This is a genomic window from Nostoc sp. ChiVER01 (genome assembly GCF_034531155.1).
Taxonomy (GTDB): domain Bacteria; phylum Cyanobacteriota; class Cyanobacteriia; order Cyanobacteriales; family Nostocaceae; genus Nostoc.
Genome location: NZ_JAVRBS010000022.1, coordinates 1 through 57671, shown reverse-complemented (window position 1 = coordinate 57671; position 57671 = coordinate 1). Strand labels below are relative to the sequence as shown.

At 41.2% G+C, this 57671-nt stretch carries 56 protein-coding genes, 3 pseudogenes and 1 CRISPR repeat array (1 of these 60 running past the window's edge); of the genes and pseudogenes, 33 read left to right on the top strand and 26 right to left on the bottom strand.

Features of this window, described 5'->3' with window-relative positions; genetic code table 11:
* Positions 1–1321: direct repeats of the CRISPR family, unit length 37 nt; unit sequence ATTGCAATTCATTAAAATCCCTATTAGGGATTGAAAC (it extends 683 nt beyond the left edge of the window).
* 181 nt (positions 1322–1502) lie between these two features.
* Both RMY00_RS25035 and RMY00_RS25030 read left to right on the top strand, forming a co-directional pair.
* Complete coding sequence (locus tag RMY00_RS25035) at positions 1503–2390, top strand: NAD(P)-dependent oxidoreductase (RefSeq protein WP_322650134.1); 888 nt, start codon at positions 1503–1505, stop codon at positions 2388–2390.
* 43 nt (positions 2391–2433) lie between these two features.
* A complete protein-coding gene (locus RMY00_RS25030; RefSeq protein ID WP_322650133.1) occupies positions 2434–3105 on the top strand; it encodes an O-methyltransferase in 672 nt (223 codons plus the stop codon).
* A 303-nt stretch (positions 3106–3408) separates the two neighbouring features.
* Here RMY00_RS25030 and RMY00_RS25025 read toward each other — a convergent pair whose 3' ends face one another.
* The 6 genes from RMY00_RS25025 to RMY00_RS25000 all read right to left on the bottom strand — a co-directional run bounded on the left by RMY00_RS25025 (position 3409) and on the right by RMY00_RS25000 (position 10033).
* Entirely contained in the window at positions 3409–4497 is a 1089-nt protein-coding gene (locus tag RMY00_RS25025) for a HAMP domain-containing sensor histidine kinase (protein ID WP_322650132.1), read from the bottom strand.
* Positions 4498–4502: 5 nt separating this feature from the next.
* Complete coding sequence (locus RMY00_RS25020) at positions 4503–5213, bottom strand: response regulator transcription factor (RefSeq protein ID WP_322650131.1); 711 nt, start codon at positions 5211–5213, stop codon at positions 4503–4505.
* 229 nt (positions 5214–5442) lie between these two features.
* Positions 5443–6138, bottom strand: coding sequence for an NYN domain-containing protein (locus tag RMY00_RS25015; RefSeq protein WP_322650130.1), 696 nt, complete (start codon positions 6136–6138; stop codon positions 5443–5445).
* A gap of 482 nt (positions 6139–6620) precedes the next feature.
* The gene (locus RMY00_RS25010) at positions 6621–7700 is read right to left on the bottom strand and encodes a fatty acid desaturase (RefSeq protein WP_322650129.1); all 1080 of its coding nucleotides are present in this window, start codon (positions 7698–7700) and stop codon (positions 6621–6623) included.
* 218 nt (positions 7701–7918) lie between these two features.
* The gene (locus RMY00_RS25005; RefSeq protein ID WP_322650128.1) at positions 7919–8971 is read right to left on the bottom strand and encodes a fatty acid desaturase; all 1053 of its coding nucleotides are present in this window, start codon (positions 8969–8971) and stop codon (positions 7919–7921) included.
* Between the two features lie 240 nt (positions 8972–9211).
* Positions 9212–10033 (bottom strand): acyl-CoA desaturase, encoded by an 822-nt coding sequence (locus tag RMY00_RS25000; RefSeq protein ID WP_322650127.1) that lies wholly within the window; start codon positions 10031–10033, stop codon positions 9212–9214.
* A gap of 90 nt (positions 10034–10123) precedes the next feature.
* Here RMY00_RS25000 and RMY00_RS24995 point away from each other — a divergent pair, with 90 nt between their 5' ends.
* A complete protein-coding gene (locus RMY00_RS24995; protein WP_322650126.1) occupies positions 10124–11365 on the top strand; it encodes a methionine gamma-lyase family protein in 1242 nt (413 codons plus the stop codon).
* A gap of 425 nt (positions 11366–11790) precedes the next feature.
* On the opposite strand, the pseudogene RMY00_RS24990 reads toward RMY00_RS24995, so the two are convergent.
* From RMY00_RS24990 to RMY00_RS24950, 9 genes and pseudogenes are all read right to left on the bottom strand, one after another.
* A pseudogene (locus RMY00_RS24990) lies at positions 11791–12477 on the bottom strand (NADPH-quinone oxidoreductase); the annotation flags it as partial.
* Positions 12478–12935: 458 nt separating this feature from the next.
* Positions 12936–13277: a cupin domain-containing protein gene (locus RMY00_RS24985; RefSeq protein WP_322650125.1), complete on the bottom strand. Its 342-nt coding sequence runs from the start codon at positions 13275–13277 to the stop codon at positions 12936–12938.
* A 91-nt stretch (positions 13278–13368) separates the two neighbouring features.
* Complete coding sequence (locus tag RMY00_RS24980) at positions 13369–14538, bottom strand: zinc-dependent alcohol dehydrogenase (RefSeq protein WP_322650124.1); 1170 nt, start codon at positions 14536–14538, stop codon at positions 13369–13371.
* Positions 14539–14700: 162 nt separating this feature from the next.
* Positions 14701–15099, bottom strand: a complete 399-nt coding sequence (locus RMY00_RS24975) for a hypothetical protein (protein WP_322650123.1) — start codon at positions 15097–15099, stop codon at positions 14701–14703.
* 62 nt (positions 15100–15161) lie between these two features.
* Positions 15162–16331 (bottom strand): zinc-dependent alcohol dehydrogenase, encoded by a 1170-nt coding sequence (locus RMY00_RS24970; RefSeq protein WP_322650122.1) that lies wholly within the window; start codon positions 16329–16331, stop codon positions 15162–15164.
* A 16-nt stretch (positions 16332–16347) separates the two neighbouring features.
* Positions 16348–16491, bottom strand: a complete 144-nt coding sequence (locus tag RMY00_RS24965) for a hypothetical protein (protein WP_322650121.1) — start codon at positions 16489–16491, stop codon at positions 16348–16350.
* Positions 16492–16545: 54 nt separating this feature from the next.
* Positions 16546–17244 (bottom strand): SRPBCC family protein, encoded by a 699-nt coding sequence (locus RMY00_RS24960; protein WP_322650120.1) that lies wholly within the window; start codon positions 17242–17244, stop codon positions 16546–16548.
* Between the two features lie 112 nt (positions 17245–17356).
* Positions 17357–18454: a DJ-1/PfpI/YhbO family deglycase/protease gene (locus RMY00_RS24955; protein WP_322650119.1), complete on the bottom strand. Its 1098-nt coding sequence runs from the start codon at positions 18452–18454 to the stop codon at positions 17357–17359.
* A 150-nt stretch (positions 18455–18604) separates the two neighbouring features.
* Positions 18605–18832, bottom strand: a pseudogene (locus RMY00_RS24950) (DUF2267 domain-containing protein); the annotation flags it as partial.
* Between the two features lie 336 nt (positions 18833–19168).
* Between RMY00_RS24950 and RMY00_RS24945 the strand changes: the two are divergent.
* The 3 genes from RMY00_RS24945 (at position 19169) to RMY00_RS24935 (ending at position 21292) form a co-directional block, all read left to right on the top strand.
* Positions 19169–19567, top strand: a complete 399-nt coding sequence (locus RMY00_RS24945; protein WP_322650118.1) for a DUF6335 family protein — start codon at positions 19169–19171, stop codon at positions 19565–19567.
* A gap of 386 nt (positions 19568–19953) precedes the next feature.
* Positions 19954–20445, top strand: coding sequence for an orange carotenoid protein N-terminal domain-containing protein (locus RMY00_RS24940; RefSeq protein WP_322650117.1), 492 nt, complete (start codon positions 19954–19956; stop codon positions 20443–20445).
* A gap of 397 nt (positions 20446–20842) precedes the next feature.
* On the top strand, positions 20843–21292 hold the full coding sequence (locus RMY00_RS24935; protein WP_322650116.1) for an orange carotenoid protein N-terminal domain-containing protein: 450 nt from the start codon (positions 20843–20845) through the stop codon (positions 21290–21292).
* A gap of 183 nt (positions 21293–21475) precedes the next feature.
* On the opposite strand, the gene RMY00_RS24930 is transcribed toward RMY00_RS24935, so the two are convergent.
* From RMY00_RS24930 to shc, 3 genes are all read right to left on the bottom strand, one after another.
* The gene (locus tag RMY00_RS24930) at positions 21476–23944 is read right to left on the bottom strand and encodes a hypothetical protein (protein ID WP_322650115.1); all 2469 of its coding nucleotides are present in this window, start codon (positions 23942–23944) and stop codon (positions 21476–21478) included.
* Positions 23937–24068: a hypothetical protein gene (locus tag RMY00_RS24925; RefSeq protein WP_322650114.1), complete on the bottom strand. Its 132-nt coding sequence runs from the start codon at positions 24066–24068 to the stop codon at positions 23937–23939. The genes RMY00_RS24930 and RMY00_RS24925 overlap by 8 nt, the downstream gene beginning before the upstream one ends.
* A 552-nt stretch (positions 24069–24620) precedes the next feature.
* Positions 24621–26531, bottom strand: coding sequence for a squalene--hopene cyclase (gene shc / locus RMY00_RS24920; protein WP_322650201.1), 1911 nt, complete (start codon positions 26529–26531; stop codon positions 24621–24623).
* A gap of 124 nt (positions 26532–26655) precedes the next feature.
* Between shc and RMY00_RS24915 the strand changes: the two genes are divergently transcribed.
* From RMY00_RS24915 to RMY00_RS24905, 3 genes are all read left to right on the top strand, one after another.
* On the top strand, positions 26656–27888 hold the full coding sequence (locus RMY00_RS24915) for a glycosyltransferase (RefSeq protein WP_322650113.1): 1233 nt from the start codon (positions 26656–26658) through the stop codon (positions 27886–27888).
* Between the two features lie 80 nt (positions 27889–27968).
* Positions 27969–28205: a hypothetical protein gene (locus tag RMY00_RS24910; RefSeq protein WP_322650112.1), complete on the top strand. Its 237-nt coding sequence runs from the start codon at positions 27969–27971 to the stop codon at positions 28203–28205.
* Positions 28202–28981 carry a nucleotidyl transferase AbiEii/AbiGii toxin family protein gene (locus tag RMY00_RS24905; RefSeq protein WP_322650111.1) on the top strand — a complete coding sequence of 260 codons (780 nt, stop codon included), beginning with the start codon at positions 28202–28204 and terminating at the stop codon, positions 28979–28981. Before RMY00_RS24910 ends, RMY00_RS24905 begins: the two co-directional genes overlap by 4 nt.
* A 30-nt stretch (positions 28982–29011) precedes the next feature.
* Here RMY00_RS24905 and RMY00_RS24900 read toward each other — a convergent pair whose 3' ends face one another.
* Positions 29012–29362 (bottom strand): ArsR/SmtB family transcription factor, encoded by a 351-nt coding sequence (locus tag RMY00_RS24900; RefSeq protein WP_322650110.1) that lies wholly within the window; start codon positions 29360–29362, stop codon positions 29012–29014.
* Positions 29363–29443: 81 nt separating this feature from the next.
* Between RMY00_RS24900 and trxA the strand changes: the two genes are divergently transcribed.
* The 11 genes from trxA (at position 29444) to RMY00_RS24845 (ending at position 37949) form a co-directional block, all read left to right on the top strand.
* Positions 29444–29767 carry a thioredoxin gene (trxA, locus tag RMY00_RS24895; protein ID WP_012412473.1) on the top strand — a complete coding sequence of 108 codons (324 nt, stop codon included), beginning with the start codon at positions 29444–29446 and terminating at the stop codon, positions 29765–29767.
* A 144-nt stretch (positions 29768–29911) separates the two neighbouring features.
* Positions 29912–30706 carry an SDR family NAD(P)-dependent oxidoreductase gene (locus RMY00_RS24890; protein ID WP_322650109.1) on the top strand — a complete coding sequence of 265 codons (795 nt, stop codon included), beginning with the start codon at positions 29912–29914 and terminating at the stop codon, positions 30704–30706.
* 143 nt (positions 30707–30849) lie between these two features.
* The gene (locus RMY00_RS24885; protein WP_322650108.1) at positions 30850–31962 is read left to right on the top strand and encodes an alkene reductase; all 1113 of its coding nucleotides are present in this window, start codon (positions 30850–30852) and stop codon (positions 31960–31962) included.
* 108 nt (positions 31963–32070) lie between these two features.
* Positions 32071–32505 (top strand): YybH family protein, encoded by a 435-nt coding sequence (locus tag RMY00_RS24880; RefSeq protein WP_322650107.1) that lies wholly within the window; start codon positions 32071–32073, stop codon positions 32503–32505.
* 98 nt (positions 32506–32603) lie between these two features.
* Positions 32604–33269, top strand: coding sequence for a nitroreductase family protein (locus RMY00_RS24875; protein ID WP_322650106.1), 666 nt, complete (start codon positions 32604–32606; stop codon positions 33267–33269).
* 270 nt (positions 33270–33539) lie between these two features.
* Positions 33540–34838, top strand: a complete 1299-nt coding sequence (locus RMY00_RS24870) for an MFS transporter (protein WP_322650105.1) — start codon at positions 33540–33542, stop codon at positions 34836–34838.
* Between the two features lie 156 nt (positions 34839–34994).
* The gene (locus tag RMY00_RS24865) at positions 34995–35219 is read left to right on the top strand and encodes a hypothetical protein (RefSeq protein ID WP_322650104.1); all 225 of its coding nucleotides are present in this window, start codon (positions 34995–34997) and stop codon (positions 35217–35219) included.
* Between the two features lie 83 nt (positions 35220–35302).
* Positions 35303–35482, top strand: coding sequence for a type II toxin-antitoxin system RelE family toxin (locus RMY00_RS24860; protein ID WP_322650200.1), 180 nt, complete (start codon positions 35303–35305; stop codon positions 35480–35482).
* Positions 35483–35542: 60 nt separating this feature from the next.
* Positions 35543–36232 (top strand): SDR family NAD(P)-dependent oxidoreductase, encoded by a 690-nt coding sequence (locus RMY00_RS24855; protein WP_322650103.1) that lies wholly within the window; start codon positions 35543–35545, stop codon positions 36230–36232.
* A gap of 34 nt (positions 36233–36266) precedes the next feature.
* Positions 36267–37034 carry a class I SAM-dependent methyltransferase gene (locus RMY00_RS24850; RefSeq protein WP_322650102.1) on the top strand — a complete coding sequence of 256 codons (768 nt, stop codon included), beginning with the start codon at positions 36267–36269 and terminating at the stop codon, positions 37032–37034.
* Between the two features lie 645 nt (positions 37035–37679).
* Positions 37680–37949, top strand: coding sequence for a hypothetical protein (locus RMY00_RS24845; RefSeq protein WP_322650101.1), 270 nt, complete (start codon positions 37680–37682; stop codon positions 37947–37949).
* Positions 37950–38177: 228 nt separating this feature from the next.
* On the opposite strand, the gene RMY00_RS24840 is transcribed toward RMY00_RS24845, so the two are convergent.
* Positions 38178–38372 (bottom strand): hypothetical protein, encoded by a 195-nt coding sequence (locus tag RMY00_RS24840; RefSeq protein ID WP_322650100.1) that lies wholly within the window; start codon positions 38370–38372, stop codon positions 38178–38180.
* 469 nt (positions 38373–38841) lie between these two features.
* Between RMY00_RS24840 and RMY00_RS24835 the strand changes: the two genes are divergently transcribed.
* Together RMY00_RS24835 and RMY00_RS24830 are read left to right on the top strand one after the other, a co-directional pair.
* Positions 38842–39540, top strand: a complete 699-nt coding sequence (locus tag RMY00_RS24835; protein WP_322650099.1) for a glutathione binding-like protein — start codon at positions 38842–38844, stop codon at positions 39538–39540.
* A gap of 71 nt (positions 39541–39611) precedes the next feature.
* A complete protein-coding gene (locus tag RMY00_RS24830) occupies positions 39612–40157 on the top strand; it encodes a GNAT family protein (RefSeq protein WP_322650098.1) in 546 nt (181 codons plus the stop codon).
* A 47-nt stretch (positions 40158–40204) separates the two neighbouring features.
* On the opposite strand, the gene RMY00_RS24825 is transcribed toward RMY00_RS24830, so the two are convergent.
* Positions 40205–41557, bottom strand: a complete 1353-nt coding sequence (locus tag RMY00_RS24825; RefSeq protein WP_322650097.1) for a cytochrome P450 — start codon at positions 41555–41557, stop codon at positions 40205–40207.
* Positions 41558–41667: 110 nt separating this feature from the next.
* Positions 41668–42564: an AraC family transcriptional regulator gene (locus RMY00_RS24820; RefSeq protein ID WP_322650096.1), complete on the bottom strand. Its 897-nt coding sequence runs from the start codon at positions 42562–42564 to the stop codon at positions 41668–41670.
* Positions 42565–42660: 96 nt separating this feature from the next.
* On the opposite strand from RMY00_RS24820, the gene RMY00_RS24815 reads away from it, so the two are divergent.
* From RMY00_RS24815 to RMY00_RS24795, 5 genes are all read left to right on the top strand, one after another.
* The gene (locus tag RMY00_RS24815) at positions 42661–42918 is read left to right on the top strand and encodes a hypothetical protein (protein ID WP_322650095.1); all 258 of its coding nucleotides are present in this window, start codon (positions 42661–42663) and stop codon (positions 42916–42918) included.
* A 330-nt stretch (positions 42919–43248) separates the two neighbouring features.
* Positions 43249–43701, top strand: a complete 453-nt coding sequence (locus tag RMY00_RS24810; RefSeq protein WP_322650094.1) for a hypothetical protein — start codon at positions 43249–43251, stop codon at positions 43699–43701.
* 295 nt (positions 43702–43996) lie between these two features.
* Positions 43997–44689 (top strand): hypothetical protein, encoded by a 693-nt coding sequence (locus RMY00_RS24805; RefSeq protein ID WP_322650093.1) that lies wholly within the window; start codon positions 43997–43999, stop codon positions 44687–44689.
* Between the two features lie 425 nt (positions 44690–45114).
* Entirely contained in the window at positions 45115–45963 is an 849-nt protein-coding gene (locus RMY00_RS24800; protein WP_322650092.1) for a lysophospholipid acyltransferase family protein, read from the top strand.
* 679 nt (positions 45964–46642) lie between these two features.
* Positions 46643–47995, top strand: coding sequence for a hypothetical protein (locus tag RMY00_RS24795; RefSeq protein ID WP_322650091.1), 1353 nt, complete (start codon positions 46643–46645; stop codon positions 47993–47995).
* Positions 47996–48155: 160 nt separating this feature from the next.
* Here RMY00_RS24795 and RMY00_RS24790 read toward each other — a convergent pair whose 3' ends face one another.
* The 4 genes and pseudogenes from RMY00_RS24790 to acs all read right to left on the bottom strand — a co-directional run bounded on the left by RMY00_RS24790 (position 48156) and on the right by acs (position 51788).
* Entirely contained in the window at positions 48156–48416 is a 261-nt protein-coding gene (locus tag RMY00_RS24790; protein WP_322650090.1) for a MoaD/ThiS family protein, read from the bottom strand.
* Between the two features lie 108 nt (positions 48417–48524).
* A pseudogene (locus RMY00_RS24785) lies at positions 48525–48788 on the bottom strand (Uma2 family endonuclease); the annotation flags it as partial.
* 219 nt (positions 48789–49007) lie between these two features.
* Positions 49008–49688: a tetratricopeptide repeat protein gene (locus tag RMY00_RS24780; protein WP_322650089.1), complete on the bottom strand. Its 681-nt coding sequence runs from the start codon at positions 49686–49688 to the stop codon at positions 49008–49010.
* Between the two features lie 126 nt (positions 49689–49814).
* Entirely contained in the window at positions 49815–51788 is a 1974-nt protein-coding gene (gene acs / locus RMY00_RS24775; protein ID WP_322650088.1) for an acetate--CoA ligase, read from the bottom strand.
* 231 nt (positions 51789–52019) lie between these two features.
* On the opposite strand from acs, the gene RMY00_RS24770 reads away from it, so the two are divergent.
* The 6 genes from RMY00_RS24770 to RMY00_RS24745 all read left to right on the top strand — a co-directional run.
* Positions 52020–52664 (top strand): restriction endonuclease subunit R, encoded by a 645-nt coding sequence (locus tag RMY00_RS24770; RefSeq protein WP_322650087.1) that lies wholly within the window; start codon positions 52020–52022, stop codon positions 52662–52664.
* Positions 52665–52686: 22 nt separating this feature from the next.
* Positions 52687–53436 (top strand): Uma2 family endonuclease, encoded by a 750-nt coding sequence (locus tag RMY00_RS24765; RefSeq protein ID WP_322650086.1) that lies wholly within the window; start codon positions 52687–52689, stop codon positions 53434–53436.
* 92 nt (positions 53437–53528) lie between these two features.
* Positions 53529–54218, top strand: coding sequence for a hypothetical protein (locus RMY00_RS24760; RefSeq protein ID WP_322650085.1), 690 nt, complete (start codon positions 53529–53531; stop codon positions 54216–54218).
* Positions 54219–54286: 68 nt separating this feature from the next.
* Positions 54287–54727: a hypothetical protein gene (locus tag RMY00_RS24755; RefSeq protein ID WP_322650084.1), complete on the top strand. Its 441-nt coding sequence runs from the start codon at positions 54287–54289 to the stop codon at positions 54725–54727.
* Between the two features lie 562 nt (positions 54728–55289).
* Positions 55290–55706: a hypothetical protein gene (locus RMY00_RS24750; RefSeq protein WP_322650083.1), complete on the top strand. Its 417-nt coding sequence runs from the start codon at positions 55290–55292 to the stop codon at positions 55704–55706.
* An 11-nt stretch (positions 55707–55717) separates the two neighbouring features.
* Positions 55718–57671 (top strand): tetratricopeptide repeat protein (locus tag RMY00_RS24745; RefSeq protein ID WP_322650082.1); only part of this gene is annotated, 1954 nt, incomplete at its 3' end.

The window sequence follows — 57671 nt, the reverse complement described above, 5'->3', positions numbered from 1 at the left end:
TCCCTATTAGGGATTGAAACCTACAGTTGGCCCCATTGGTACGTTTGTAGGTGGGAATTGCAATTCATTAAAATCCCTATTAGGGATTGAAACTACCAGGATTAGGCTAATAAGGGCTAGTCAAACACGTAAATTGCAATTCATTAAAATCCCTATTAGGGATTGAAACAATCCCAGTGCCATATTTGACAATGATACGACAGCCGAATTGCAATTCATTAAAATCCCTATTAGGGATTGAAACTTTTATATTTCAAATCCAAACGCGAAAAAGAATTATTGCAATTCATTAAAATCCCTATTAGGGATTGAAACACAACGATGCAAAGTTTTAATAAGAGGTAAAAGTATTGCAATTCATTAAAATCCCTATTAGGGATTGAAACAATCATTGCCACCGGTCAAGAAATCCCCCAAACCATTGCAATTCATTAAAATCCCTATTAGGGATTGAAACCAGTCCTTTGCTGGATAAGTTAGGTAAAGTTAACGATTGCAATTCATTAAAATCCCTATTAGGGATTGAAACGGGGGGGGGGGGAATATTTACTACGTGCCTATACTGATTGCAATTCATTAAAATCCCTATTAGGGATTGAAACATATATCTGCTTATATCTTTTGCATTATTTTATCCCATTGCAATTCATTAAAATCCCTATTAGGGATTGAAACAGAAGATTAGTTGAGATGGGTGCTTATGGTATTTGATTGCAATTCATTAAAATCCCTATTAGGGATTGAAACCCATTAAATCAAGTAGCTGGTACAAAGCAATATCATTGCAATTCATTAAAATCCCTATTAGGGATTGAAACTTGGCCAAGTATGATAATAAAACCGATTGGCGCAAAAATTGCAATTCATTAAAATCCCTATTAGGGATTGAAACAGAAAGATTCGTGATTGTGACATAAATATCACTTGAATTGCAATTCATTAAAATCCCTATTAGGGATTGAAACCAAGCAATGCGAAAGATGGCAGGTGATGCTGTAATTGCAATTCATTAAAATCCCTATTAGGGATTGAAACGGGCTGTATTTCCTGTACAGCCCTTACTTAACTAAATTGCAATTCATTAAAATCCCTATTAGGGATTGAAACATTGCTTAATAGATGATTATCCCTGCAAAATTCCATTGCAATTCATTAAAATCCCTATTAGGGATTGAAACGCATCAGCCGCCGCTCCAGAAGTCGCTCGATTATCATTGCAATTCATTAAAATCCCTATTAGGGATTGAAACTACCATTAAGATTGAATTTGGTGGGCAAACACCAATTGCAATTCATTAAAATCCCTATTAGGGATTGAAACGGATAGGTTTATGAAGACTGTTTTACTCCTGTCTACTGCCTATCTTTCAGCAGATAGCTTGCTTGTTAACCTTATCCGTGGTTTGATTAAAATACGGCATTTATATCGATTTATCGTATTTTATTGACAGATCAGTTACCTGAATTAACTTGTCAGCCACAAAGTAAATATAAAACTTTCTATGCCTATCCAAACTATTGGTATTTTAAGTCCAGGTGATATGGGACAAGCGATCGCAGCTGTTCTCAATCAAAATGGATTGAAAACTATTGCTGCTCTAGACGATCGCAGTGAACGAACTCGGCAATTAGCAGCCGCAGCCAACATTCAAGATGTGGGTTCCCTTACGCAACTAGTAATTGAATCTGATGTAGTCTTGTCAGTTCTAGTCCCCGCAGCAGCCACTGAAGCAGCGAAGCAAGTAGCTGAGGTGATTAACAATGTTAATAAACCCATTCTCTATGTTGACTGTAATGCGATCGCACCCCAAAAAGTCATCAGTATCAGCCAACTTATTGAATCAGTTGGGGGAACATTCGTAGATGCATCAATTATTGGCCCACCACCACGAGTTCCCAATCGCACCCGCATTTATGTTTCAGGAAAACAGGCCAGTCAACTCCTACAATTGCGGGATCATGGCTTGGATGTGCGGGCGATTGGTGATGAAATTGGTCAGGCTTCCGGTTTGAAAATGACCTATGCAGCTCTGACAAAAGGACTTACAGCAATCGGCACAGAATTACTAATAGCAGCCCATCGTTTAGGATTGGATAAGCAACTATGGGATGAAGTGTCTAGTAGCCAACAGGAACTTGCTAGCATATTAACCCGTTCGATTCCATCGATGACACCAAAAGCGCATCGTTGGATAGGAGAAATGGAAGAGATTGCAGAAACTTTTAAAGAATTAGGTCTGACTGAGAGGATTTTTTACGGCGCAGCCGACGTTTACCGCTTGGTCAAAGAAACCTCCTTGGGTAAGGAAACACCAGAAGAATGCGATCGCGATCGTTCATTGGATGAAATTATTACAATCCTCTCCAATGAAGCAATATCTGACACCTAATCTTGAGTAATTCTTTTATAGATAGGGTAAAAAGCGAGAATCTATGACTCAAGAGCAATGGACTGTGGTCGATCATTACTTTAACGATTTACTTGTGCCGCCCGACCCTGCGCTGGATGCGGCGCTCCAGACCAGCGCAACAGCTGGATTACCACCGCATAACGTTTCGCCAACCCAGGGCAAGCTATTGCTGCTGTTGGCACAAATTCAAAGGGCGCGAACCATCCTAGAGATTGGCACGCTGGGCGGCTACAGTACCATCTGGCTGGCGCGGGCGTTACCCAACGACGGCCGTCTGATTACGCTGGAGGCTAACCCAAAGCACGCCGAAGTCGCCCACACCAACTTCGCCCACGCTGGTCTGTCCGATATCGTTGACCTGCGCCTCGGACAGGCACTCTCTACGCTGCCACAGATTGCTGCCGAAGGTCATACATTTGACCTAATCTTCATTGACGCCGACAAGCCAAACAATCCAGATTACTTCAGATGGGCGCTCAAGCTTTCCCGTCGCGGTAGCCTAATCATTGCCGATAATGTTGTGCGTAACGGAGCAGTGATTGATGCCACCAGCAGCGATCCTAGCGTCCAAGGAGTGCGTCGCTTCAACGAACTACTCGCCTCTGAGCCACGCGTTTGCGCCACGGCAATCCAGACAGTGGGCAGCAAAGGATATGATGGCTTTGCGATCGCGATCGTCACTGCTGACCAATAAGACATTCAACCAAGAACCGTGAATTTATTGCTAAATTTTTGCAATCCCTTCTTAAGATTGAATAGCAAATTGTTATTTGGTCAGTCTTAGGAACGATTTTGAGGGAACAGGTAGGCGATCGCAGCATAACCCGAAACACTAAGTAAACTAACCCAAAAAGTAGCCAAAATAAAAGTAGACATAACACTATACTCTATATACTTCCAAAATCTCCGCATCCATCAAAAAACAAAGAATTTGGATACTTTCAAATTAGCAATTGTGTATGACATAGCAGTGACTACATTGTGTCAATCATTTATCTCAAGCTAAAGGCAGAAAAAACCGAAACGTACTGCCAACTGCCAACTCGCTTTCTACCTGAATCTGACCGCCTTGTAGTTCAATCAAACGACGGGAAATAGTTAAGCCAATACCAGTACCTCCCGAATGGCGATCGCGCGACTGATCGGCTCGCCAGAAACGCTCAAACACATGAGGCAAATTTTCTGGAGCGATACCAATACCTGTATCCATAACCGCAATCCAAAGTTGAGATGCTTCAGTTCCAACACGAATTGTAATTGAACCTTCATTCGTGTAACGCACTGCATTACCCAGCAAATTAACCAACACCTGTTCTGTGCGGTCAATATCTGCCAATACAGGAGGTAATACAGATGGACATTCCAATACCAGAATTGGCCCATCCTCCAACAGTTGATCGGTAAATTTCTCCACTAATGACTCTAACAACGGACGCAGATTTACCCGTTGGATATTAATTGGCAAATAACCAGCTTCTGCCTTAGATAGTTCTTGTAAATCGTTCACCAATCGCTCTAAGCGCCTAGTTTCTTTAGCTAAACGCCGATAAATCTCAGGAGACGCTTCAATTTCTCCATCAGCCAGTTCTTCCAAATAACCGCGCACCACAGTTAACGGAGTCCGTAATTCATGGGTCATGTCTCCAATTACTTCTCGCCGTCGTGCTTCTACCCCTTCTAAACTGGCTGCCATCCGGTTGAAACTAGCACCCAATCCATTAAGTTCTGGAATGTCAGACATCGGTAGTCGTGCATCCATCTGACCGGCAGCAAATTTTTGGGTGATTTGTTCCATCTCGGTCAACCTCTGCATAATCCGTCTGGACACCCAGTAACTTAATCCCCCGGCGGCAGTCGTGCCAACTAACACTGACCAAATAGTGCTTCGCCGCCAAGCAAGTTCAAATCCTGCAACCAATTCAGTACGGACATCGATTAAGTCAAATCCCTGATTTTCTAATCGCTCCAAATGCAATACAAACAAACGAGGGGAAGATATTTTACTGATACTCACCAAACTAGCTACCCCCACGAGCATTACTACTAAGTGGGAGAGAAATAGGCGCGTTCTCAGCCCTATTTTCATAAGATTTACCCTACCAGAGGATCTTCAAATTTATAGCCCACCCCAACAACAGTTTTAATAAAAGTAGGATTTGCCGAATCAGGCTCAATCTTTTTTCGCAACCGAGCTACATGAGTATCCACCACTCGTTCATCGCCAAAAAAGTTATCTCCCCAAAGTTTATCAATTAGTTGAGTGCGATTCCAAACTCGACCAGGATTGCTGACAAAGGTAGTTAGCAAGTTAAATTCTAGGGTAGTTAAATCTAAAACTTCAACTTCCTGAGAATCCATCTGACGACTAGCAGTGCGCTGGTCTACATCAACAATAAAGTGTTGGGTACGATTGACTTGATGCTGTCCCCCTTGGCGGAGGCTACGCCGCAGTAGTGCCCGTACTCTAGCTACTAACTCTCTGGGGCTAAAGGGTTTAACCATGTAATCATCAGCACCAGTAGACAGACCAATGACGCGATCAATTTCCTCACCCTTAGCCGTAAGCATTAAAATGTAAGGATCTTTTACACCTGGTTTCTGGCGAATTCTGGCACAAACTTCCAACCCATCTAAACCAGGAATCATTAAATCCAGAATAATTAAATCAGGTGGTTGCTCTTGAAACATCCGCAAAGCATTCATCCCATCGCGGCTAGTGCGACAAAAAAATCCTTCTTTTTCTAAAGAGAGTTCGATTAAACGAGCAATTTCTGGTTCATCTTCAACTATTAAAATATCCATTTCAATTAGGGTCGAGGAAAATACGCAAATAGAACTGGGGACTAGTACCGCAAGGCCGAAGTCAAAAGTCAAAATTCAAAAGTCAAAAGTATTATGGAATGAGCTTTTTAGGGATTTTGAATGGTTGCTCCATTTCCGCCGTGTTGTACTAGTAGTCTTCAGATCCCCGACTTCGCGGAAGTTGTCGGGGATCTAGCAGCCCTGCAAAATTAATGAGACAAACCACTAGTTAAAGGTTTGAATTTGACGGCGTGCGATAACTATAGCCAAGATTAGAATCTTTTTGAATGTATGTCTTAATACTATCAAGGTCAATGAAGCAATCAGCAACATCGATCAAGCTTTCACTAGTAGTATTTTGTAGACTTACCACTTCCACCCGAACCCCCATTCTACTGACAGCATTCACAGCATAAGCCAGATCCCCATCGCCACTGACTAAAACCGCAGTATCATAATAAGGAGCTAAAGTTATCATGTCTACAGCAATTTCTACGTTCAAATTTGATTTTTTGAAATTTTCTGCTGGTTGTGTGATATCTTTAGCTACTACACGATAGCCGTTACGACGCATCCACAATAAAAAACCCTGTTGCTTTTCATTAGTGGTATCAACCCCAGTATAAAAGAAAGCACGCAACAGTCTTGAACCGTTAGTTAAATGACAAAGCAATTTAACGTAGTCAATTTCTATACCAAGTTGTAATGCTGTATGAAACAGGCTTAAACCATCAATAAAAATAGCAACTCGACCACGATTCAAGTTATTTAAAATCGAACTATCGGGTGCTATATCTTCCGTCTTGGTATCTTTAGTTTTGACAGGAGTATCGCTCAAATTTTGCCCTTGCCAATGTGGTTTAGCTTTGAGTATTTTAGGTTCCTTAAATTCATTTCTTTGTTTGCTAAAATTAGTTATAATCATTGATACCTCTGATTTTAAAGCTGGAAAGAGTTTTGGGTAATTTATCTATACTATATATAGTCTAGTTTGTGCTGATTTATAACCCTAGCAGGTAATGGTCTTAAGTCACTAAATTTAGATAAAATTAACCGTGTCTTCTGCACAAGCAAGAAAGAGCGTCTAACACAAAGGTTCCGCTTTGCCCTAGAATCTGGGGTACGTCATCTATCTATATTTTATTTTACAGCTAGGAAGTTGAAATTTCCGGCAGGCTGAGGATGCTCAAATACTGCTAAAGTTAGAATCACTAATAATGTAATATGCGATGCCTGCGGCGGGCTACACCAACACCCTTCAAAAAGTAAGCTTTACTAAAGTAGTTAAGTAATCTTTAATACAACTTTTCTAAAACTTTATATAAATTAGCTAGTGTTAAATGGTCATAAAGCATTAACAAAAATCTAGGATTCCCGACTTTTTTAAAGAAGCCGGGAATCTGAGTCTTAATCTTTAACTAACTTATTGTTGGATGTGTAGTAAATCTTACTACCAGTATCAGGGACAAAATGGCAATTGATACATGAATTCCATAATGATTTCCAAATTGGTTCTTCCGATTTGTGGAAATATTCACCCATCACTGGTTTTATTGCCTCAGTTGCCTTCAGCAAATTGTAGTGAGGGATGTTAAGGAATATATGGTGAGCAACATGAGTACCGATATCGTGATGGATATGATTAACTAAACCATAATCACGATCAATACTAGAAATTGCGCCTTTCAAGAAAGTCCAATCTTCTCCACGATACCAGGGAAGCTCTGGCTCTGTGTGGTGCAAGAACGTCACCAAATCTAGCCAAACTATGAACACAAGGTAAGGCACTGCATAATATTTCAGCAACCACATCCAACCCCATTGGTAGGTGAAGAAACCTAGCAAACCTACCATGCCAATCAAAAGTACAGTACTAGTGATGACATCCCATTTTTCTGATGGTTTGAAAAGCGAACTGCTGGGCAAAAAGTGGGAGCCTTCTTTATTAGGAGAACGCTTAAATAAATACACAGGATAAGCCAAAAGAAAAACATAATATCTGCCGATCTTTTGGGCTAAAGGCATCTCCTTATATTGTGATTCGCTTACAGGATACCAGCTTTCATCATTATCAATATTGCCAGTATTTTTGTGATGAGTTCTGTGACTAATCCGCCAACCATGATAAGGAACAAGTATTGGTGTGTGAGAAAGATGTCCAATCAAATCATTGAGCCATTTCTGCTTAGAAAAAGATTGGTGTCCGCAGTCATGTCCGACTACAAACAAAGCCCAAAACATCGTTCCTTGCATTAGCCAGAAAATCGGAAAGAAAAGCCAAGAATCTAGGTAATGAGCAACTGCATAAAGCAGACCAATAATCAAGATGTCACGAAAGAAGTAAAAAAGTGATTTTGTCACATTGGGCTGAAAGCATTCAGCAGGAATTGAAGCTTTTAAATCTTGAAGAGTGAAAGGTAATTTAGTTGTATCCTCAGACGTTTCACCGCTAAGAGACTTGTTGAAACTGATGGTATCTAATTGCACTGGGTTTTTTTGTTGGATGTAAATCGGAACTTTATTTGAGACACAATTATCTCACCTCTAGAATGCCCACGAAACTAGCGATCGCTAACACACAAGAGGGTAATTTCTGGCAATTGATCTAACAATTTTAGTCAGTAAAAAACTGCCAGATTTTATTTAAACACAGCATGATAAACGCCCTCGTTGATTCAAGAGCGTGAGTGTAATCACAGTGCTATTTATTGCTCTCTGTAATATTCGTTGAAAGTCTGATAGCCAACATCAGTTGTATATAGTTGACATTGGTCTGTAATCTGCTTCATTAAAGACCAAGAAAACTTACACTCATCATGGAGATAAGGCTGCCAATTTTCTTTGATGCTGCTGTAAGCTAGCCGTAAATTATAAGAAGGAATCGCAGTAGAAATATGATGAGGGACATGAACATTGATATCATGGCACAAAATTTCTACCCAGCGCGGATAATCGCAATGAATAGTGCCAGCTAACTGTGCTAAAGCTTCGTTCCATTTATTTGCTGTAGCAAAAGGAACATCTGCGGCAGTGTGGTGAACAATAGTAAAAGTACTCATCCAAAAATGGTAAATCATCCAGGGCACTAGCCAAAATTTGACAAATCCCCAGATGCCAGTTGTGGCGATCAGAAGTGGGAAAGCGATCGCTGCAAACACAACTACTACTGCCACAGAAAGCTTGATACTCGACTGGTCTTTAGTTTTGAAGTTCCGCCAATCAAAATGCACCACAGCCCAATGTCCAATGGAACCTACCCACCAGAAGCGTTTACGCATGAACAACTCAAAAGCAGACTGCCGGGTTTTATCCCAATTTTCAAACACTTCTGGTCTGATTGGATGCCAAGCATTGTCCTCATCCAGCTTGTTGGTATGAGTATGGTGATAATTATGCTTAATGCGCCAACTGTGAAAGGGGTAAATCAACGGCATCATGAAGAAGTGCCCCACCAAATCATTTACCCAACGACGTTTGGCAAAAGACCTGTGACCACAATCATGGCCTATTACAAAAAAACCTGTTAAAGCAGTGCCTGTAAAAATCCAAGCTAGGGGCAAGAGGAACCAAGGAGTAATAATCAGGCTGTAATAGCCCAAGGCAACCGCCAGGACACTGAGCAGTACTTGTGTCCAAGCTTTGCGACTGTTCTGCTGAAAACATTCCCGTGGCAGGGTTTTGACAATATCTTTGAGCCGAAAGTCGGAATTACTAGGCTCGTCACTTAGTTTCTGGCTATTAATTATTGATGTAGTCATGGACACCTAAAAAACAACAAACTCCTCCACCAAGTCACTAAAAAAGTGACTTACCGCAAAAATTCTTAATATTAGCGCTTTGGATTATAGCAATCTAACTGACACAAGCGCACCAGTAAATAGCTTTTTGAAAAGTTAGGAGTTAGAAGTGGTGAGTTATGAGTTAAAAACGTTACACATCCTAATTCCTGTACAGACACGATTAATCGCATCACTCTTGTACGATTAATCGCGTCTCTCCTAACTAACTTTTGTTGGGGCCAACTTCACATTAGTAGCCAGACCAACTGCTTGTAGCAACTGAACAGTCATCCAAGTTAAATCGATTTCCCACCATTCCAGCCCATGACGAGCTGAGTATTGAAAAGCATGATGGTTATTATGCCAGCCTTCACCGAAAACTAGTACGGCTACCCACCAGCAATTAGTCGATTGATCCCCAGAATCATAGCTCCGATAGCCAAACTTATGAGTAGCGCTGTTCACTAACCAGGTGCAGTGATAAACCCAGACAATGCGAACAAAAATTCCCCAAATAACAAAGGGCCAGCCACCTAGAAGCAAAAGCAATACGCCTAGAGCAACCTGGATCAAAATGAAATATTTTTCTAAAAACTGATAAACTGGGTCTTCGGCAATGTCTTTGGTGAAACGAGGAACATCAGCGTGAGCGGGACAATAATGAATCAGCCAATCCATGTGGCTCCACCAGAAGCCTTTATTAGAGTCATGGGGATCAGCGTCAGTATCAGAGTGTAAATGATGAATGCGATGTGTCCCGACCCACTCAATAGGGCCTCCTTGACACGAGAGTGTACCAAAGAAAACCAAAAGATATTCTAGCCACTTGGGAGTTTGAAAACTGCGGTGGGTAACAAGGCGGTGAAATCCTAGAGTAACGCCTAAGCCGCCAGTTACCCAGTACAGCAAGAAACCCACACCAACTGCCGTCCAGCTAAAGTTACCAGGAACAAAGGCAAATAAAGCGCCGATGTGCAGTGCAATGAAGAACAGGGTATTAACCCAGTTAATTTGAGGTTTAGTTGAGGTAGCAATTGTCATGCAGTAACCTGAATTTGAATTTTCCAGCCTAGTCTGCGCGATCTTAAAATCCGCATATCTATAATTTAATTTTTTTTGAAAGAGGAACTGATGAACAGCTTAGAACAGCTGCGGCAAGCAGAACAGGCACTATTAGAAATTTTTTCTGGAATTGACACTCAGGTCAAGCATAATCTAAAACGAGTGCTGGATGCTTTTCGTAATAACCGTGTGGGCGCACACCACTTTGCTGGTGTAAGCGGTTATGGCCACGATGATTTAGGACGAGAAACTTTAGATAAAGTTTTTGCTGAAGTTATGGGCGCTGAAGCTGCGGCCGTACGGGTGCAGTTCGTTTCGGGAACTCATGCGATCGCTTGTGCTTTATTTGGTGTACTCCGTCCTGGGGATGAAATGTTAGCAGTGGTCGGTTCTCCCTACGATACGCTTGAAGAAGTCATTGGTTTACGGGGTCAAGGTCAAGGCTCTCTTATCGAGTTTGGCATAAATTACCGCCAATTGGAGCTAACCCCAGAAGGAACTATAGATTGGCAAGCTTTAACTAGTAGTGTGGCTGAAAACACTCGTTTAGTGTTAATTCAGCGTTCTTGTGGCTATTCTTGGCGTCCTAGTTTATCAATTGCCGATATTGAAAAAATTGTCCACTTAGTCAAGCGGCAAAATCCGAATACCGTTTGCTTTGTGGATAACTGCTACGGCGAATTTATCGAAACAAAGGAACCTACAGCTGTAGGTGCTGATTTAATGGCAGGGTCATTGATTAAAAATCCTGGTGGTACTATTGTCAGTGCTGGCGGTTATGTTGCAGGTCGCACCGACTTAGTGGAAGCATCGGCTTGTCGCCTCACTGCTCCCGGTATCGGTAGTTATGGCGGTGCTACTTTTGACCAAAACCGCCTGCTGTTCCAAGGCTTATTTCTGGCTCCGCAAATGGTAGGAGAGGCGATAAAAGGGACATACTTAACTGGTTATGTATTTGATAAACTCGGTTATCCAGTTAATCCCGCACCTCTGGCTCCCCGTGGAGATGTAATTCAGGCAATCAAACTCGGTTCTGCCGAAAAGCTAATTGCTTTCTGTAAGGCGATACAACAGCATTCTCCTATCGGTTCCTATCTTGACCCTGTTCCAGATGAAATGCCAGGGTATGAGAGCAAAGTAGTCATGGCTGGGGGAACATTTATTGAAGGGAGTACCTTGGAATTATCAGCAGATGGGCCTTTGCGTAAACCCTATGTGGTTTATTGCCAGGGGGGGACTCATTGGACTCATGTAGCGATCGCTTTAGAAGCTGCGATTAATGAAATAGGAAGTGCTGGCATAAAATTATGAACCTATCCCACTAATAATATTTGTGCTACAAAGCTTAAGTTAATTGAGAACTGAAAACGAAAAATCAAGGTTTTCAAGCACATTTTACGAAAAGAAGTAGGGATTTTTAGAATAGTGGGATAGGTTCATAGCATATATTCCGCAGGGCATCAGGTTTATTGATAAATTAGTGAAAGGCGATGCCTACGGCTGGCTACGCCTACGCATTTGTTATTTCGGCGAACTCATTTGCTATTTCGGCGAACTCATTTGTTATTTCGGCGAACCCATTTGTTATTTCGGCGAACTCATTTGTTATTTCGGCGAACCCATTTGTTATTTCGGAGTACCCATTTGTTATTTTGGAGTACCCATTTGTTATTTTGGAGTACCCATTTGCTATTTCGGCGATCGCATTTGCTATTTTGGCGAACCCATTTGCTATACTACCGATCTACTGATCCCATGATGATATCGATACTACCTAATACTACAACTAGATCGGCAACCTTCACGCCGCGTAAGATTTCGGGTAATACTTGCAAGTTATTGAAATCGGCGGGACGAATTTTCCATCGCCAGGGGAAGACATGATCATCGCCAATTAGATAAATTCTCAACTCACCTTTACCACTTTCTACACGAGCGTAAATTTCCCCCTTGGGAATCTTAAAGGTGGGGGCAACTTTTTTGGCGATGTACTGATAATCAAAGCTATCGCACTTAGATTTTTTCCCTGATGTCATGCGCTTGGCTTCCAGGTTCTCAAAAGCACCACCAGGAAGTCCTTTGAGGGCTTGGCGAATAATCTTCACCGATTCGCGCATTTCCCGAATTCTGACCAGGTAACGAGCATAACAATCACCAGCAGTATCCCATTGCACTTCCCAGTCGAAATCGTCGTAGCATTCATAATGATCTACTTTCCGCAAATCCCATTTCACACCAGAAGCGCGTAAAATGGGGCCAGAAAGCCCCCAGTTGATGGCTTGTTCACGAGCGATCGCGCCAATGCCTTGAACGCGACGGCGAAAAATGGGATTATTGGTAATTAAGCGCTCATACTCGTCTACTTTGGGGAAAAAGTAATTGCAGAAGTCTTCGCACTTGTCTACCCAACCAACTGGCTCCTTTTGACTTCCGCCTTGCGGTACTAGCCTCCATTATTAAAATAATATTTTTAAATAAGTATTGCGACTAGGGCTTTTTTCTTTATAGTTCTGTCTAGGAAAGGATTTTAAAAAGCTCTGGCTTCTTTCGAGAAAGGTATAACCAAAAGGCAGTAGTTTATTGTATTGCTTTACCAGGCTAGATAGCGAGTCAAAGAAGAGGAAAAGGGGCAGGGAGCAGGGAGCAGGGGGGAAACCCCATCCATAAATAAATGCATTGGCTTTGAAACCCTTGTAGCAGGGCAAATGAGTGGATTTTTCCCCCTCCCCCCCTGCTCCCCTGCCTCTTCGGTCAAAGTAAATAGGGGAACAACACTGTTGTTCCCCTACAAACGCTTTATATTCCATGCACTTGAGAGCAGCTATTTTTTAGCGATACCTTCGGTGAGCTTCGCTAACGCATAACTTCAGATAGCTGCAAATCAGTTTTCGTCTCGCCCGTGAACTTGAGCAGGTGGACTGGTTGCTTCAACAGCACTGAATGATTCTAGGATTTTATAAGTATGACTGGCTCCTTTAGGTACTACCCAAGAACTGCCAGGTTCTAGTAAAATCGTTTGCCCTTCAATATGTAATTCTGCACGACCTTTGATTACATAACCAACAGTTTCATATTCCCGTGCTGTTGGCTCTTTAGGTTCATTCGCTTCCTCATTCTCCCATAGGCGCATAGAAATGCTTTTGCCAGATGCAAGATATTTTTGACCAAGTTCACCTTTAGGCGAATGGCTAGAGTCTACTTTGATAACGGTTTTATCAGACATATTTTTTGCCTCTTTATACTTTTAACTTTGGGTATTGGGCATGGTTATTTTCCTTGTTTCCAATTCCCTATTCCCCATTCCCCATTCCCTACTAAGGTTTGAGTACAACTTTGATGCAGTTATCTTTCTTGTGCTTAAAAATTTCGTAGCCGTGGGGCGCTTGTTCTAGAGGTAAAGTATGGGTGATGATAAAGGTTGGATCAATGTCACCATTTTGGATGTGTTCTAGTAAAGGTTTTAGATACTTGTGGACGTTAGTTTGTCCCATTTTGAAGGTTAATGCCTTGTTCATGGCAGCACCCATCGGGATTTTATCTAAAAAGCCACCGTACACACCCGCAAGTGATACGTGACCACCTTTAGCAGCAGATACTATTACTTGCCGTAGTGCTGTCGGACGGTCTGTTTCTAGACGTACTGCTTGCTTTACTTGGTCGTAGAATGCCATAAAGTCTGTGCCGTGTGCTTCCATTCCCACTGCATCTATGCAAGCATCGGGGCCACGACCGCCAGTCATTTCTTTAAGTGCTTCGCCAATATTCACTTCTTCGTAGTTGAGAACTTCTGCTTTGCCGTATTCTTTAGCCATTTGCAGCCGTTCAGGAACGCGGTCAAAGGCGATTACCCGTTCCGCACCGAGCATATATGCGCTTTTAATTGCGAATTGCCCAACTGGGCCACAACCCCAAACGGCAACAATATCACCGGGTTTTATGTTGCAGTTCTCAGCTGCCATGTAGCCAGTAGGGAAAATATCTGTTAAAAATAGCACTTGCTCATCCGTTAAACCATCGGGAATTTTGAACAAGCCCACATCGGCAAAGGGTACTCTTGCATACTCTGCTTGACCACCAGCGTAACCGCCGAATAAATGAGAGTAGCCAAATAAACCTGCTGGCGAATGTCCCATTTGCTTTTCTACTAACCAAGCATTGGGGTTAGAGTTGTCGCACAGTGACCATAAATCCCGATTGCAGAAAAAGCAGCTACCGCAAGATATAGTAAAAGGAACAACGACGCGATCGCCTACCTTCACATTTTTAACTGCACTTCCAAGTTCTACAACTTCCCCCATGAATTCATGACCAAGGATATCGCCCTTTTGCATGGTGGGAATGTAGCCGTCGTAAATATGCAAATCTGAACCACAAATTGCTGTGGAAGTAATTTTAACAATGGCATCGCGTGGGTTAAGAATTTTGGGGTCGGGAACTGTATCTACCCGCACATCGTTTGCTCCATGCCAGCAAACTGCTTTCATAATATTTTAGTCCTTACTTATCATTCCTGGCTCGTTAATATCAAGATAAACACTTGATTTAGCCTGATTTTGAGACGCGATAGTTATCGCGTCTCAAAAAATTTTCAAAGGTTGTTTTACAGTGTGTGAGTCAAAAAGTTAGACTCAAAAATTGCTACCCGTCTAGACTCTATTTCTGAGTTGCTTGCTAGGAGCAGTTCGGTAATAACCTTCTTTCGTTTCAGTCAATGGCTGAACTGTGTCTTCGGCTTTATTTTTTGTAGACTTCAGAAACTCTTTTGTAGAGCGAGGAGTCTCTTCATCCAAGTTTAGCTTTTCGCGGATATTATCAGCAGCGCTTTTTAACGGATTTCGGCTATTTGTAGTTTGGGTATCGTTTCTGCTTTCACCTTGTCGGTCTGGGATTCCTTTGTAATAAGTACCCTCTGGAGTTGTAACATCAGCTTGTGCTACATCAACGTAGGTAAAAGCTTGACCCAGTAGAAACATAAATCCTACTAGGAAAACTACAACAATTTGGGAAATGCGAATATTTCGTAGCCAAGAAGTTAATCGATTCATAAAAAACCTCAATTGCATTATGTTAGGTGTACAATTCAAAACTCTAAATGACTATTTGCCATTTAGGGTTTAAGAACAACTTTGATGCAGTTATCCTTTTTTTGTTGAAAGATGTGGTAAGCGTGGGGTGCTTGTTCTAGTGGCAATTGATGGGTGACAACAAAGGATGGATCAAGTTTTCCATCCAAAACCATCTGCAATAACGAATGCATATATTTTTGTCCATGCATTTGTCCCATCCTAAAGGTTAGACCCTTATTGAAGGCTGCACCCAATGGTATTTTGTCTACAAAACCACCATAAACACCCATGATTGAAAGAGTCCCGCCTTTACGACAGGCGACCATCATTTCCCGCAGAACGTGGGGACGGTCGGTTTCCAATCTGAGCTTTTGTTTTGTCTGGTCGTAGAAGTCTTCTAAACCAACACCGTGTGCTTCTAAACCAACGGCATCGATGCAAGCATCGGGGCCACGACCACCAGTCATCTCTTTCAACGCTTCGCCAGCATTAACTTCTTCGTAGTTAATCACTTCTGCTTTGGCAAACTTTTTCGCCATTTCCAGGCGTTCGGGAAAGCGATCTATAGCGATCACTTTTTCGGCTCCCATCATGTAGGCACTAATCATGGCAAATTGTCCAACAGCACCGCAACCCCAAACGGCTACGGTATCACCCGGTTGAATATCGCATAATTCTGCGCCCATATAACCTGTGGGGATAGCGTCGGAGATGAATAATAACATCTCATCCGGCAAGTCTGGCGGAACTTTAACGACACCCACATCAGCAAAGGGTACACGGATATATTCTGCTTGTGCGCCTGCATACCCACCTAGCATGTGGGAGTAGCCATAAATTGCTGAGGTGATATTGCCAAACAATTTTTCTTGAATCCAGCCGTTGGGATTGGAATTATCGCATAATGACCACATATCACGTTGGCAATAATTGCAATTACCGCAGCCAATTGTAGAAGGAACAACAACGCGATCGCCTATTTTTAAATTGTTGACTCCCTTGCCAACTTCTACGACTTCCCCCATGAATTCGTGACCAATAATGTCACCCTGTTGCACTGTGGGAATATAGCCACCATATATATGTAGATCAGAGCCACAAATCGCCGTGGAAGTAATTTTAATAATCGCATCACGCGGGTTGAGAATTGTCGGATCTGGTACCGACTGTACCCGCACATCATTAGCACCGTTCCAGCAGACTGCTTTCATAGTTATTAGTCCTTAGTCATTGGTCATTAGTGAGCCAGTGCGGTCTTGGGGGTTTCCCCCATAAGCAACTGGCGAACCCGTAAGGGTCATTGGTCATTAGTGAGCCAGTGCGGTCTTGGGGGTTTCCCCCATAAGCAACTGGCGAACCCGTAAGGGTCATTGGTCATTCGCTTTAGGCAAAGGACAAATGACAGAGGACAAAGAACAAATAACTCTACTTGCGTCCAGAAGGTTGACCTTCGGTGGTGGCAATTTCGCCTGCTTCCATTAGCATTTTGAAGCGCCGCAATTCATCACCAATTTGCTGTTCTGGTTCTTCACCAAAAAGTTTAGCTACGGTAGCTGCTAATGCTCCACCGGGGAGGTTATACTCCAAAACAACCTTAACTTCCGTGCCGCGATCGCCTGGTGCTTTTTTGAAGCGAACAAAACCAGAATTATCAACATCTGCACCTTCTACAGAAGCCCAAGAAATAAATTCATTTTCTCGGTCTTCGAGAATATCTGCATCCCATTCCACGCTGTTACCCAATGGTGCATTAGCAACCCAATGAGAACGTTTTTCGTTATGCACTTTGACAGATTTGAGATGCTTCATAAATGTAGGCAAATTCTCAAAGTCGTGCCAAAAGCGATACAATTCTTCTGCCGATTTATTGATCGTTACTGTCTTTTCAACTTTGATGGGTTTGTTTATCCCTATTGCTTCCTGCGCTTGCTGAATTGTGCTTTGCTTTGTTGCACCTTGATAGAGCAAACCACCACCAGCCAAAGCCGTTAACGCTCCCCGCAATGAACCTTGCCTTAAACCCATCAGTACCATCGCACCACCACCGATGAGAGATGCCCAACGCTCTACTTCACTAGCTTCAGCCTGATTGGTACTTGGTTTATCACCTGATGTTGAAGTCACTTTTTTATATCTCCATCACAGTAAATTCACTATAGAGGCGCAAATATCCTCTTCTTTGTATCTCTGTGTTATTTGCGCCTCTGCGGTAGCCGTCTACGTTCGTTCAAAAACCTTACATTGAAACAGCAGCCCCTGTAGTGGGCTTAGGAGGCTGAATCTGACCGCCTATCCGCGCCCGATACAGTTCTACTAATCGCTGTTCGTATTTCAATAAATCCTGGTAAATTTCTTTGAAGATACTAGTTGCTACTGGGTCAGTGAACATTGCACATAAATTGCCAACGTCGCCGATACCAGTTTGGAGATCACCTAAAGCAGAACGTAACTGATATATGTCATCACTTCCTGTTAAGGCAGTTTTCACCTTGGCATACTGATTGGCAATATTTGCCCCTAAAGAAGGTTTTTCGCCCAATAGCTGAAGATAGGTTTCCAGTTTTTGAATGTGGCGCTGTTTATTAGCAATTATTTCTTGAAAGACTGAGTTAACTTCGTTATCTGATTCCTTTTGCAAGTAGTTTTCAAATGCTTCTAGTGAATAACGTTCACCAGCAAGGGCATTATTTAAACCTTTGGCGATCTCACCTTTAGTAGAGCCACCCCAAGCATCAGCTAGCTTCCACCATTCAGCACTTGTCTCTTTTGCATTTGGTAATACAGCATCTTTGCCACCATAACCCAAATGGCTTAATACAGTTGTGGTGAAAATTGGCAAGTCTCCAGGTTCACGAGATGTAATCAAATTTCCATCAATTACTACCGGCTCATCTAGATATTTTGCGCCAGCGTTAATCATGTCTTTGGCAATAGCAATAAAACCAGTGGCTTGTTTACCTTTGAGCAAGTCGCCTTCAATCAAAACTTGTGGCCCATGACAAACAGCAGCAACTAATTTTCCTTGTTGTATGGCTTCTTGGACAAAACGTACTGTGTTGGTGTTCCGCCGCATTTGGTCGGGAGCCATCCCACCGGGAATAATCACAGCGTCGAATTCGGCTGCGATCGCTTCTGTAGTAGTACCATCAGCTTGGATGCTAAGTTTACCGCGTTTACCCTTATATTTTTCATTCATTCGGGAACCAAGGACTACTACTTCCATTCCCGCTTGTTTTAGTCCATTATAAGGAACTGTAAATTCTGCATCTTCTACTGCATGTTCAATGAGAATGGCAACTTTTTTCTTACCAAAATGATTATTATGGTCAGTCATTGATTATATTACCTGTTTATTTCTAGTATTTTACTAGCTGCAATATTTATCGATTAGGAAAGTTCAAAAATCAGAATTATTTCTGATAAATTTTATTTGAATTGCCCACTATGCAGAAACTTCACCTGTTGGTTAAGCCCCAAACATTGCACGAGTAATAAACTCTTGTAAGTTGAAAGAGCCACCACTATCTCCTTCTTTTCCTCGTAAATAATCCCCTAGTGGTTGGGGCAAACTTGCAGCTAGTTCCTGTGCTTCATCATTTGCTATTCGTTCTTTAAGGGTTTCTAGTGTGGCACGGGTAGCACGTTCTGCCTCTTCACGAGAATCTGATTGGGTAAGGCTTTGTACATGTGTAATGAACTCATCGTATTCCACTGTCTACCTCCACTTATCAAAATTCTTTAGTTAAAAGCATGAATCTCAAGTTAAATGGCTAAAGTTAAATTTGATTTTTGCTGATAATAAAAAATAGTTATGAGTAAGAATCTGCCTACTGAATAATTTCGGTTTGAGAGCTACTAACTCATAACTAAAAACTTCAACTACAAGTTGCTTGACCATGAATTCATATTTACAATCGTATGGCTTGATGGCTAGTTTAACTTCGTACCAAGGGGATAGATTATTTTATTTCTAAAGCTATACATCTTTGGTAAGACAACTAGGTTACAGGAAAACGTTATTGTGAGAATGCACAAAAGGGCTAGTATCATGGCAGAAAAAAATCATAATGACGAAATTGAAACCAATGATTTGCCACAGGAAATTACCGAATCCTACGGTACTGGTGTGAAAGACTTGCCGGGATACAATATTGGTGGGCGCTCAATGAGAGCAGAAAGACAGGAATATACAGAAACTAGTCCTGAACTTACTGGTGGCGATGTTGACGCTTATTGGCAAGATGCAGATGCAGTTGGGGATGAAGCTGTTGGTGGTAGTACTTCCACTCCCGATCAAAATGTAACTGAGGAGCTAGAAGCAGCAGTAGGGCTAGAAATGGATGATTTTGCGTTTCTGCGTACCAACGAAATTTTAGAGGAGCGTGACGATTCTCGCTGGGAGTTAGATCCAAAATCTTCTGAAGATTATCAAGATCGACGAGAATAAGCTAGATAAAAGTAAAAGCTCTATTCTTAGTGAATGCAGCCATTAATAAATAATATGGCTGAATTAGGCAGTGCTTTTTAAGCACTGTCACAATAAAATTAACATCTATCTACAGAAATAGTCCCTGATAATATCTCAATTTGCTACCATACCCGCCCATTACTAACTCCTTTACTTTGCTAAAGGTCATTATATTTGCTTTTGATATTGGGTTTTTATCTAATTGTAATACTTCTAATGCAGGACTACAGGTTGCCCAATGTATGTCTTGTCTATAATTGTTCTTCTTTATGATTTCAATACATCTGTCTTCAGTAGGGTAAAACGTTAAATGTACATTTGATAACCTTGCTAATGAAATCAATTAATTGCAATTGGAGTTAATAATGACATTTACACAAACTGGCGATCCAACCATTCGTGAACATGTTCAAGCTTGGCAACAGTTGGGTGTGGATCAACAACTGGCTTTGTTTTGGTTCGTTTATAAAGAAATGGGTGGCTCAATTACACCAGCTGCTCCTGGTGCTAGTACTGTTTCGCCAGAAATTGCTGAGGGTTTGTTTAATCAAGTTAAGGAATTATCTCACGAACAACAATTACAAGTTCAGCGTGACTTGATTAATAAAGTAGATACCCAAATTTCTCGTGAATATGGTTCTCTAGGTGATACCACTAAGCTACTATTTTGGTATCGATTATCTCAAGGTATGGATGATGGAACTATCATTACTGTACCTTCTGATTATGAACTTCCTTCAGAATGTCAACAGTTATTTGGCAGAATTCAAGGATTAGAGTTTGAGCAACAGATTACTCTTTTCCGTGATTATGTTTCGCCAATGGGCGCCGAAGCAAAAGCAGGTGCTGAAATTTAGCACTTTTGAAGTTTTTAGAGCGTTTGAGGCTACTTGCAAGGGTATTATATCGCTGGTAAAGCTAGCTATATTGGCCAGTCGCTTAATATCAAACTGAATTTTGATGACTGGCATCTTTATCTTATCTTGATACATAAACACAGAGTAAAAAACTAAAACTCTTACTCTGTGTCATTTATCTATGTCCTTAGTCCAGTTAGTCCAGTTTTACCCTACAGTCGTAACGCCTTTTGTTTTGTACTCAAATATATTAAAAATAATGATACTTGAATTAATCTGTCTTTTGGTTGGTTTAAATATGCCTAATTTATATTATTAGTGGTATATAATACAATGTTTTATTTATTAAATCGATATTTTTTTAGTTATTTAAGTAGTTAATTAATTTGAGGTGTTTATGACTTCTACCAACGTAAATTTTTTAGAACAAAGTGTATCAAAATTTCAAAGTTTAGATACAGACGATCGCCTGAGTGTGCTAGCTTTACTTTACACTGAAATTTCTGATGAAATTCCAGCGATCGCTCTCAATGATGTGTGCAACGAAAAAACTGGGAATTTAGTTGCACAAATTCAAAACCTGCCACAACAAGAACAGGTTTCTGCTTTGCGTCAACTGCTAAACCAAGGCGAAGCAGGGGAAACAGCAATTCCTACTCAAGAATATACTTCAATGAGCGCTGACGATAAATTAGCTTTTTGGTATCACCTCGCCCAAAATTTGGGAACTACAATTATCGGTATACCAAATGACTATATACCTTCTGAAAAAGCTACAGAAGTAATAGATTTACTTCATACACCCAACCTTGAGGATTTAGTGACTTTCTTTAAACGGGTGCTGTAATGGTTTTGAGTTAAAAAAGAAAGGTGAGGCATAGCCCCACCTTTCTTTTTAAATTAATTATTTTAAGTTAATAGTTATGGTATTTTATCCTAAACATTGGGTTAAGGAAATTTACCTCTAAAGGAAGCAGGGAGAGATGAAAAAGCTGAACCCAAGCCTATTGGTATGTGCCTTATTAATCTACTATGCTTGAATGACGAAGTCTGAACCAATCAAAATCGGCGCACCAGTCAGAGTTGCAAATAGACCACCGCTACCAAAACCAGCCGCGCTGCCATTTTGGTTGTAAAACAACTGTCCAGTTACAGCGTTATAAACAATTTTCGCCGTGCTGGTCGCTGCTGAAGAAGTAATTTTAAAATCACTGGCATTACTAAAACCTGTTCCCGTAGCAGAAGTAATAGCATTAAAGGTAGTTTTATCTAGGATAATTTTGTCACCTTCGGAGTGTTTAAAATCAGCGATCGCATCTACACCAACAGTAGCACTAACAAAAGCAGCATTGGTGTTGTAGAAAAATCTGTCAGCACCTGCACCACCAACAAGGGTATCATTGCCTGCACCACCAATGAAAGTATCATTACCAGCGTCACCCCGCAGCAGGTCATTGCCACTTTTGCCGTCGATTTTGTCATTACCCCCCTGACCATTGACCACATCAGCAGAGTTGTCAAAACCCTTAATGTTGTTGGATAGGTCATTAAGGAATGTCACCGTGTTCTTGTTGAACAGGCTAGTTTGAGTGGAACTGGCATCAAAGACATTAAAGCTGTCTGTGATGCTAGTTTGGCCATCAAACAGAATATTGCCAATGGCTGTTGTTCCAGAAGCTTTCAGATTATGCAAATTTTCCAACAGAAAGTTTTGCAGAGTGACTTTGGTATTAGCCACATTTTCAAAGGTAACTTCTAGAGTCTTGCCTTTTTGAGTCAACAGCAGATTTCGGACAGTTAAGCCACTCCCTGTAAATTGCAAAGTGTCTACTTTAGCAATTACAGCCGCCAATGGATTTGTGCCTTTACCTACACCGCCAAAATCAGTGATGATGTCATTGCCATCGCCTCGGCGAATCACAAACTTATCTTGACCACCATTGCCTGTTAAGGTATCGTTACCAGCTAAACCATCGATGATGTTGTTGCTAGCCGTGCCTACAAGAGTATCTGCACCAGGAGTTCCCGTCAGCTTAAGAGTGCTAACTCCGATATTTGGCCCGCCAAACAACACATAGCTTCGCCCAGCGCCAGGGATGCCGTTGGGTGTGGCAAAAGGTGCGCCTATAATCAGGTCGCCAACGCCATCGTTGTTGATGTCACCCGCAGAACTAACTGAAAGACCTATCGCGCCACCCCCAGGAATGATAAAGCCATTAGTGCCATTCAAATCAGAGAGGTTGAGGCTGCCACTTTTGCCCACATTCGTCCCCCCAAACACCACATAGGCTTGCCTACCATCAGGTGCGCCTATAATCAGGTCGTCAATACCATCAGCGTTGACGTCCCCTGCATTGCTGACTGAAGAGCTTGAGAAGCTATTCTTAGTAATACCATTAATGGCAAAGCCATTAGTGCCATTCAAGTCAGAAAGGTTAAAAGTGCCACTAGTGCCGATATTCGTTCCCCCAAATAGCACATAGGTTTGCCCAGCTTGAATGACACCGTTGGCGGGCGCACGCCATGCCCCAATAATCAAATCATCAATGCCATCGTTGTTAATGTCCCCCCCATTACTGACTGAGAAGCCTGATTCGTTACCTGCTGCAATACCATTAATGGCAAAGCCATTGCTGCCATTTAAGTCAGAGAGGTTAAAAGTGCCGCCACTGCCGACATTTTTCCCCCCAAATATCACATAACTTTGCCCAGCATTCTCCTTGCCGTTAGGGTCGGCTTCATAGGTTCCAATAACCAGGTCGTTAATGCCATCATTGTTAATGTCCCCCGCATTACTGACTGAGAGACTAAATTTGTTACCCCCATTAATGACAAAGCCATTAGTGCCATCTAGGGATGAGGGGTTGAGGCTGCCGCCACTGCCCACATTCGTCCTCCCAAACACCACATAGCTTTTCCCAAATCCCCCAATAATTAAGTCGTCAATACCATCGTTGTTAACGTCTCCCGCATTGCTAACTGAGTTACCTATGGTGTCTATGTCATTAATGCCGGTGATGGTAAAGCCATTAGTGCCATTCAAGTCAGAGAGGTTGAGGGCGCCGCTACTAGCAACATTCGTCCCCCCAAACACTACATAGCTTTCCCCAGCTTGAGAAATGTCGTTGCGAGAGGCAAAAGGTGCGCCAATAATCAGGTCGTCAATACCATCGTTGTTAATATCCCCTGCATTGCTAACTGACCTGCCTGAGTCACCACCAAAGCCGGTGATAGTAAAGCCATTAGTGCCATTTAAGTCAGAGAGATTGAACACGTCGCTACTGCCAACATTCGCCCCCCCAAATACCACATAGCTTTCCCCAGCGAAAGTGATGCCATTGCGGTTGGCAAGAGGTGCGGCAATAATCAAGTCGTCAACGCCATCGCTGTTGATGTCCCCCGCATTGCTGACTCTGTAGCCTGAGTCCCCATCTATGCCGTTTATAGCAAAGCCATTGCTGCCATTCAAGTTAGAGATATCAAATGATGAATTAGCCATGATTTTCTCCCAGTTTTAAGACAAGTCTCTTGACCTGCAATGGTATTGCATCGACTGACAATGGCATTGCATCGACTAACAACGGCATTCCATCGACTAACAATTCTATTTCTTTCGTTCTCATGCTCTATATGAGAATTAAGAAAGCGTCATCAAGCTAAATTTTTAGGACTTGTGTGTACACCATAGAGCAACAGGGGAAACAACCTCGTCCATCCACATTATTAGCGTAGCGGGACGAAGTTCGGGAATGGAGTTCCCCGTTGCTTTCAATAATTATTCTTAGAGGATGTTTTAAAAGTCATGATTGATGTATCAAATATTTTTTTACCCCTCCCTAACCCTCCCCTTTATAAGGGGAGGGAACCGGATTTTCTTGTTTCCCCCCTTTATAATGCTACCGTGTATACACAAGTCGAGTTGGCAATCAAATCAACGAAAAACAACGGAAAATTATTTTTAAAATCCTTGATTTTCCATTAGTACTCTATCAATAAGCTGACACTATTGATAATCAGTTTGCTTAACTCAAAACCTTGCCTACCAAGGCTTGTATCTTACCAGGCAATGATTTTAGGACTTGTGTATACACCGTAGCCTTTATAATGGGGGATTAAGGGGGGTAAAAATTCGATTCAAATCACAGTCAACCACTTTTCAAACAACCTTTTAACCTTTATTGAATCACTGCTTGATAGCGACCTAGCGCAATTAAAGGAAAGTATTGTTGATACAGATGATACTTGAGATAAAAATGACAAGGAAAGCCAGTACCTGTAAAGTCAGCCTCAAACCAAGTACCATCTGGCTGTTGAGTTGCCACTAGGTAGGCAATTCCTCGCTCGATCGCACCAAGAGCTAATTTACCAGTTGCTTCACCTGCTGCTAAGAGGCCAATTAAAGCCCAAGCAGTTTGAGATGCAGTACTATTTCCTTTTCCTTTAAGACTGGGATCGTTGTAACTGCGGCAAGTCTCACCCCAACCACCATCTGAGTTTTGACATCCGACTAACCAAGCTGCTCCTCTTTCTATATGGAGTTTATGCTTTTGAGGGTAAATCAAAGCCAAGGCTGATAAAACGCCACTGGTGCCGTAGATATAGTTGACACCCCAACGACCAAACCAACAGCCTTCGGTTTCTTGTTCGCCTAGAAGATAAGTAAGCGATCGCTCTAAATTATCACTATCAATTGACAAATCACAAGCACCCAGCATTTCTACGACTCTAGCCGTAACATCTGCGGTATTTGGATCAATCATCGCTTTCAAGTCGCCATAAGGAATGGAGTTAAGCCAATCTTGATCGTTATCCAAATCGAATGCAGCCCAGCCGCCTGGTTTACATTGCATAGATGCAATCCAGTTTAACGCCCGTGCGATCGCCGCCTGCTTAATTTCTTCATTTGGGAGTTTCGCCAAATGTAAAGCCATCACCACCACAGCCGAGTCGTCTACATCGGGATAAAAGCGATTGTCAAACTCAAACGCCCAAGCCCCTGGTTTTCCCTGAAGATTTTTTACAGCCCAATCTCCGTAATCTAAAATTTGTTTTTGCAGCAACCATTCTCCAGCTTGCACTACGACGGGATGATCTGGTGCAAAGCCAGATTCTACTAAAGCACGCATCGCCCAAGCTGTATCCCAGACGGGTGAAACACAGGGTTGAACCCGATAGCTATCCTCTGTTTCAATGACAAAGTTATCAATTGCTTGCAAACCTCGTTCCACAATGGGATCGTTTCGGTCATAATTCAGACACCGCAAAGCCAGCATTGAATTCAACATTGCCGGAATAATCCCACCCCAGTCACCTGTAGCTTCTTGGCGCTCTAAAATCCATTTTTCGGCGGCTTTGATGCCTTCTTGGCGAAAGGGTACTAAATTCAGACTTTCTACAAACTTGAACCCCTGGTCAAGGGTGAGGAATAAATCTGTCCAATCGCCTGCTTGGGGTAATTCCCACCGGACTTGATCAACGCCTTCAGCGTAGAGTTCATCTAAGTTGATAGTTGGATCGGTGATAAAAACAGGTTTGCGATCGCACACAATCAGCAATGGTACTGTACTAGAACGCGCCCAGCTAGACATCTCGTAGATATTAACTGGAAAAGCTTTTGGCAACAGCATTATCCAAGGTGGTAGCGAGGGAATACCGCGCCAGTTGTAACAGCCAATCAAGGCTAGGTGTAACTTGGTGAAAATCCGAGTTTTGCTGATACCACCGCGTTGCAGAATAAAGGTTCGCGCCCGAACCATCGCCGGATCGTTTGCTGGTACACCTAGCAGCCTCAGCGCCATGTAGGCTTCAACCGAGGTACTAAGTTCTCCGCCATCACCGTAGTAAAGTTCCCAACCGCCATGCTGCCGTTGCTCTTGACGCAGGTAGGCTGCAACTTTGTGTAAAGGTCTGCCTTGGTCTGTTCCCCAAATTTTATGCAGGAGGACGACTTCAGCAGTGATGGTGACATTGGATTCTAACTCTGCCCACCAGTAACCGGCAGGATTTTGAATCGAAAGTAAATATTTTTGACTGGCTGCGATCGCTGTTGCGACTTGATTGACTTTTACCCTGTCTTGTGTCTGCATCAAATACTATTTAACCTCAACACCAACACTAGTTATGAACACGGCAATATTATGATGAAAAAATTTTTTCTTTATTTAGTAGACATAGTATTCTGTCTGAGTCACTGAGAATTTGCAATAGGTCATGGATGTAATTGTATTAGGATTGATGCTCTTATCCTTGACAATTTGGTTAGGATTACTGTGTTTTTGGGGACAGTTTTGGCGGACAGACCAGCAATTAGAGGTTACAGAAACTCAGCTAGAATCATTACCTGTGGTTTGTGCCGTAGTTCCAGCCCGTAACGAAGCCGAATTGCTACCAACTACATTGCGATCGCTCTTACTCCAAGACTATCCTGGTTCTTTCAACGTGTTTTTAGTAGACGATCGCAGCACAGACCAAACAGCAAATTTTGCCGAAGGGGTTGCACACGCTGTAGGTAAACCCCAGCAATTGCATATTATCTCAGGTGACTCACTGCCTCCCGGTTGGTCGGGCAAACTTTGGGCAATTGAACAAGGTATAAACAGCGCTAGTAAATTCGCACCTGACTATTTTTTATTAACCGATGCAGATATCGAACACGATCCTAGTAATCTTCGGCGACTCGTTGCTAAAGCTGTGCAGGAAGATTTAGACCTGGTTTCGGTAATGGTGCGACTCAGATGTGAAAGCTTTTGGGAAAAACTTTTGATTCCAGCTTTCGTCTTTTTCTTCCAAAAACTCTATCCTTTTCGCTGGGTAAATAATCCCAACAATCCCACAGCCGCCGCCGCCGGGGGATCTATTCTGATCGCCCGTGAAGCTTTAGAGCGAATTGGTGGTATTCAAGTGATTCGCCAAGCTTTAATCGACGATTGTGCCTTAGCTCAGGCTGTTAAGAAGAGTGGAGGACAAGGGGACAAGGAGACAAGAGGGATAAACAATGCCCCATGCCCAATCCCCAGCCAAGGGCGTATCTGGCTTGGATTGAGTACCTTGACTCGTAGTTTACGTCCATATAACTCGCTGGTGACAATTTGGGATATGGTTGCTCGTACTGCTTATACCCAACTGAATTATTCTCCATTACTATTATTGGGAACTTTAGTAGGAATGCCTCTGATTTATCTAGTTGCACCTGTGTGTGTAATTCTGGGTGCAGTTTGGGGCAATTGGGCGATCGCACTTACAGGTTTATTAGGATGGTTGTTAATGTCATTGGCTTACTACCCAACGATCCGCTTTTATAAATGTTCTCCTTGGTTAGCATTTAGTTTACCTGCGATCGCTTTTCTCTATACCCTGATGACTCTTGACTCAGCACTCCGTCATTGGCAAGGACGCGGCGGCGCTTGGAAAGGAAGAGTTTATCCCAACCCAGATAATTTATAGTTAGAATAAAATTGAATTTCAAAATTGTTAGTGCTAATCTAAAATTAAAGTTAAGCCTAAAGTGGTTGATTAAAAGAGTTATGACAACCGCAACACCAACAAACAAGCCAGTTATTGTACCCAAAAAACTGCCTTTTCTGGAGTCGATTTGTTGGCAGACCGCCGATGTATATCGCTTTACTTCAGAACAAATGCTAAGTCGCTACGAGCGTGGCTGGCAATATCACGACCTATTTAATAATCTTGAGGGTGAAGAACTCAATTTCCTTAAGGAACTTGCCAGACGCTATAAATCTTGGTTACAAGTTTCTTTATGACCTTCAGGTTAGAACACCATAATAAAATTATCACAGTTATTGAATCCTTAAATTCTGAAATACTTAGGAAGGGTTCTGCTTACTTCGGTGGCGGAACCCTTCTTGCATTTGAGTTTGAAGAATATCGTTGGAGTAAGGACGTTGATTTTATCGCTTCTGTTGGTACAGAAGGCTACAAATACCTACGGGAAGTAATATTTGAAGATGGGCATGAAGCATTATTTCGGGATTTAAGTAAAATCCAAGTTGGACGTAGCACAACTGACCAATATGGAATTCGGATGATAGTTTTTGTAGATGATGTGCCAATTAAAACGGAAATTATTGCCGAAACGCGTTTTCAATTAGACCCACCAAGATATCCAAAATGGTCGTCTGTTCCCTGCTTAAGCTTCAATGACTGTTTTACCTCTAAGCTGCTGTCAAATTCTGACCGTTACGCAGATGACAGCGTTGAGGCAAGAGATTTAATTGATCTAGCAGTTCTCAGGCTGCAATCTCCAATCCCTCAAGCATCAATCGAAAAGGCCGAAAAAGCATATCAGGTTATGCGTCCTTTGGAAAGAGCGATCGCACTATTTCAGGGAAGACCAGATTACAGAGAGAAATGCTTTCTCAGTCTACAAGTTGATCAAGCTCAGATACCTAAAATCATCGACGGTATTGATTTACTCTCTACAGATTTAGGGTTATCTCCCACTCCAAGGGCTTTTCGAGAACAACATGATATCTTTGCTGATTTAGAAACACAAATTGAAAAACGAGAAGATTCTTAAACAAATAGCGTTGCCTAATGCTCAATGCCCCTAAATCCTAAAAGCTGTTTGTTTAGTACTCGTAGGGCTAACAGGCAATGGTTGAGCCGCTTTCAATATGGCATCCAGCAATCCTGGGAACAGCACCTCTAAATCTTCACGCCGCAGGATGTTAATGTGCTGTGTCCCTTCTTTGCGTGTTAAGACTATCCCCGACTCCCGTAAAATCTTAAAATGATTGGACATCGTAGACTTAGCGATCGCAAAATCAAAACTGGCACAGCATTGTTCCCCCTCAGTAGCCAACCGCCGCACAATCTCTAGCCGGACTGGATCGCCCAATGCATACAGCACTCCCGGTAAAGAAATATTTTTTCTATCTGGATGATAAAGAAATCTCATAGTTGCATTATCTCATCAGGTGGCATATATTTTTATTATTCGATATTATCGAATTATAGAATTAATTAGGAAGGCAATTTTATGTCATCCATTACAAATGTCACAGAAGCCACATTCAAACAAGAAGTCTTGGAAAGTGAAATCCCGGTATTAGTGGACTTTTGGGCCCCGTGGTGTGGCCCTTGTCGGATGGTGGGCCCAGTTGTCGATGAAGTTGCTGCTGAATACGAAGGACAGGTGAAATTTGTGAAGCTGAACACAGATCAAAATCCTACTGTCGCCAGCCATTATGGAATTCGCAGCATTCCGACGCTGATGGTTTTTAAAGGCGGTCGGCAGGTCGATACTGTCGTTGGGGCAGTTCCAAAAACCACCTTGAATAAGACCTTAGCACAGCATCTTTAATTTAAGTGAAAGGGGAGTAGGGGAGTAGGAAGCAGGCAGAAAATTTCTCTCCTCTGCACTCTTCCTCCTTACCCTTTGCTTCTTGTGCCCCATTCCCTACTCCCAATTCCTAAATTCTGTTTCAACTAACGGGGAAAGAGCGAAATGGACTTGAAATTGCATGGTAAATCCGCACTGGTGAGTGGTTCAACCGCAGGTATTGGTTTAGCGATCGCTCTTGGGCTAGCTCAAGAGGGTGTATCAGTGATTATCAACGGTCGCTCTAAAGAACGAGTAGACCAAGCGATCGCTAAAATTAAGCATTCTACACCCGACGCGAAAGTTTCTGGAGTTGTTGCTGACACAGGTACTGCATCAGGGATAGAGAAGCTTTTTCAAGAGGTTCCTCACGTTGATATCCTGATCAACAATTTAGGTATTTACGAGCCAAAAGCCTTCTTTGATATTACTGATAAAGACTGGTTAAACATATTTGAGGTTAACGTCCTCAGTGGAGTCCGTTTGAGTCGGCAATATTTGCAAAAGCAGCTAGAGCAAAACTGGGGGCGGATAATTTTTATCTCCAGCGAATCTGGCATTCAAATTCCAGTGGAAATGATTCACTACGGTACAACTAAGACAGCACAGCTAGCCATTGCACGAGGTCTAGCAGAAATGACTGTCGGGACTGGAGTCACAGTAAACTCAGTCCTACCAGGGCCAACCCGCTCAGAAGGAGTTGAAAAGTTTATTAGCAACCTGGCACAGGAACGTAGTATTGATCGCTCCCAAGTCGAGGCTGAGTTTTTTCAAAATGTGCGTCCAAGTTCCTTAATCAAACGCTTTGCAACTAATGAAGAAGTAGCAGCGATCGTAGTTTATCTTTCTAGCCCCGTAGCTTCAGCAACTAATGGTGCAGCTTTGCGGGTAGATGGTGGCGTTATTCGGTCGATTGTTTAGTTTGGGCGGGAGTGGGGGATGAGGGAGCAGGGGAGACAAGGGGACAAGGGGACTTAAATCAGAACTTGCAACAAGTGTTTCCCCTTGTCCCCCCTGCCCAATGACCAATGACTAATGACTAAAATATTTGGAGATAAAAACCAATGACTGGTGATATCAACTTATTCTCTCCTTACCAATTAGGGAATCTGGAACTACCTAACCGGATAGTAATGGCACCCTTAACCCGAAACAGGGCAGGCCAGGGAAATGTACCATACCAACTGAATGCTACTTACTACGCCCAACGTGCTTCCGCCGGACTGATTATTTCTGAAGCAACACAGGTAACTCCTGAAGGACAAGGCTATCCTGCTACACCAGGAATTCATTCACTAGAACAGGTGGAGGGCTGGAAGTTAGTAACCGATGCCGTACATCAGCAGGGAGGGAGAATTTTTCTGCAACTATGGCATGTAGGCAGAATTTCTCACCCTGACTTCCAACCGAATGGAGCTTTACCTGTGGCACCTTCTGCCATTGCTCCTAAAGGTGAGACCGCAACTTATCAGGGGCCCAAACCCTTTGTTACTCCCCGTGCTTTAGAAACTTCAGAAATACCACATATAGTCGAACAGTATCGTCAGGGAGCGGCAAATGCTCTAGCGGCTGGGTTTGATGGGGTAGAAATTCACGGTGCTAATGGTTATTTAATAGATCAGTTTCTGCGCGATCGCACCAATCAACGTACAGATAAATATGGCGGTTCCATTGAGAATCGCGCCCGATTCCTCTTAGAAGTCACAGAGGCAGTAACTAGTGTATGGGATTCTACCCGAGTAGGAGTACGTTTATCTCCCAGTGGGACTTTTAACGATATAGGTGATTCCAATCCCCTAGAGACATTTGGTTATGCGGCTCAAGCGTTGAACCAGTTTAATTTGGCATATCTGCATATTTATGAGGCAACAGAAGCAGATATCAGACATGGCGGAATAATTGTACCCACTAGTCACATACGCGATCGCTTTACAGGTACACTCATCGTCAATGGTGGTTATACTCGTGAAAAAGGCGATGCTGTACTGGCAAACAAAGCAGCAGATTTAGTTGCCTTTGGCACATTATTTATATCAAATCCCGATTTACCCCGACGCTTGGCTTTGAATGCACCACTAAACGAAGCAAATCAAGCAACCTTTTATGGTGGCGGTGAACAAGGATATACAGATTATCCATTTTGGTCATCTGCTAATGAGCAGGTAGTCAACACCTAATTTATGTCATCTAAATAGTTCAAACCCAAGTTCCGCACTCTGAGGAGATTCTCGGTTTTTCCAGGATACCAACATCGGTAAAATGGTTGTGCAAGTTGGTCATAAACTATGAAAGAGACTTTAGAAGAAGCGAAAATCAAAGAACGCGTTAACGATTGGTTAGCTGCATTTAGTCCAGGCAATAAACCATTTGATTTTTCTGTTTTAGATAATCTCTACTGGCAAGATGAAAAATTCCTAGCCTTCGATACTCTCTCACCACAGACTACTCGAATTCAAGGATGGCAATCCTATGAGGAAGTCTGGAAACCTTTCATGGTTGCAATAGCACAGTGGCAAGTTAAACCAGTTGGAGATATTCGGATCTGGACAAATGATAACATTGCCGTCTCTGCTTTGATCTTCCGCAGTACCGCAACCACCATTGCGAAAGAAGCGGTTGTAATTACGGCTCATGCGACACTTGTATGGGAGAACCGACAGGGACAATGGCGTATTATCCACGAGCATATCTCTAACCCAGTTAATATAGATACCAATTAGAGAAGAACACATTCCAGTGTCCTGTTCTCTAATGCTCTTGAATCACTCTAGGCATAAAATCCGAAACCCTTTCATAACTCAACTATCAGGAGAATCTCATGAGTTCCATCACCCAAACTCAAGCTTTAGATGTACCGAGTGCGATCGCTCAACGTCGTTCCATCAAAACTTTTAAAACAGACCCCATCGCCCCAGAACTACTTAAGCAACTGGTAGAGTTAACCGTGGCAGCACCTAGTAGTTATAATATCCAGGACTGGCGAATTATTATTGTGCAAGATGAGGCGCAAAAGGCAGCACTATCAGCAGCATCGTGGAATCAACAGCAAATTGTCCAAGCACCTGTAACCTTTGTGTTTGCCGCCGATCCTAACGCAGGCGAACAAAACTTGGCCCCGATTCTAGAACGGGGACTTGAAACTGGGGCATGGAATGAAGGCACGGTAAACTACTTTAAAACCGCCATCCCGCAATTTCAAGCTGGATTAGGCGACAAACGACGCGAATATGCGATCAAAGATGCCATCATTGCCGCCACTCATTTGGTGTTAGCAGCAGAAAGTTTAGGATTATCCACTTGTTTTATGAATGGTTGGATTGAGGATCAGGTAAAACAAGTGATTGGTGCTGGGGATAATCCAGATTTAGCGATCGCTGTTTTAGTTCCCGTTGGCTATGCAGCAGAACCACGTTTAAATCCAGGTCGTTTGCCATTCTCTTCCAATGTCTCTGTAGACAGAATCGGTAACCCTTATGCAGGGTAACTTTTCCTAAATGGGGAATGGGGAATGGGGAATAGGTGATAAGTCTTTGATACTCGCCAACGAGTCTTTAATACTCGTGAATGAGTCTTTGATACTCGTGAATGAGTCTTTGATACTCGTGAATGAGTCTTTGATACTCGCCAACGAGTCTTTTATACTCGCCGACGAGTCTTTGATACTCGTGAATGAGCCTTTGATACTCGCCTCCCCTGCTCCCCCTGCTCCCCCTCGCCTCCCCTGCTCCCCCTGCCCCCTTCCCCCTCCCCAACCATGTCCCTACCCTCCTTTCTAGCGCGTCGTTCGTTCCACTATGCCTGGATCGTAGCTGGTTTAACCTTCCTAGCCTTGCTCGTTGCAGCCGGAATTCGTTCTGCTCCTGGAGTTTTTATAGTGCCTCTCGAACAGGAGTTCGGCTGGAGTAGAGCAACTATATCTTTGGCAATCTCCATTAATTTAGTACTCTACGGCTTGATTGGCCCTTTTGCCGCCACAGTTATGGAGCGGATCGGCATTCGCCGGATGATGGTGTTCTCACTTGCTGTAATTGCTCTCGGTGTCGGTTTAACTACTTTGATGTCAGCTTCCTGGCAGCTAGTTTTGCTGTGGGGTGTAGTTGTTGGTTCTGGTAGCGGAGTTATTGCCCTAGTTTTAGGTGCTATTGTTGTCAATCGCTGGTTTTTTGAGAAGCGGGGTTTAGTTCTGGGCATTCTGACTGCCAGTACAGCTACGGGGCAACTGGTATTTCTGCCGATGCTGGCCTCAATGGCTGATCGCTTCGGGTGGCGAACTGCTGCTCTGGCTCTTAGTGGTGCAGCACTTCTAATTATTCCAGCGATCGCAGCCTTTATGCGCGATCGTCCGACGGATGTCGGTTTGCGACCCTTTGGCGACAACAGCGAAACTGTGGAAATATCGCAGCCTAGAGCAAATTCCATCGCCTCTACCCTCAACGCCCTCTGGCTGGGAATGCGTAATCGAGACTTCTGGCTGTTATTTGGTAGCTTTTTTATCTGTGGTGCAAGCACAAATGGGTTAATTGGAACTCATTTGATTCCCGCTTGTATTGACCACGGTATCCCTGAAGTCAAGGCTGCTGGTCTATTGGCAATCATGGGACTATTTGATTTTTTTGGAACTACTATGTCCGGTTGGCTATCCGATCGCTGGAACAATCGCTACTTATTGTTTTGGTACTACGGACTGCGGGGTTTGTCTTTGATTTTCTTGCCCTTCAGTTTCAACTTTTCCTTTTATGGACTTTCCATTTTCGCCGTTTTCTATGGACTTGATTGGATTGCCACTGTACCACCGACAGTCCGTCTTGTTGCCAACGTCTTCGGTAAACAAAATGTCGGCGTGATGTTCGGTTGGATTGTAGCAGGACACCAACTCGGTGCAGCCACAGCAGCATTCGGAGCCGGAGCGTTGAGAACTTGGACGGGTAGTTATTTACAAGCGTTTATTTTCTCAGGCGTTCTCTGTCTAATCGCCGCAGTTTGTGTACTGCAAATTGGTCAAAGTCCCACTAAGGGCAATTCACAGTTATCTTCATTCACGCTCAATCCTTAATTTATAGCTGGTATGTACCTTGATTTATCAAATAAATCCTTTGGTTCATAATACTCTCGCAGTAAAAACCTATTGAGAGTATCATGTTAAAATCCCTCAATATTTTCACAACTTTGATAAAGTGTCAAAACAATTAATAGCAGAGGATGAGTAAAAATGAAAACCGAACACGAACGCGAACAATTAATTAAAGATATCAACATACTGCTAAATCAAGCTTATGACAGTACTTTAGACGAGATTTATGCTCTACTAAAACGTATAGATGATGAAGAGGATGAAGAGGATATAAAAGCTATTAGAGAAGCTAGGGAAGATAGACGCATCAATGGTACTGTGTCTTGGGACGAATATAAAGGATATGAGAAAGAAACTGCGTAATGTATCAAATTGAATTTACTAAAGGTGCAACAGAACAACTAAATAAACTCCCAATCAACATTAAAAACCGCATCGATTAAAAAATTTTAGCTTTAGCTATAGAACCTCGTACCAAGAGGGTTACAAAATTAAAGGATGAAGAAAATACTTATCGGATTCGAGTAGGTGAGTACCGAGTGATTTATGAAATATATGACAATATTTTGTTAATAAGTGTAGTTAAAGTAGGGCATCGCAGTAAGGTTTATGAAGATGAAAGTTGACATCCAATCAAAACTAAGAACTATCATCAACTGTTAATCCTAACAAGGAGAATTAAATTTATGGCAACAACAGCTTTAATTGTCGGTGCAGGTAGTGGACTAAGCGCATCTTTAGCTCGCCTATTTGCCAAAGAAGGATTCACCGTAGCTTTAGCGGCTCGCCAAATTGAAAAACTCACTCAATTAAGCAGTGAAATTGGCGCAGTTAGTTTTGCTGCTGATGCCTCAAACCCAGATGAAGTAGAACAGTTATTTATTGATATTGATAATAAAATTGGTTCCCCGAATATTGTCGTTTATAATCCTAGTTACCGAGTGAGGGGGCCTCTTGTTGATCTTGACCCTGGTGAGGTGGCAAAAACCCTAGATGTAACTGCTTATGGCGGCTTTCTCGTTGCCCAAGCTGCTACCAAAAGGTTTTTGCAGCTTGGTGGCGGTGCTATCTTTTTTACTGGAGCCTCAGCGAGTGTCAAGGGTTATGCTCAGTCTGCTCCCTTTGCAATGGGTAAATTTGCACTGCGCGGTTTGGCTCAGAGTATTGCTAGAGAATTAGCACCAAAGAATATTCATGTGGCGCATTTCGTGATTGATGGGGCAATCCGCTCCACAGTCCGCCAAGATCCAGCAGATAATCCTGATAGTACTCTTGACCCAGATGCGATCGCTCAAACTTATCTCAGCATTTTACGCCAACCTCGCAGTGCTTGGACTTATGAAGTAGAACTACGCCCGTGGGTAGAGAACTTTTAGGCAAGACAATTGTTACAAGAATAGTTTTGCAGGTATGAATATTGATTTTGGTGCAACTGCTACTGATTATGCAAAACACCGCGCTGGCTTTCCCAGTTCATTATTTAACAAACTGTCTGAATATGGTATAGGTTTACCAGGGCAGAATATTGTTGACCTTGGTACAGGAACAGGAACATTAGCGCGGGGCTTTGCCGATAGAGGTGCTTATGTCATTGGCATAGATCCATCAGTTTCACTTTTAGAACAAGCGAGACTGTTAAGCGAATCTATTGAACTCAAAGTAGATTATCGAGTTGCAACTGCTGAGAATACTGAGTTACCAAACGCAAGTGCGGATGTGGTGACAGCCGGACAGTGTTGGCATTGGTTTGATCGTCCCCGTGCTGTCCAAGAAATTACTCGAATATTGAGAAAAAATGGCTCGATCGCGATCGCTCATTTTGATTGGATACCCTTAAAAGGTAATGTTGTTGAAGCAACAGAACAACTGATCAAGGCTCATAATCCAGCGTGGAATTTGGATGGCGGTAATGGAATGTATCCCTTGTGGTTACAAGACATTGGCGAAGGAGGATTCCGAGAAATCCGCACATTTTCTTATGATGTATTTGTGTCTTATACACACGAAGCTTGGCGGGGAAGAATTCGTGCTAGTGCTGGTGTGGGAGCCAGTATGACACCAGAAAAGGTAGAAGTATTTGACCAGGAATTGGCGACATTACTCGAAGCAACATATCCTACACCAATTCTTCAGGTTCACCATAGAGTTTGGGCTGCGATCGCCAAATCACCGCTATGAAAAAGTATAATGGTCGCTGCCATTAAAGATAAAGGTTTTCGGTAACAGACAAGGCAAAGTATTAAGCCAAGACTAATTAAGGCGATTGTTCGCAGAGGGATTTCTTACCTCCACGCGATCGCGCCACCCACAGACATGCAAAAACGAAAACCAATGTCTTGCTTGCAAACTACAGCAGCTACGCCAGTTGAGCGTCTTATACAATTGATACCTGCTCATAAAATCAATTTAAAGGAAAATACGTAGAACAAACTTAGAAATATTTATTGATAACTTTAAGCAAATCCTGCAAGGCTATAAATAATTTATGATTCTTTTATAAATATTATTTACATATCAACACATCAAAACTTTTATATATTAAAAAGCTTGATAATTATAGTAATAAAGGCTATATAACAGATTAAATTTCATATACTTACTTACTAAGGTTAGATAAGAAAATGCTCATAATAAATACTGAGAAAAGAGCAAAAAAATTGTTATAGGGCTTGCTATCTTTCCAAGTCTGAATTGTCAAGTCTGTGCACATACATTCTTTTTGATTAATCTAATTAATAGTTAGAGTAAGAAAAAATATTATTTTCTTGCTCAAAACATAAAAAGTAAATTTTCGTATTTCTTTATTTGGGAGAATAATTCACTATGTCTAGAAATAAAAGCCTGATAGTTGAAAACCAAGAAGAATTGTTTGAAGACTTATCAGATGAATGCTGCGAACAAATAACAGGAGGTAAAAGTTGGTGGAAGAAAGTTACAAAAACACTTGAGCATGCCACAATAAAAACTTTGAATAATGCAGGCAGCGCAGTAACTCAGGCTGGAGGCATGACAGCACTTGGAATTTACACAGCAGGTGAGCTAGCTTTAGAAGCAACTGGAATAGTGGGAAAAAACCAAATAGACGGAAATTAGACTAACAAAACTTAAACAATTTATTTATCTCATTTCTCAACTCTAGCCGAGAAATACACTTACTTAAGCTCTGCCTCTTTGAAACAACTAAAGGCAGAGCTTTTTGCTTACTACACTTCAAAAATGACTCGTGCATTTTTGGACTACCAAGGAATAAAATTAGCCACATAGCAAGCTGCCAGTGATAGCTTCTTTGCAGTAGAGAGACGAATATTGTAATTGTTAAAGCTAGTCTTGCTTGATAGGTTTGTTTATAGCGATCGCTTGTAGTAACATTTTTGGCAGCCAAAAAGAATCATATTTATTTCCCAAATATAATTTTGGGAAATATGAATCTGGCTGGATAGTGGAAAATCCTGATGAAACATAATCTCCTTTTGGCAATAAGCTTCCTTCAATCAGTTTTACTGTCTTTTCACTCATAAGCTACTCTCTAAATTATTTGAAATTCTCGGTTTTGGAGTTGCAATTTTACTACACAACTTCTCGAAAAGCGCCATTATCCCTACAGATGAACTAGTTAATTTTTTTTAAGCATTACGTGTTTTTTTTTGTAATGCAAAATTATTAATAGCCCAGCAAAATAGTCCAGTATAGGGCTATAGCTCCATACTGAAAGCGATTTTCCATCTTAACTCTAGGACAATTCTTTTGGGTATAAAGTGCTAAAATACTTACTGTATATACACAGGACTTACGCAAAAACTCTCTGAAACTCTTATTCCTTTGTGTCCTTTGCGTCCTTTGCGGTTCGTTTTATCATGATTTTGCGTAAGTCCTAATACATTTTTGCAGCTTTCGCCCTCTTCTTTTCAGATTTTGTAAGAAATCCGAAAAAGCTGTCCGCACTATTAGCTTAAAAAACAATTGCACAATTTTAGGGAAGATAATCATGATCGATCTTTATTATTGGACAACCCCAAACGGTCATAAAATTACGATTTTTTTAGAAGAAGTCGGTTTGCAATATACCATAATTCCTGTGAATATTGGGGTTGGGGATCAATTTAAACCCGAATTTTTAAAGATTTCTCCTAACAATCGCATCCCTGCGATCGTTGACCAAGAACCCGCAGATGGAGGTGCGCCGATTTCGGTATTTGAGTCTGGTGCAATCTTGCTATACTTGGCAGAAAAAACCGGGAAATTAATCCCTCAAGATTTACGTAATCGCACTCAAGTTTTAGAATGGTTGTTCTGGCAAATGGGAGGACTGGGGCCAATGGCGGGACAAAATCATCACTTTAGCGCCTATGCTCCTGAAAAGATTGAATATGCGATTAACCGCTACGTGAATGAGACGGGACGCTTATATGGAGTGCTGAATAAGCAATTAGCAGATAGAGAATTTGTGGCTGGTGATTATTCTATCGCCGATATTGCTGCCTATCCCTGGATTGTACCCTATGAACGCCAAAGTCAGAATCTAGAAGATTTTCCTAATCTCAAACGCTGGTTTGAGGCAATTAAAGCCCGTCCAGCAACAATTCGCGCCTACGAGAAAGCAGAAGCACTGAAAACTCAGGCGCTCGATCCAGATAAGTCACGGGATTTGTTATTTAACCAGTCGGCGAAGACTATTCAACCTTAAGCCTAATGAAATTGTCTTGTTACTATGGCGATCGCTAATTTAGCTCTAAACCCAGATCATTAGTCGCAACTATGGGCAACGATTTCTCACTATCTTCCTTTCCTGAATTAGAAACAGAAAGGCTCCTTCTTCGTGAGACAACGTTGCAGGATGCTGAGGCTATCTTTGCTGTATTCTCCGATCCAGGCGTGACTCAGTTTCACGATCTTGATACTTTCACTTCTATTGAAGAAGCCATTGCTGTTGTTGAACGTAGAGCCAAGCGGTTTGAGCGAGGAGATGCAATTCGCTGGGGAATTGCCCGTAAGCAAGACAACGTTATGATTGGTTCTTGTGGGTTTACATGGAACCCACAAGAACAGTCTGCTGAGGTTGGTTATGAGCTTGCCAATACTTTTTGGAGACAAGGCATTATGACAGAGGCAGTGCGTACCATCTTGCAATTTGGGTTTGAAAAAATGGGTTTGCGTTTTGTTGTTGCCCAAGTCATGCTGGACAACATAGCCTCTAAAAAGCTGCTAAAAAAGTTAGGTTTTCAGAGTCAGGGTGTACTGAAACAGCATGGCTTCTTCAAAGGGCAGTTTCACGATCTAGAGCAATTTGTGCTTAACAAATAAGAAAACCGAGTGAATAGGTTAGCAACGGATACAAGCTGATGTTGAGCTTAGTTTTTTAGTTCGAGGTTGCTGATTTGCGCCTGTAATTTTCCTTCTACTTGAAAAGGTAGTTGATGATAGTTGTTAGATTCATATTCTGGTGTCACTTTCCAATCATATCGTTGCAGCAACGTTGCCAAAAAAATCTTAATTTCCATCTTGGCAAACTCCATTCCAATGCATATATGTTCACCACCACCAAAACCAATTAAAGCAAAGGAGTCTTTTTTATCTTCTTCGCGGGGAGGGGCAAAGCGTTCTGGCTCAAAACTTTCTGGGTTAGTATAAATCTCGCTCATGCGATGCGTTAATCCTTGAGTAATAATCACCACCCAACCAGGAGGAATGCGGTATCCTGCATATTCAATTTCTTTTACAACTCCCCGAAATAGTACTACACCTGCGGGATTGTAAAGTCGTTCTATTTCTTTCAAAAAATAAGTCATTTGATTAAGTTGCTTAAGGTGTCCCAAGTTTAAAGGTTCATCTCCTACAACTTCTGCCAGTTCTTGGCGGAGTGTCGCGCGCCATTGCGGACGCGCTGCCAGTTCAACCATTGCCCACGTTAAGGATGTAGCAGTAGTGAAATGTGCCGCATTCAATAAGTGTATCAGTTCGTCTATAATCTGTGAGTCGGCTAAAGCATTCCCCTCTTCATCTACTGCTGCTAAAAACAATCCTAATACTTCACAAGACTCCTGTAAGTTGCCTTGAAGTTTGCGTTCGCTGATAATTTTTTGTAAGAAAGCTTTAAGCTGACGACGAGCATTTTGGGAACGACCATATTTTGTAAACGGTATATCTAGCCGCAATAATGCTAATGCTCCCTGCGTCAAAGTGTTATACAACTGTTCGACTTGCTCAACTTCGCTTTGTACTTGAACACCTAATAATAGCCGAATCCCAATTCGCAATGCTAACTGATTAAATTCATTCTTAATAAAAATTGGGCTGTCTTCCATCCAGTTTTCTAAGCAGTTGTTAACTTCAGTTTGCATAATGTCAAAATAGTTAGCAATGGCTTTTCCATGAAACGCTGGAGCCATTAAGCGACGAGTGCGGCGATGTTCTTCACCATCTTGAAGCATCATTGGTCGCCCGAAAATATGCTCCATAGCTACTTTCCATCCTAAGTAGGAAGATACACGATCAGCTTGTTCTTGCAGAATTAGTCGATTTGCTTCCGTCCCTACCAAAACTGCATATTTATTTCCTAAAATACTGGTTTTAAAAATGGGCCCGTAGCGTTGGTAGTTCTTCGTCAATCCCCATCCTTGAGTAGCAAATAATCGCAGAGTTTCACCTAAAATAGGTAGCCCAAAGGTACCGGGCATTTCTTCGGCTGGTTTTAGTTGTGTCATTTTTTTAAACTATAGGACTCAAAGTGTAGTGATAACTATTGAGTCTAGCTTTTACAAGATCATACCGTCTCACGTTATCTTCCGAAAACTAGCGTTATCTTCCAAAAAATTCAGTGTAGCTTCTTAAATGCTTGAGGAGTGATGCCGATATATTTGCGAAAAACCTTGGTAAAATGACTTTGACTTTGAAATCCTACTATTTGGGAGACTTGTATAACTGATAATTCTCGCTTTGCAAGTAAATATTTTGCTCTTTCGACTCGACATTTAGTAATATATTGGTGAGGTGCTATTCCCATTGATTGCTTAAATAAGCTAGCAAAATAATGCGGGCTAATCTGTGCGATCGCAGCAATTTCTGCTAAAGACAAATTTTGGTCTAAGTTATCGTTGATATAAGCAATGGCTTCTTTTAATTTATGTTTTGGTAATCCACCTGTATATTCTCGAATAATGAATTTTTGCGTCGAGTAACGTTTTAATAAATGCACTGCCAGCAGATTTACTGCTGACTCTATATACAAGGAACTATTAAATCCACTATTTTCTATTTCCTGCTTGAGTGTCAGTCCAATTTGTTGAATCAGTGGATCGTGGGTTTGCAGTTGTTGTACAATTTCAACTGCATCAGCATTTACTGACTCATAGGCAACACGAGTAATCATTGCTGGTTCAAGACCGATGTGGATAAAACCTAACTCCTGTTCAAATTGTACTGCTGGAGAAATTTGATGAGCAGGAAAAATACCGACATCAGTTGTTGCATAAGATTTACTTTGCCAGTGTCCGTTAATTTTTAATTTAGCCTGAAACTCTCTAGTATAAATAGTAATAATGTTCTGGAAAGGCAATGTTTCAGGGAGTTGATAGTTTGACTGGCGATGATAGGCAAAATAAAAACCATTCCAACCTGCGACTGGGCTAGAGATAATTAAAGGTTGTGGAAGGAATTGTTTTAGTTTGTCTGGTTGGGCGGCATTAATTATAAGAGGCTGCTCTATTTGCATGAGACTCGCACGCTTTTTTATCGAAGAAAGACAAAGAAGATTTATTGAACAGTAACTCTTTTATACCATTTTGAATTTTAGATTTTAGATTTTGGATTGGAAACCGCTTACTGTATCTGGGTTTCCTTTGTCCTTTCAGTTAGTCTATTGCTATTTATCCCCTTAAGTATTTTAATGGAATTGGGCTTTTATATGATGCACAGCACTCTCCAAACCCAAGCCACTGAGCTTTCCCCGGAAGCACGAGGTACTGCTGTTTCGCTGTTCGCCTTCAGCTTGTTTCTCAGCCAGGGAATCGGCACACATTCAGTAGGATTGTGGATAGCTTCGGCTACATTTATTGCTTTATTCTAGTTAGTGTAGCGATCGCTCTGCTCTCTGTTTGGCTAGTCAATTCAGAAGCAAGTTGTACATAACTAAAACTTTTATAAATCAATCTTTGGCGCTAGTAATCAAATTTTGTTACTTCCTTTTGATTACTGATGAGCTTTGGTATCACTTTGAAACGCCCCTAGAATAATGTCAGCGCATTATCTTGCTAGACGACAGAGTAAAAGACGTTTTGGTTATTAGGGAATAAAACCTATGATTTTTTTAAAGTTTGCATAAATAGCTAAAAATCACCAGATAAGACTATTGAGCCTAGACCAAGAGAATTTGTAAAATTTAAAAAGGAGAATCATCATGAATTCATTGAAGATGTTCATCAATCCAGCAAAGATTTTTGCATTTGCCCTATCATTTCTTATATTCTGTTTTTCTACATCAGCAATCGCCGCGCCAAGCACGCTTGCTACTTTAATTATTACGGAAAAAGCTCAAATTACTGGAGGAAAGTTCAGTATCGACACAACAACACCAATTCCTTTGCCAGCTACAACAGTTATTCGCTCTGCTAAACTTTTTTTGCCAACTGGTGAAACTGGAACAATTAACAAGATTAAGATTTCTAGCCCAAATGGACTTGAATTTGGTTGTCAAGATATTAAGGTGAAAGACGGTGTTGATTTAATTAAAGCTTGTGGTGGGCCTGCTGTTTTAGAAGCAGGAGGAGTAATTACTTATGTAGCTGAAGGAAGTGGTTTTGCACCAGAACCTGACACCAAACTCACAGTTGTTTTATCGGATGATTTTTAGACACTACTTTCAAGCATAAATTAAAGCCACAAATTCAGTGAATAAGTCGATCTAGCTTTTATTCCAAGCACAAATTAGCTGAATCAGCTTCATCTCTCAATATTTGTGCTTGGAATAGATGACCAAAAAATTTATAATTCATAAATAAATTATAGAAACTGTACAGTAGCCTTTACTTAATTTTGAGTGAGTGTGGTCTTAAAGGGCGTGGATACTTCACTCAGTAGACCATACAATCTTTAAATTATAAATTACTAATTATGAATTATGTTGACGCTATGTAAATATATTACTTATGTCAATAATTTATCCCGTAACACATTTCAGTCTTATCTTGATCGAATGGGTATTAATCGGCTGGGCAATTCGTATGTGGCAGCAATCAACTAGCCTAGCAATGATTGTGTTGCCTATAGTACTAGTTAGCATTAGCTATGACAATATTATTCTTTCAATAGGAAGTCTGATTGGTGAAGGAGAGCTTTTAAAAACTCTCTCTATGCTGCGCTTTCTATTACATTATTTAGTTGTACCGCTATTTATTGTGATTGGTGTTGAACTCGCTCACCGCGCCGGAGCTAATTGGGCTAATACAGTAGTGCGGATTTTATCTTGGGTAATCGCATTGGGACTTACAGCAATAGATATTATCACTCGCTATACAGGGCTTCAACTAGTTCCAATAGAGTTCGCAGGAATCCTACGCTATCATGTTGCCAACTTGAGCGGCCCACCAATTATCACGATTGTAGTTAATCTATTTGTCGTACTAATTGGCATCGGTATTTGGTTTAGCCTGAAATGGCCGTGGTTATTTGTAGGAACCTTGGTTTCCCTTATTGGTAATGCTATGCCCTCTTATGCAGTAGGTACGCTTGCTGGAAGCTGCTCTGAATTGGTAATGGCAATAAGTTTGTTGTTAACTGAGGAACGCACACAGTTTTTTCTTGTTACTCAAGGAGAGACAAATTTTCTATCTAGTGACTAAAAACAGATCCAATAACCCACAACTTGCATAGAAGAAATACGTTCATACTCCAAAATGTAATTATGCCAATTAAATCATTACATACCGTTGTTATGAGCTTTTTGGTGTTAACTAAGCAGAAAAAACCTAAACTATGTAAAAATAAATAGAGAAAATGCATTTACCAAGGTAACTTAAAATATGAACGCTCTTTTAAGGAGATTCCTGGCTTGCTGGGCAATACCGAAGTTTGTTAAACCTTAAAAACTCATACTTATTACAGAAAATCAAAGATCAAGCAAAACTAATTAAGTTGGAATTAGCTGCTGTTAGAGAAGAAACTGATTTAAAGTCTTTAGACGAATCAAATTTTGTGCAATGGAGCAAACCTGGTCATACCTAACAAAGAATTGTTTGACCTTTACCAATCCTGTTAAAATGCATCGATGTCAAAAAAGCAAAGTCTCATAAACAAAAAACCCGGTTGGTCTTTGGATGAGCGAGATCCAAAGTTCATAGAATCTCTAATGCCTCTGTTGGGCTTTTTCTATCACTACTATTTCCGAGTTCAAACTAGTGGCTGGGATAATATTCCACCCCAAGAAAAAGTCTTATTTGTCGGTTCGCATAATGGAGGACTCGCGGCTCCCGATATGACAATGATGATGTACGACTGGTTCCGGCAATTTGGTGTGGAGCAACCTATTTATGGTTTGATGCATCCGAAGGTTTGGCAGGTTAGCCCACCACTAGCGCAACTGGTTGCTAAGGCTGGAGCAATTATGGCTCATCCGAAAATGGCTTATGCTGCCTTGCGCTCTGGAGCGAGTCTGCTAGTTTATCCAGGTGGAGCCGAAGATATCTTCCGACCGCATTATTTACGTAACAAAATCTACTTTGTGGGACGACAAGGATTTATCAAGTTAGCGTTGCGGGAAAATGTGCCGATTGTCCCTGTGATTTCCTGGGGCGCTCACGATACGCTGATTATATTGGCTGACTGCTATAAAATTGTGCGGCAACTGCACGAATGGGGGATGCCTTGGCTGTTGGGGATTGATCCGGAAGTTTTTCCAGTCTATCTTGGACTGCCTTGGGGATTAGCAATTGGCCCGTTACCCAATATTCCATTGCCTGTGTCCATGTACACGCAGGTTTGTCCGCCAATTGTATTTCAACGTTATGGCCCCGAAGCAGCCAGCGATCGCTACTATGTCAATGAATGTTATGAATTAGTTGTTAGTCAGATGCAGCAAGAGTTAGATCACTTAGTAAAGCTAGCTGCTAAGTCTTAAAGCTATTGAGTAAAATTTGCATGTCCGACTTCTAAGCAGTTTGATTACAAACGAGTGAGGACAACAAGAAAATTGTCTTGCCAACGGTAAAATCTGCAAAAAATATTGACTGCATTTTTCAATTAATTGAATTATACCACTCCCCATTATTTTAAAAGTGATTCATAAAGCAATACTTTCGCCAAAAATAGAGATATATAGTATATTGATTGAAAACAATTGCTGCTCATTGGAGAAAAACTTTTTGGTTTCTTGACTGTTAGTTGATGCTTGATAACAGGTTTAAACTTTTACATACCAGATATTTCAATTAGCATAACGATTATGTGGGGAAAGAGCAAAATATATGCCAAGTATTTGCAATTATAATTTACCTCATACTCAAAATAGTTGAAATGCAGAACTGAGAAGGATTTTCAAACTTAATTTCCATTTTATGCAAGCATCTTAGCTTAATGCCAATATCAATCCCTGCTAAAGTAATTGAAGATGTTCAGCTTTACTATATAACTTTATAGTAATATTGATTTAAACCGCATCTGCCTTGAAAACCGTAGTTTATCGGAATTAGGAAAAAGCTCAAAACTCAACCAGGACTGAAAAATCTAGATTTCAAATAAAATAGACGGGTTTAGACGCATTTAATTGTATAGAGTTAAATGACAAATAAACCTCTATTTTGGTAAGACAAGTAAAAACTTTATTGAATAATTTTTGGATGATTATGCTAAATCTTGATAATTATAGCAATCAGAAAAAAAACCAAATATTGTTAGGTCTTGCGATAGTATTCTCATTAATATTGTGTGTTGAATTAGCAATTAGGGCTTATTCTTTTAACCTTGAGGCTTTAGCTAATTCATCAGGTCAATATTTACCTGATTTTTCTAAAACCATTGACAAAATAAGAGTAGATATAGAATACCGTTGTTTACTTATTATATATTTTCTATGGTTAATAATCAACAAAAAAAGAGATATAAGTTTTAGAAAAATATTAAAAAATAGTTCATTTTTTTTGTTAATTGCCTTTATAAGTTATCCAATAACTACTGACATTAATCTATACGTACATTATGGCTTGATGGATTTAAATGGAATTAATCCTTTTATTAATGCTGCAAGCACATTTACCTCAAAGTTATCTCCATTCCTGGTTTGGAAACAGACTTCAACTTATGGGCCTATATCTCAACTATTTTTTATGTTTTCCGCTATTTTCGTTGCAATCACCCCAACTTTGGGAATTTATGTATTTAAATTAATATGTCTTTCATTCCATATATTAAATAGTTCTTTAATATGGCAGCATTTAAAAACATCTCCTCATAAAGTTAATATAACAATTGCATATTTAGTTAACCCATTTTTGCTGTATGAGCAGGTTACAAATGCACATATTGATGTATTAATTTCTACAGTTTTAATTACTTTAATAATATGCCTAAAAAATCATAATTATATAACTGCAATTGTCACAGCTTGGATTGGTTTTTTAATTAAAACATTACCAATTATTTGGTTGCCTCTAATCTTTGTTTATTTGATTAAACAACAACGGTGGAAAATTATCTTTAGTGCTGTTTGTATCTCTTTAGGTATACTTTTTGCCACTTCTGTTATAGCTTTACCTACATTTGATGCTTGGAAAAGCCTTTTAAATCCTGGGGTTGGAGAAAAAGTAGGCTATTCATTATATGCTTTGGTAAAGAGTTTACTAAGTTTGAAAATTCTAAACCTTTCTCTAAGTTTCCAACATACTTTATACTCAATAATTAAACCTATAATATTTTCTATATTTGTAGTTTCTTACTTGATTATTTTGATAAAACCATATTGGAAAAAAAATTATTCGGAAACTAATCTTAGTATAAGTATAGGATGGGTTACTTTAATATTATTTATGTTTGCTGCTCCTTGGTATTGCTCTTGGTATTCTTCTGTGCTGTTGGGAGTCGTAGCTTTAAATATATATTCAAAAAGATTTGCAATTGCTAGCATTGGATTTTGCATTATAAGTGCTATTGCTTAGACGATAGTTTTTCACTCTTCCTTCTAAAACAAGAGTTTGCAGTAAAGCAAAGTAGAGATTAATATATATGCTAATGTAAAAATAAATCAAACTGCAACGCGATAGTCATTAGTTATCAGTTAAAAGTTTTTAATTTTTAACTCCTAACCTAACTTCTTTGCTAGCCGCCACTTACTGGTGGAATCAGCACAACTTCATCCCCATCTTGTAGTAGGGTATCTGGTTCAACAAATATTAGATTAATTCCAAAGCGGGTGATCTCACGCCATTGGGAGAGTTCGGGGTGTTCAGCTATGAGGCGATCGCATACTGTTTTGACTGGCATACTATTGGGAAATTCCAGCACTAGTTCCGAAACCCTAAAGGCTTCTTGATAAGCAGCAAACAATTTGACGGTGACGGTGATTGCAGATTTAGACATACAAAATGCTTTAGCAGTACTAGCAAGTTAATTTAATACTTGACAAGCACCCTGAACTCTTGGGCTTAATTATACATTACTAAGTACATGATTTCATAACGAAAAAATGTTTCTTAATCGCGGTACATTGGGTACATAAAACCAGTCTGGTGCTTCAGCCCTCTTTTCAGGCGGATCTGTAAATCGCCAGTATATACCAGAATCTTGTTCAATACAATATTGACTATCAGGATGAAGTTGCTCTAAAACAGGTTTAATTGAATCTGTAATTAAAATGCTTTGCGGGTGTTCCTGAAGATTTTCTACGAATGTACCATCTGAGTCTGGTAACTAGGTGTGGTCAGGTAAAGTTAATGCCGAAAAGGAAGTCATAGGCTTTAACCAAAGATTTGTCTGAACAATTATTCTATTTCGATGCTTTTAAGAGGGTGGACTGGAAAGCCCACCCTACAATAAACCAGATACCTCTTACCCAGCAGCCAGATTCCGCAGCAACTGCCGTATAATAAGTGATCACAGTTTTTGTAAAGCACCTTTAAAGCTAATTTTCAGCAACTTTTTTGAAATTTTATCTGCGGAATAATGTGATTTTCATGAAACACTAGGATCGTCAGCAGTTTTGATCTCTTTCAAGATTCTTTCTACTTGGTTAACTTTTTCACCTCTATTTTGTTCTTTGAAAATTTTTAAAGCTTTTTCTAAAGAAGATAGCGCTTCGTCTTTTTTATTTGTTTGCCACAATGCTAGTGCAAAATTAGTTAGCCCCTCGCCATAATTAGGATTAATTTCTAAAGCTTTTTTATATTGAGTAATGGCTTCTTCCCAGCGACTTTCGCTAGCGTAAACCATACCCATCGCATTGTAAGCTAGAGCGTATTTTGGCTGGAGGCGAATCGCTTCTTGATAAGAACTAATTGCTTCTTCTGGTTTCTTTTGCCGAAAAAGCACATTTCCTAGTTGAAAGTGTCCGAAAGCATCGTCTGGAAATTGTTTTATGAATTTGCGTAAATTTTCCTCTGCACCTGTCAACTCTCCTTGATTAAATAAAGCATTGGCTTGTTGCAGCATTTGCGATCGCTGTGATGGCCCTGTGTCTGAAAACTGCGCTAGTTTTTGTGGTTGTCTCTCAACCGACTGTCCAGGGGAATGCAAAGAAACTTTTGCAGGAACCGCTAACACTAATGGTGATAAACCAATTACAGTGATAATACTCAGCGTCATACCGCTAAAAGATTGAACAAATGCTGATTTCAGTTTGCGCTCTACTTTCATCGCCCTGAATGCCTCAATAATCTTCTAATATTTATGATAAATGAGGTGCGTAATGGCGTAATGCATCACAAGACAGACGGTAAAGGCGCACATATATGCGCCCCTACTAACCTCATTTAAAATTACTTACGTCCCTTCGCGCAATTTATCCAACACGCTTCTATCTTCTAATGTCGAAGTATCTCCAGATACCTCTTGTCCGGCGGCTAGATTTCGCAGCAAGCGCCGCATAATCTTACCTGATCGCGTTTTGGGCAAAGAGTCTGTAAAGCGAATTTCTCCGGGACGCGCGATCGCACCTATTTCTTTGACAACGTGCAGTTTGAGTTCTTTACTCAGTTCCTCACTTGCTTGATAAGTGCCTTCTAAAGTCACAAAAGCAACTACTTCTTCACCCTTAAGTTCATCTGGTTTACCCACTACCGCCGCTTCTGCAACTGCTGGATGCGAAACTAAAGCTGATTCTACTTCCATTGTACCGAGCCGATGCCCTGATACATTCAATACGTCATCCACACGACCCATTACCCAAAAGTAACCGTCTTCATCTTGCCTCGCACCATCACCAGCAAAGTAAGTGTAGTTACCATCTTTGGGTGGAATGTGTTCCCAGTAGGTGCGGCGGAAGCGTTCTGGATCGCCGTAGACTGTCCGCATCATTCCTGGCCAAGGATGACGTACTGCTAGATAACCGCCTTCGTTATTGGGTACGGTGTTTCCTTCCAAATCTACGACATCTGCAATAATTCCTGGAAAGGGAAGAGTTGCGGAACCTGGTTTAGTGGGAATCGCCCCTGGTAACGGTGTAATCATGATACCGCCTGTTTCTGTTTGCCACCAAGTATCAACAATTGGACAGCGATCGCTACCAATTACTTTGTGATACCACATCCAAGCTTCTGGGTTAATTGGTTCGCCGACGGTTCCCAACAAACGCAATGAAGATAGGTTTCGCGCATTCGGATGTTGTTCACCCATCTTAATAAATGCCCGAATTGCCGTAGGTGCAGTATAAAAAATATTAACACCGTATTTTTCAATTACATCCCAGAAACAGCCAGGATTAGAGGCACGGGGCGCACCTTCATACATCACCGTGGTTGCACCGTTGGAAAGCGGGCCGTAGACAATGTAGCTGTGTCCCGTAATCCAACCTACATCGGCAGTACACCAATATACATCTGTGTCTTGCAGGTCAAAGATCCACTTGGTGGTGATATGGGTATACAAATTATAACCAGCAGTTGTATGCACTACACCCTTCGGTTTGCCTGTGCTACCAGAAGTGTAGAGGACAAACAGCATATCTTCGCTGTCCATTGGTTCGGCGGGACAATCTGCCGATACTCCCTTTTGCAAATCATGCCACCAATGATCGCGTCCCCCCAACTGCATATAAGTTTCTTGTCCGGTGCGCTTAACAACGAGGACATTTTCAACGCTGGGAACAGCACCATCAGCTAAGGCTTTGTCTACCTGTTCTTTGAGAGGAACGATCGCATCTTTGCGCCAACCACCATCAGCTGTGATTACCAGTTTAGCTTTGGCATCAATTAAGCGATCGCGCAAAGCTTCGGCACTAAAACCACCAAATACCACGCCGTGGGGTGCGCCAATTCTGGCACAGGCTAACATTGCGATCGCAGCTTCGGGAATCATTGGCATATAAATACCAACGCGATCGCCTTTTTGTACACCTAGTTGCTTCAAAACATTGGCGAACTGACAAACTTCCCGGTGCAGTTGGGCGTAAGTTAGGGTACGCGAATCACCTGGTTCTCCTTCCCAAATCAATGCTGCTTTGTTTTTGCGCCAAGTAGTGAGATGTCTGTCAAGGCAGTTGTAAGAAATATTCATCTTACCGCCAACAAACCACTTAGCAAAAGGCGGTTGCCAGTCTAATACTGTATCCCATTTTTGGAACCATTCTAATTCTGTTCCAGCCAAATCTGCCCAAAATTGCTGTGGATCGGCTTTGGCTTTATCGTAGAGACGCTGATAGTCTTCCAGGCTTTTGATATGGGCATTTTGCGAGAATTCCGAGACAGGATGGAAGAGGCGATTCTCTTGGAGGATTGATTCTATAGTTGGTTGAGACATGGTTAGTTATGAGTGCGATCGCTATTGTGATTAAAAACTATTCTTAGCCCAGTTGTGCTAGACACTGTTTAGATTTTCATAAAGCTAAATAGAAATTACTGAGTTATTTAGTTTACATTCATTTTCATTTAGCAAAAGCAAGCGAGCAAGAAATGTAAACAGGTTACATGCAACCTATCTACCGCCAATATTGCAAAATATAAATAGTCTTGACAAAGAACGCCTGAAATTATGCCCCTCACTGTCGAAGCTAGCAGCTTATCTCTCAACGATGTTCATCGCTTTCTCAAAATAGAAAAGCTTTCTAATGCTTCATTTACAGACTTCTTAACTTTAGAACCACTCTCTGAGTTTGAACAGCAGGATTTATTAAGAATCAGAAACGACTTTGATCGTTACCTAAGCGATCGGAAAATTTCTGAAGGGTTGGTTAAATTTTTAACGATCGCACCCTTAATGCGGCTCTCAGGATTTTACGATGTGCCGATTCGGTTGACAATGGAAGATAGCATTGCGATCGCAGTTGAAGATGAAGACAGAAAAATTACCGGACGGATGGATATTTTAGCAATAAATAATCCCCAAAGTAATATTGCGCCGCCTTTTTGGGTTGTAGTGATTGAAACAAAAAATAGTTCGGTTAATGTGATTGAGGGTTTACCTCAATTACTAACTTATGCTTTTAAGAGTTTAGAGCAACAACCATCAGTTTGGGGCTTGGTAACTAATGGACAGCTATATCAATTTGTTTATCTAAGACATGATAACCAGGCAACTTATGAGTTGATGCCATTATTAAACTTGAGTCAATCTCCAGATGCAATTGAGTTATTGCAAGTTTTCAAAGCCATTTGTCAGTTACCGAATTTTCAGTAAATAGATTGTGGAGCGATCGCTGATGTCTGAACCTGCTACCTTAGAAATCATCTCTGATAGTATTTCAGAAGACGAAGTTATTTTTCCTCCTGGTGATATACTTAGTGACGAACCACCCTTGGAAAGCGATCTACACCGCGACCAAATCGATTTGCTGATTCGCATACTAAAATTATGGTGGCGAGAAAAGCAGGATTTTTATGCTTCTGGCAATTTGACGATTTATTACAGTCCTAACCAGAAAAAATCAGAACATTTCCGTGGGCCAGACTTTTTTGTAGTTTTGGGAACCCAGAAAAAAGACCGTAAGAGTTGGGTAGTTTGGCAAGAAGACGGCAAATATCCTAATGTGATTGTAGAAATTTTGTCAAGTTCAACGACAGCAGTTGATAAAGGTTTAAAAAAAGAAGTTTATCAAGATACCTTCCGTACACCAGATTATTTCTGGTTTGAGCCTGTAACAATGGAACTTCAGGGATTTCATTTAGTTGATGGTAAGTATCAAGAAATCGAAGTAACCACTGATGGACGTTTGTGGAGTCAGCAGTTAGAACTTTATTTAGGAGTTTATGAAGGTAAATTAAGATTCTTCACTACTGAAAATGAATTGATCCTATCATCAGAAGAGTTAGCTGAACAAGAACGTTTACGCGCCCAGCAGGCAGAAGAACGTGTCCAGCAGGCAGAAGAACGCGCCCAGCAGGCAGAGCAAGAAATTGCTCGATTGCGAGAGGTTTTACGTACACAGGGCATCGACATAGAGAATATCTGATGACATTAGGAAATTAATTAAAGACATTTTCAAGTTAAAATCTAGTTATCAATGTGTAAAAAAAGCGTAATCTTCTGAAAGTAGGGCATCGTTTGCAAGCAACAGAAATTAAGGATCAGCTAAAGTCCCTTATCGAGCAAGCCTCCTCGATAGATTATAATTTAGCGAGAAGATTAGATGAAATCAATCGTTGGATAAAAGACATCAAACCAGGTTCCTTGACTGCAAAACCCTTTGTCACGGCCTTTTTACTAGAGGTAATTACGGATTCGACAATTTGGCTGATAATCAAATCATTACCTTCAGAAGAAGAACAAAAAGCAAAGTTCGACCTAATGACGCCGATTGAGAGATATTGGTATGGCTATTTATTTCCCAGATGGTTTAATGCAAGTGACTCCAAGTTTTATATTTGGAAGCAAAAATTGATGGCAGGCGAATTTAATCAGGTAGATGATGATATCATTAAATCAATAGCTCAAGATATTGTTCAGCGAGAAGGTAGTTTTTGGCAGCGTTATATAGCCGACCTTTCAATGGCAACAGATTTAATTGTTAGTCGTAACAATCAACCACTGTGCATTCAAATTACCAGTGTTAGTGAAGAACTTAATCATCAAAAGTACGAAGCTTGGCAAAATACACTGCGATCGTGGGAAATCGAGAGGGGGCTGTTCTTAAGTTACAATCCCAAGGATGCTAATTTTGTCAACCAGTTAGTCAACGTGGCCCTGTATAACAGTGATTACCTTTCTGGTGGCAAATATCTAAAATTTTCGTGAATTTTCAGGAATTTGATATTTCGGGTTTGTGTTCTAGCCTATATACTTACGTGCTAATTAGAGCTTTTATGGCTAATAAAAGAGAAACTCACTGCAACAATCAAGTAGATACATTTGCTGAAGCTTTAGCAACGGCGCGACAAATGCAGCAGAACTGGCTAACTTACGGTGTTAATTTTGTCAATATTTACGTTGAAGATGTGGAGGGAGACTGGCTAGAAACGTGGGGAAATGACGAGATTTTAGGCAATTTTCAATTAGATACTATCAAAGAATTTTTGGTAAGTAATGATAGTGTAGCCGTGAAAGTAAGAGAGCATTTAGGAGAGCGATCGCTCTTTGATTTTGCAGTAAACTTAGATGAATCTTGGAGAATTTCTGAAGTAGATGACAGGCTATCTGCTGTGAGACAGTTGTTAGCTGGTGAAGGAAATAGTATTGATACAGATAATATCAGGTTATTGGATTTGGCAAATACTCTGGTGGGAAAGTTGGCAGAGATTTTGTGAAATTTAGAATTAATTTCTAGTAAATTGCTTCCAGACCTTATTTACATTTATCCTATTTAGTCCGTAAACGCAGATTTTGGATAAAAATCTCGCACAAAGGCGAGGGAGGATGAGCGAAAGGTAGAGGCGCTCATAACTGTAAATTTAGATTTTCTTATGGATGTTGAAGCAATAGTTACTCACGTTCAAGCATTTATAAGAAAGGTTTAAGCATTTCTTGCAAATGTTAAAGCAATAGTTACTCGCGTTGAAGCATGTATAAGAAAGGTTTAAGCATTTCTAACAAAGATTAAATATTTTCTTGTGAATGTTGAAGCAATTGTTACTCACGTTGAAGCATGTATAAGAAAGGTTTAAGCATTTCTAACATAGATTAAATATTTTCTTATGAATGTTAAAGCAATTGTTACTCACGTTAAAACTTTGGTTAATAACGTTGAAAGTTTTCCTTGACAGCGTACACTCGACTTTAACCAGAGAAACTGGATTTGCCTCTATCTGGAATCTAAACATCTGTTATTGTATGCATCAGTTAAGATGTCGCCAGATAAGGTAGGATACTTTGGAACCAATAACAGCTAGTGCGATCGCAACTCTCGCTTTTACCAAAGCATTTGAGAAAACCGTTGAGAAATTCACTGAAGCAGCCCTTGTTAAAATGGATGAGCTGCGAAAAAAGATTTGGGGTAAGTTACGGGGAAATTTGAAAGCAGAAACAGCCCTCGTTGCTGCTGAAAAAGGCTCTAAACCAGATTTAGACAGGGTTGCTGCTTACTTACAGATAGTTTTACACGAAGAACCGGAGTTTGCTAAAGAAGTAGAAACACTGGCTCGTGAAATTGAGGCTGGTAAGATAGTAGACAATAGCAATATGACCCAAATCAATCAAGATAATGTCAGGGGATGGCAAACTCAGGTTAAGGGTGGAACAGTTTATCAAGGCGATATTAACATTCATCATGCACCCCCCAATTCTTGAATTGAGCCATCATGAACCAAAGCAACCAGGATAATGCTAAGGGCTGGCAAACTCAGGTTAAGGGTGGAACAGTTTATCAAGGCGATATTCGTATCTACAATTCCCCTACCCAGCAGTTACAGTCAACTTCTCCAAATAATATTCCTTACCGGGGTGTCGCTCACTTTGTCGGGCGGGATGAGAGACTTGTAGAAGTGCATAAAAAGTTGCTGCAAAATGACAACGCAGCAATTTTGGCTGTGGCTGCTATGGGAGGAATCGGTAAAACTGAACTGGTGACACAATACGCACACCGCTACAAAGTCAATTATCCTGGTGGGCTTTGCTGGTTAGATGCCAGAAAACCAGACTTAGCAACAGAGATTGTGCAGTTTGCTCAATTTTACATGAAACTGGAAGTACCGCAAACCTTATTGACTTCCCAGGAACAAGCAAAATGGTGCTGGCATAATTGGCAACCACAAACAGGACTAGTCTTGGTAGTATTGGACAATGTTGACGATGTGACTAACTGGGAAAATTCTCGCCAAGTTCTGCCAACAGATAACCGCTTCTGTATATTAATCACAACTCGGTTGCGAAATCTCGGTTCAACAGTTCAACAGATAACTTTGGATGAACTCTCACCAAACGATGCTTTGGATTTGTTGATAGCTTTGTTAGGTGAGAATGATAGGCGGGTGCAACGGGAACCACAAACGGCAGCAAATTTATGTAAATGGCTGGGATATCTGCCTTTAGGTTTGCAATTAGTCGGCGCGTATTTGGCAGAAGATCCAAATTTGTCTTTGACAGAGATTTTACGGCAATTACCAGCCCAACAAAAATCTCAATTGGAAGCCGTATTTGAATTAAGCTGGCAACAACTCGATTATATGACACAGCGTGTCGGTGAGTTGTTGAGTTTATTTGCCCCGGATATCATTCCTTGGCAAATAGTTGAATCTGTCAGTCAGCAGCTAGATTGGGCAAAGGCAGATGTTGACGAGGCGAGAAAGCAACTTTATAAGCGCCATTTAATTCAAAGTGTAGTAGAAGGAGAAAGTTGCTATAAAATTCATCCTTTAATTAGGGAGTTTTTGCAGGGGAAATTGGCAGGGTTAAGCACAGCCGATGACTTCAAAAAAGCCTTTGCCGCAGTATTAGTAAAAATTGGTAAGGAAATACCTGAATCTCCTACCCTTGAGGATATCAAGTCAGTGCAACTGGCAATTCCTCATTTAACTGAGGTCGCACAAAATCTGATTGATGTTGTGGAGAATGAAAATTTAATATCGGTTTTCACTGGCTTGGGCAAATTCTATGAAGGACAGGGTTTGTATACCCTTGCAGCACCTTGGTATCAGCAAGGATTATCAACCGTGCAAACCCGTTTGGGAGAAGAACATTCGGATGTCGTTGTCAGCCTGAACAACTTGGCATTACTTTACAATTCTCAAGGACGCTATAACCAAGCCGAACCCCTGTTTCTGCAAGCTTTAGAACTTTATAAACGTCTGCTGGGAGAAGCACATCCCGATATTGGCAGCATCCTGAACAACCTGGCATTACTTTACAATTTTCAAGGACGCTACGACCAAGCCGAACCCCTGTTTCTGCAAGCTTTAGAATTGAGAAAACGCCTGCTGGGAGAAGCACATCCCGATATTGCCAGCATCCTGCACAACTTGGCAAATCTCTACGAATCTCAAGGACGCTATGACCAAGCCGAACCCCTGTATCTGCAAGCTTTAGAACTAAGTAAACGCCTGCTGGGAGAAGCACATCCCGATATTGCCACTAGTCTGAACAGCCTGGCAAATCTCTACTATTCTCAAGGACGCTACGACCAAGCCGAACCCCTGTTGCTGCAAGCTTTAGAACTGAGAAAACGCTTGCTGGGAGAAGCACATCCCTCTCTCGCCACTAGTCTGAACAGCCTGGCAAATCTCTACTATTCTCAAGGACGCTACGACCAAGCCGAAC

What these genes read in the sequence shown, in the direction of transcription:
- shc (WP_322650201.1), bottom strand. Translation starts at nt 26,531, where the DNA reads ATGCAGACACAAGACAGGGTAAAAGTCAATCAAGTCGCAACAGCGATC.
- RMY00_RS24835 (WP_322650099.1), top strand. Translation starts at nt 38,842, where the DNA reads ATGATCGATCTTTATTATTGGACAACCCCAAACGGTCATAAAATTACG.
- RMY00_RS24810 (WP_322650094.1), top strand. Translation starts at nt 43,249, where the DNA reads ATGAATTCATTGAAGATGTTCATCAATCCAGCAAAGATTTTTGCATTT.
- RMY00_RS24955 (WP_322650119.1), bottom strand. Translation starts at nt 18,454, where the DNA reads ATGACTGACCATAATAATCATTTTGGTAAGAAAAAAGTTGCCATTCTC.
- RMY00_RS25025 (WP_322650132.1), bottom strand. Translation starts at nt 4,497, where the DNA reads ATGAAAATAGGGCTGAGAACGCGCCTATTTCTCTCCCACTTAGTAGTA.
- RMY00_RS24800 (WP_322650092.1), top strand. Translation starts at nt 45,115, where the DNA reads ATGTCAAAAAAGCAAAGTCTCATAAACAAAAAACCCGGTTGGTCTTTG.
- RMY00_RS24770 (WP_322650087.1), top strand. Translation starts at nt 52,020, where the DNA reads ATGCCCCTCACTGTCGAAGCTAGCAGCTTATCTCTCAACGATGTTCAT.
- RMY00_RS24850 (WP_322650102.1), top strand. Translation starts at nt 36,267, where the DNA reads ATGAATATTGATTTTGGTGCAACTGCTACTGATTATGCAAAACACCGC.
- RMY00_RS24790 (WP_322650090.1), bottom strand. Translation starts at nt 48,416, where the DNA reads ATGTCTAAATCTGCAATCACCGTCACCGTCAAATTGTTTGCTGCTTAT.
- acs (WP_322650088.1), bottom strand. Translation starts at nt 51,788, where the DNA reads ATGTCTCAACCAACTATAGAATCAATCCTCCAAGAGAATCGCCTCTTC.
- RMY00_RS24930 (WP_322650115.1), bottom strand. Translation starts at nt 23,944, where the DNA reads ATGGCTAATTCATCATTTGATATCTCTAACTTGAATGGCAGCAATGGC.
- RMY00_RS24855 (WP_322650103.1), top strand. Translation starts at nt 35,543, where the DNA reads ATGGCAACAACAGCTTTAATTGTCGGTGCAGGTAGTGGACTAAGCGCA.
- RMY00_RS24925 (WP_322650114.1), bottom strand. Translation starts at nt 24,068, where the DNA reads ATGAGAACGAAAGAAATAGAATTGTTAGTCGATGGAATGCCGTTGTTA.
- RMY00_RS24890 (WP_322650109.1), top strand. Translation starts at nt 29,912, where the DNA reads ATGGACTTGAAATTGCATGGTAAATCCGCACTGGTGAGTGGTTCAACC.
- RMY00_RS24830 (WP_322650098.1), top strand. Translation starts at nt 39,612, where the DNA reads ATGGGCAACGATTTCTCACTATCTTCCTTTCCTGAATTAGAAACAGAA.
- RMY00_RS24805 (WP_322650093.1), top strand. Translation starts at nt 43,997, where the DNA reads ATGTCAATAATTTATCCCGTAACACATTTCAGTCTTATCTTGATCGAA.
- RMY00_RS25030 (WP_322650133.1), top strand. Translation starts at nt 2,434, where the DNA reads ATGACTCAAGAGCAATGGACTGTGGTCGATCATTACTTTAACGATTTA.
- RMY00_RS24780 (WP_322650089.1), bottom strand. Translation starts at nt 49,688, where the DNA reads ATGAAAGTAGAGCGCAAACTGAAATCAGCATTTGTTCAATCTTTTAGC.
- RMY00_RS24940 (WP_322650117.1), top strand. Translation starts at nt 19,954, where the DNA reads ATGACATTTACACAAACTGGCGATCCAACCATTCGTGAACATGTTCAA.
- RMY00_RS25020 (WP_322650131.1), bottom strand. Translation starts at nt 5,213, where the DNA reads ATGGATATTTTAATAGTTGAAGATGAACCAGAAATTGCTCGTTTAATC.
- RMY00_RS24870 (WP_322650105.1), top strand. Translation starts at nt 33,540, where the DNA reads ATGTCCCTACCCTCCTTTCTAGCGCGTCGTTCGTTCCACTATGCCTGG.
- RMY00_RS24965 (WP_322650121.1), bottom strand. Translation starts at nt 16,491, where the DNA reads ATGACCCTTACGGGTTCGCCAGTTGCTTATGGGGGAAACCCCCAAGAC.
- RMY00_RS24755 (WP_322650084.1), top strand. Translation starts at nt 54,287, where the DNA reads ATGGCTAATAAAAGAGAAACTCACTGCAACAATCAAGTAGATACATTT.
- RMY00_RS25015 (WP_322650130.1), bottom strand. Translation starts at nt 6,138, where the DNA reads ATGATTATAACTAATTTTAGCAAACAAAGAAATGAATTTAAGGAACCT.
- RMY00_RS24985 (WP_322650125.1), bottom strand. Translation starts at nt 13,277, where the DNA reads ATGTCTGATAAAACCGTTATCAAAGTAGACTCTAGCCATTCGCCTAAA.
- RMY00_RS24900 (WP_322650110.1), bottom strand. Translation starts at nt 29,362, where the DNA reads ATGAGATTTCTTTATCATCCAGATAGAAAAAATATTTCTTTACCGGGA.
- RMY00_RS24915 (WP_322650113.1), top strand. Translation starts at nt 26,656, where the DNA reads ATGGATGTAATTGTATTAGGATTGATGCTCTTATCCTTGACAATTTGG.
- RMY00_RS24910 (WP_322650112.1), top strand. Translation starts at nt 27,969, where the DNA reads ATGACAACCGCAACACCAACAAACAAGCCAGTTATTGTACCCAAAAAA.
- RMY00_RS24995 (WP_322650126.1), top strand. Translation starts at nt 10,124, where the DNA reads ATGAACAGCTTAGAACAGCTGCGGCAAGCAGAACAGGCACTATTAGAA.
- trxA (WP_012412473.1), top strand. Translation starts at nt 29,444, where the DNA reads ATGTCATCCATTACAAATGTCACAGAAGCCACATTCAAACAAGAAGTC.
- RMY00_RS24840 (WP_322650100.1), bottom strand. Translation starts at nt 38,372, where the DNA reads ATGAGTGAAAAGACAGTAAAACTGATTGAAGGAAGCTTATTGCCAAAA.
- RMY00_RS24845 (WP_322650101.1), top strand. Translation starts at nt 37,680, where the DNA reads ATGTCTAGAAATAAAAGCCTGATAGTTGAAAACCAAGAAGAATTGTTT.
- RMY00_RS24865 (WP_322650104.1), top strand. Translation starts at nt 34,995, where the DNA reads ATGAAAACCGAACACGAACGCGAACAATTAATTAAAGATATCAACATA.
- RMY00_RS24905 (WP_322650111.1), top strand. Translation starts at nt 28,202, where the DNA reads ATGACCTTCAGGTTAGAACACCATAATAAAATTATCACAGTTATTGAA.
- RMY00_RS24980 (WP_322650124.1), bottom strand. Translation starts at nt 14,538, where the DNA reads ATGAAAGCAGTTTGCTGGCATGGAGCAAACGATGTGCGGGTAGATACA.
- RMY00_RS24885 (WP_322650108.1), top strand. Translation starts at nt 30,850, where the DNA reads ATGACTGGTGATATCAACTTATTCTCTCCTTACCAATTAGGGAATCTG.
- RMY00_RS24880 (WP_322650107.1), top strand. Translation starts at nt 32,071, where the DNA reads ATGAAAGAGACTTTAGAAGAAGCGAAAATCAAAGAACGCGTTAACGAT.
- RMY00_RS24975 (WP_322650123.1), bottom strand. Translation starts at nt 15,099, where the DNA reads ATGAATCGATTAACTTCTTGGCTACGAAATATTCGCATTTCCCAAATT.
- RMY00_RS25035 (WP_322650134.1), top strand. Translation starts at nt 1,503, where the DNA reads ATGCCTATCCAAACTATTGGTATTTTAAGTCCAGGTGATATGGGACAA.
- RMY00_RS24820 (WP_322650096.1), bottom strand. Translation starts at nt 42,564, where the DNA reads ATGCAAATAGAGCAGCCTCTTATAATTAATGCCGCCCAACCAGACAAA.
- RMY00_RS24875 (WP_322650106.1), top strand. Translation starts at nt 32,604, where the DNA reads ATGAGTTCCATCACCCAAACTCAAGCTTTAGATGTACCGAGTGCGATC.
- RMY00_RS25005 (WP_322650128.1), bottom strand. Translation starts at nt 8,971, where the DNA reads ATGACTACATCAATAATTAATAGCCAGAAACTAAGTGACGAGCCTAGT.
- RMY00_RS24825 (WP_322650097.1), bottom strand. Translation starts at nt 41,557, where the DNA reads ATGACACAACTAAAACCAGCCGAAGAAATGCCCGGTACCTTTGGGCTA.
- RMY00_RS25000 (WP_322650127.1), bottom strand. Translation starts at nt 10,033, where the DNA reads ATGACAATTGCTACCTCAACTAAACCTCAAATTAACTGGGTTAATACC.
- RMY00_RS24970 (WP_322650122.1), bottom strand. Translation starts at nt 16,331, where the DNA reads ATGAAAGCAGTCTGCTGGAACGGTGCTAATGATGTGCGGGTACAGTCG.
- RMY00_RS24765 (WP_322650086.1), top strand. Translation starts at nt 52,687, where the DNA reads ATGTCTGAACCTGCTACCTTAGAAATCATCTCTGATAGTATTTCAGAA.
- RMY00_RS24935 (WP_322650116.1), top strand. Translation starts at nt 20,843, where the DNA reads ATGACTTCTACCAACGTAAATTTTTTAGAACAAAGTGTATCAAAATTT.
- RMY00_RS24945 (WP_322650118.1), top strand. Translation starts at nt 19,169, where the DNA reads ATGGCAGAAAAAAATCATAATGACGAAATTGAAACCAATGATTTGCCA.